The 54,521-nt window shown below is 35.3% G+C and carries 43 protein-coding genes; 19 read left to right on the forward strand and 24 right to left on the reverse strand.

Annotation, left to right across the window (positions count from 1 at the left end; genetic code table 11):
- Nucleotides 1-219: 219 nt before the first annotated feature.
- The 7 genes from HNS38_RS09045 to atpB form a co-directional block, all read right to left on the reverse strand.
- On the reverse strand, nucleotides 220-1,866 hold the full coding sequence (locus HNS38_RS09045) for a hypothetical protein (protein ID WP_172281399.1): 1,647 nt from the start codon (nucleotides 1,864-1,866) through the stop codon (nucleotides 220-222).
- A 141-nt stretch (nucleotides 1,867-2,007) separates the two neighbouring features.
- On the reverse strand, nucleotides 2,008-2,889 hold the full coding sequence (atpG, locus tag HNS38_RS09050) for an ATP synthase F1 subunit gamma (RefSeq protein WP_172281397.1): 882 nt from the start codon (nucleotides 2,887-2,889) through the stop codon (nucleotides 2,008-2,010).
- A 22-nt stretch (nucleotides 2,890-2,911) separates the two neighbouring features.
- Entirely contained in the window at nucleotides 2,912-4,492 is a 1,581-nt protein-coding gene (gene atpA, locus HNS38_RS09055) for a F0F1 ATP synthase subunit alpha (RefSeq protein WP_172281395.1), read from the reverse strand.
- A 32-nt stretch (nucleotides 4,493-4,524) separates the two neighbouring features.
- Entirely contained in the window at nucleotides 4,525-5,082 is a 558-nt protein-coding gene (gene atpH, locus HNS38_RS09060; protein ID WP_172346332.1) for an ATP synthase F1 subunit delta, read from the reverse strand.
- Nucleotides 5,083-5,088: 6 nt separating this feature from the next.
- Nucleotides 5,089-5,589 (reverse strand): F0F1 ATP synthase subunit B, encoded by a 501-nt coding sequence (atpF, locus tag HNS38_RS09065; RefSeq protein WP_172281391.1) that lies wholly within the window; start codon nucleotides 5,587-5,589, stop codon nucleotides 5,089-5,091.
- 79 nt (nucleotides 5,590-5,668) lie between these two features.
- Entirely contained in the window at nucleotides 5,669-5,929 is a 261-nt protein-coding gene (gene atpE, locus HNS38_RS09070) for an ATP synthase F0 subunit C (protein ID WP_172281389.1), read from the reverse strand.
- Between the two features lie 40 nt (nucleotides 5,930-5,969).
- Entirely contained in the window at nucleotides 5,970-7,166 is a 1,197-nt protein-coding gene (gene atpB / locus HNS38_RS09075) for a F0F1 ATP synthase subunit A (RefSeq protein ID WP_253939371.1), read from the reverse strand.
- Nucleotides 7,167-7,584: 418 nt separating this feature from the next.
- Here atpB and HNS38_RS09080 point away from each other — a divergent pair, with 418 nt between their 5' ends.
- Both HNS38_RS09080 and HNS38_RS09085 read left to right on the forward strand, forming a co-directional pair.
- Entirely contained in the window at nucleotides 7,585-9,438 is a 1,854-nt protein-coding gene (locus HNS38_RS09080; RefSeq protein WP_172281385.1) for a DNA polymerase III subunit gamma/tau, read from the forward strand.
- A gap of 66 nt (nucleotides 9,439-9,504) precedes the next feature.
- Nucleotides 9,505-11,556 (forward strand): M13 family metallopeptidase, encoded by a 2,052-nt coding sequence (locus HNS38_RS09085; RefSeq protein ID WP_216663680.1) that lies wholly within the window; start codon nucleotides 9,505-9,507, stop codon nucleotides 11,554-11,556.
- Between the two features lie 149 nt (nucleotides 11,557-11,705).
- Here HNS38_RS09085 and HNS38_RS09090 read toward each other — a convergent pair whose 3' ends face one another.
- Both HNS38_RS09090 and HNS38_RS09095 read right to left on the reverse strand, forming a co-directional pair.
- Entirely contained in the window at nucleotides 11,706-13,346 is a 1,641-nt protein-coding gene (locus HNS38_RS09090) for a tetratricopeptide repeat protein (RefSeq protein WP_172281383.1), read from the reverse strand.
- Between the two features lie 249 nt (nucleotides 13,347-13,595).
- Complete coding sequence (locus HNS38_RS09095) at nucleotides 13,596-14,186, reverse strand: hypothetical protein (protein WP_172346333.1); 591 nt, start codon at nucleotides 14,184-14,186, stop codon at nucleotides 13,596-13,598.
- Between the two features lie 310 nt (nucleotides 14,187-14,496).
- Here HNS38_RS09095 and HNS38_RS09100 point away from each other — a divergent pair, with 310 nt between their 5' ends.
- Nucleotides 14,497-15,369 carry an AraC family transcriptional regulator gene (locus HNS38_RS09100; protein ID WP_172346334.1) on the forward strand — a complete coding sequence of 291 codons (873 nt, stop codon included), beginning with the start codon at nucleotides 14,497-14,499 and terminating at the stop codon, nucleotides 15,367-15,369.
- A gap of 120 nt (nucleotides 15,370-15,489) precedes the next feature.
- Here HNS38_RS09100 and HNS38_RS09105 read toward each other — a convergent pair whose 3' ends face one another.
- The 3 genes from HNS38_RS09105 to HNS38_RS09115 form a co-directional block, all read right to left on the reverse strand.
- Entirely contained in the window at nucleotides 15,490-16,455 is a 966-nt protein-coding gene (locus HNS38_RS09105; RefSeq protein ID WP_172281377.1) for a mevalonate kinase, read from the reverse strand.
- Entirely contained in the window at nucleotides 16,455-17,558 is a 1,104-nt protein-coding gene (gene mvaD, locus HNS38_RS09110) for a diphosphomevalonate decarboxylase (RefSeq protein ID WP_172281375.1), read from the reverse strand. Before mvaD ends, HNS38_RS09105 begins: the two co-directional genes overlap by 1 nt.
- A gap of 274 nt (nucleotides 17,559-17,832) precedes the next feature.
- Nucleotides 17,833-19,683: a DNA topoisomerase IV subunit B gene (locus HNS38_RS09115; RefSeq protein ID WP_172281373.1), complete on the reverse strand. Its 1,851-nt coding sequence runs from the start codon at nucleotides 19,681-19,683 to the stop codon at nucleotides 17,833-17,835.
- 247 nt (nucleotides 19,684-19,930) lie between these two features.
- On the opposite strand from HNS38_RS09115, the gene HNS38_RS09120 reads away from it, so the two are divergent.
- The 4 genes from HNS38_RS09120 to HNS38_RS09135 all read left to right on the forward strand — a co-directional run bounded on the left by HNS38_RS09120 (nucleotide 19,931) and on the right by HNS38_RS09135 (nucleotide 24,045).
- Nucleotides 19,931-20,872 (forward strand): phosphoribosylaminoimidazolesuccinocarboxamide synthase, encoded by a 942-nt coding sequence (locus HNS38_RS09120; RefSeq protein WP_172281371.1) that lies wholly within the window; start codon nucleotides 19,931-19,933, stop codon nucleotides 20,870-20,872.
- 112 nt (nucleotides 20,873-20,984) lie between these two features.
- Entirely contained in the window at nucleotides 20,985-21,968 is a 984-nt protein-coding gene (locus HNS38_RS09125; protein ID WP_172281369.1) for a DUF4249 family protein, read from the forward strand.
- A 4-nt stretch (nucleotides 21,969-21,972) separates the two neighbouring features.
- Entirely contained in the window at nucleotides 21,973-22,980 is a 1,008-nt protein-coding gene (locus HNS38_RS09130) for a DUF4249 family protein (protein WP_172346335.1), read from the forward strand.
- Between the two features lie 78 nt (nucleotides 22,981-23,058).
- Nucleotides 23,059-24,045: a DUF4249 family protein gene (locus HNS38_RS09135; RefSeq protein ID WP_172281365.1), complete on the forward strand. Its 987-nt coding sequence runs from the start codon at nucleotides 23,059-23,061 to the stop codon at nucleotides 24,043-24,045.
- Between the two features lie 64 nt (nucleotides 24,046-24,109).
- On the opposite strand, the gene HNS38_RS09140 is transcribed toward HNS38_RS09135, so the two are convergent.
- Entirely contained in the window at nucleotides 24,110-25,888 is a 1,779-nt protein-coding gene (locus HNS38_RS09140; protein ID WP_172346336.1) for a PAS domain-containing sensor histidine kinase, read from the reverse strand.
- A gap of 755 nt (nucleotides 25,889-26,643) precedes the next feature.
- Between HNS38_RS09140 and HNS38_RS09145 the strand changes: the two genes are divergently transcribed.
- The 8 genes from HNS38_RS09145 to HNS38_RS09180 all read left to right on the forward strand — a co-directional run bounded on the left by HNS38_RS09145 (nucleotide 26,644) and on the right by HNS38_RS09180 (nucleotide 36,777).
- Nucleotides 26,644-27,621, forward strand: coding sequence for a hypothetical protein (locus HNS38_RS09145; protein ID WP_172281361.1), 978 nt, complete (start codon nucleotides 26,644-26,646; stop codon nucleotides 27,619-27,621).
- A gap of 379 nt (nucleotides 27,622-28,000) precedes the next feature.
- Nucleotides 28,001-30,052, forward strand: coding sequence for an LruC domain-containing protein (locus tag HNS38_RS09150; protein ID WP_172346337.1), 2,052 nt, complete (start codon nucleotides 28,001-28,003; stop codon nucleotides 30,050-30,052).
- An 80-nt stretch (nucleotides 30,053-30,132) separates the two neighbouring features.
- Nucleotides 30,133-31,245 carry an S-methyl-5-thioribose-1-phosphate isomerase gene (gene mtnA, locus HNS38_RS09155; protein WP_172281357.1) on the forward strand — a complete coding sequence of 371 codons (1,113 nt, stop codon included), beginning with the start codon at nucleotides 30,133-30,135 and terminating at the stop codon, nucleotides 31,243-31,245.
- Complete coding sequence (locus HNS38_RS09160; protein WP_172281355.1) at nucleotides 31,245-31,829, forward strand: class II aldolase/adducin family protein; 585 nt, start codon at nucleotides 31,245-31,247, stop codon at nucleotides 31,827-31,829. Before mtnA ends, HNS38_RS09160 begins: the two co-directional genes overlap by 1 nt.
- A gap of 115 nt (nucleotides 31,830-31,944) precedes the next feature.
- Nucleotides 31,945-32,676 (forward strand): gliding motility-associated ABC transporter permease subunit GldF, encoded by a 732-nt coding sequence (gldF, locus tag HNS38_RS09165; RefSeq protein WP_172281353.1) that lies wholly within the window; start codon nucleotides 31,945-31,947, stop codon nucleotides 32,674-32,676.
- 6 nt (nucleotides 32,677-32,682) lie between these two features.
- The gene (gene gldG, locus HNS38_RS09170; RefSeq protein ID WP_172281351.1) at nucleotides 32,683-34,428 is read left to right on the forward strand and encodes a gliding motility-associated ABC transporter substrate-binding protein GldG; all 1,746 of its coding nucleotides are present in this window, start codon (nucleotides 32,683-32,685) and stop codon (nucleotides 34,426-34,428) included.
- Nucleotides 34,429-34,462: 34 nt separating this feature from the next.
- Complete coding sequence (locus HNS38_RS09175) at nucleotides 34,463-35,512, forward strand: DUF4340 domain-containing protein (RefSeq protein WP_172281349.1); 1,050 nt, start codon at nucleotides 34,463-34,465, stop codon at nucleotides 35,510-35,512.
- A complete protein-coding gene (locus HNS38_RS09180) occupies nucleotides 35,509-36,777 on the forward strand; it encodes a lipopolysaccharide biosynthesis protein (protein ID WP_172281347.1) in 1,269 nt (422 codons plus the stop codon). Before HNS38_RS09175 ends, HNS38_RS09180 begins: the two co-directional genes overlap by 4 nt.
- Here the strand turns inward: HNS38_RS09180 and truB are convergent.
- The 4 genes from truB to HNS38_RS09200 form a co-directional block, all read right to left on the reverse strand.
- Nucleotides 36,758-37,486 (reverse strand): tRNA pseudouridine(55) synthase TruB, encoded by a 729-nt coding sequence (gene truB, locus HNS38_RS09185; protein WP_172346338.1) that lies wholly within the window; start codon nucleotides 37,484-37,486, stop codon nucleotides 36,758-36,760. The genes HNS38_RS09180 and truB overlap by 20 nt on opposite strands.
- Nucleotides 37,487-37,497: 11 nt before the next feature.
- A complete protein-coding gene (locus HNS38_RS09190) occupies nucleotides 37,498-38,292 on the reverse strand; it encodes an undecaprenyl-diphosphate phosphatase (protein WP_172281343.1) in 795 nt (264 codons plus the stop codon).
- A gap of 131 nt (nucleotides 38,293-38,423) precedes the next feature.
- A complete protein-coding gene (locus HNS38_RS09195) occupies nucleotides 38,424-38,678 on the reverse strand; it encodes a DUF3098 domain-containing protein (protein ID WP_172281341.1) in 255 nt (84 codons plus the stop codon).
- An 18-nt stretch (nucleotides 38,679-38,696) separates the two neighbouring features.
- Nucleotides 38,697-39,572: an ABC transporter permease gene (locus tag HNS38_RS09200; RefSeq protein WP_172281339.1), complete on the reverse strand. Its 876-nt coding sequence runs from the start codon at nucleotides 39,570-39,572 to the stop codon at nucleotides 38,697-38,699.
- A gap of 219 nt (nucleotides 39,573-39,791) precedes the next feature.
- Between HNS38_RS09200 and HNS38_RS09205 the strand changes: the two genes are divergently transcribed.
- A complete protein-coding gene (locus tag HNS38_RS09205; protein ID WP_172281337.1) occupies nucleotides 39,792-40,433 on the forward strand; it encodes an HXXEE domain-containing protein in 642 nt (213 codons plus the stop codon).
- A gap of 10 nt (nucleotides 40,434-40,443) precedes the next feature.
- The gene (locus HNS38_RS09210; RefSeq protein ID WP_172346339.1) at nucleotides 40,444-41,355 is read left to right on the forward strand and encodes an alpha/beta fold hydrolase; all 912 of its coding nucleotides are present in this window, start codon (nucleotides 40,444-40,446) and stop codon (nucleotides 41,353-41,355) included.
- Between the two features lie 44 nt (nucleotides 41,356-41,399).
- Here the strand turns inward: HNS38_RS09210 and recJ are convergent, their stop codons facing one another.
- The 4 genes from recJ to HNS38_RS09230 form a co-directional block, all read right to left on the reverse strand.
- Entirely contained in the window at nucleotides 41,400-43,160 is a 1,761-nt protein-coding gene (recJ, locus tag HNS38_RS09215; RefSeq protein WP_172281405.1) for a single-stranded-DNA-specific exonuclease RecJ, read from the reverse strand.
- Nucleotides 43,161-43,342: 182 nt separating this feature from the next.
- Nucleotides 43,343-45,646, reverse strand: coding sequence for a hypothetical protein (locus HNS38_RS09220; protein ID WP_172346340.1), 2,304 nt, complete (start codon nucleotides 45,644-45,646; stop codon nucleotides 43,343-43,345).
- Nucleotides 45,647-45,998: 352 nt separating this feature from the next.
- The gene (locus HNS38_RS09225) at nucleotides 45,999-47,399 is read right to left on the reverse strand and encodes a T9SS type A sorting domain-containing protein (protein ID WP_172281330.1); all 1,401 of its coding nucleotides are present in this window, start codon (nucleotides 47,397-47,399) and stop codon (nucleotides 45,999-46,001) included.
- Nucleotides 47,400-47,409: 10 nt separating this feature from the next.
- Entirely contained in the window at nucleotides 47,410-48,423 is a 1,014-nt protein-coding gene (locus tag HNS38_RS09230) for a hypothetical protein (protein WP_172281328.1), read from the reverse strand.
- A gap of 224 nt (nucleotides 48,424-48,647) precedes the next feature.
- On the opposite strand from HNS38_RS09230, the gene radA reads away from it, so the two are divergent.
- Nucleotides 48,648-50,027: a DNA repair protein RadA gene (gene radA, locus HNS38_RS09235; RefSeq protein WP_172281326.1), complete on the forward strand. Its 1,380-nt coding sequence runs from the start codon at nucleotides 48,648-48,650 to the stop codon at nucleotides 50,025-50,027.
- A 16-nt stretch (nucleotides 50,028-50,043) separates the two neighbouring features.
- Here radA and HNS38_RS09240 read toward each other — a convergent pair whose 3' ends face one another.
- Nucleotides 50,044-51,198, reverse strand: coding sequence for a hypothetical protein (locus HNS38_RS09240; RefSeq protein WP_172346341.1), 1,155 nt, complete (start codon nucleotides 51,196-51,198; stop codon nucleotides 50,044-50,046).
- 9 nt (nucleotides 51,199-51,207) lie between these two features.
- The gene (locus HNS38_RS09245; RefSeq protein WP_216663681.1) at nucleotides 51,208-52,533 is read right to left on the reverse strand and encodes an MBOAT family protein; all 1,326 of its coding nucleotides are present in this window, start codon (nucleotides 52,531-52,533) and stop codon (nucleotides 51,208-51,210) included.
- 501 nt (nucleotides 52,534-53,034) lie between these two features.
- Here HNS38_RS09245 and HNS38_RS09250 point away from each other — a divergent pair.
- Complete coding sequence (locus HNS38_RS09250) at nucleotides 53,035-53,514, forward strand: hypothetical protein (protein WP_172281319.1); 480 nt, start codon at nucleotides 53,035-53,037, stop codon at nucleotides 53,512-53,514.
- Between the two features lie 112 nt (nucleotides 53,515-53,626).
- On the opposite strand, the gene HNS38_RS09255 is transcribed toward HNS38_RS09250, so the two are convergent.
- Nucleotides 53,627-54,094: a hypothetical protein gene (locus HNS38_RS09255; RefSeq protein WP_172281317.1), complete on the reverse strand. Its 468-nt coding sequence runs from the start codon at nucleotides 54,092-54,094 to the stop codon at nucleotides 53,627-53,629.
- Between the last annotated feature and the right edge of the window lie 427 nt (nucleotides 54,095-54,521).

Here is a 54,521-nt window from a genome sequence, read left to right on the forward strand (position 1 = left end):
CACACTGGCACAATAACGTCGGTATGACTGGCACAATAACGCCGGTATATCCACTAAGTCTTCATTTTTTTTCTTGTCCATATAAAGTGCCCAATATTTGATTATGTATTGTAGATTAATCAGAACACAAAACTACATAAAGAGCTATTTATCAGATTTTTATTTAGAAGACAAAAAGTGGACAATGGTATTAAGGGTAGGGGGATAAAAAGTGGACAATTACATTTTTGACAAGAAAGTGACTAAATTATCATCTCTATTTAGATTTAATTTCTTTCTTAGGCGATATCTAGCTTTTTTGATACTCTCTGCAGATTGGAAAGTAATATCAGCTATTTCTTTGGTGGTCATATTCAATCGTAAGAAAGCGCATAAACGCAATTCATTGGGAGTAAGATCAGGAAAACTATTACTAAGGCTATTATAGAATCCAACATGTACTTCTTGAAACCGGACCTCAAAATCTTCCCAATTATCATCAGATATACTTTTATCTAATTCAATAATAATTTTTCTGATATAATCATTCTCTTGTTGTGAATTATCTATATCTATATTTTTTAGCTTACTTGATATATTTGAAATAAACTCGTTCTTCTTTAATAAGTACATTACATTTGTAGTGAGTTCCTTATTTCTAAATTCTAAGTTTTTAGATAATTTCTCCTTTTCAAGTAATGTATTTTTTTGTTCTAAAGTTTTCCTACGGTTTCTATTTCGTTGAAAAATATAGAGTGACAAAAAAGTAAAGGTAAATACTCCAGCAATTAATAATATTAAGAGATAAGTGACTTCCTTCCTATAATATTTAGCTTCTAATAGTGCTTTCTCTAATACTTGAGCTTTTTGCTCTTCTTCAAATTTATATCTCATCTCCAACAGATCCAATTCTTTGAGCCTATTATATTTACTAATTGAATCTTTAATCTCAATAATATCTTCCAAATAAAAATTGGTAGAAGCTAAATCAGACATTTCCTGAGAGATTTCTTTCAATTGTTCTAAGGCATATAGTTCTTGCAATCTATTAGATTGATCTTTCGCTCTATTCAAGCCTTCTTTAGCTAATTCTAAAGCTTTTGGAAAATTTTTAGACTTTAAATAATAATTGCTAAGGTTATTATATATCCAAGGAAATAATCTAATAAATTGATGCTCATTTGCAATTTCCATACTCATTTGCAAATATTCATAACCCATACTTAATCTTTCTAAACGAAGATAATCGTTACCGATATTAAGATAATTTATGGCCAACCATAGGTAATTATTATTATTGATGTTAATTGATGCCGCTTTTTGATAATAATTGATAGAAAGGCTATCTCCGTATTCGAAAGCATAAGAAATACCTAGATTATTATAAGTTCCTGCTGCCAATGAATCTTGATCATGCCTTAAAAATATACCTAAAGAACGATTATAATAGGATAAAGCATCTTCATTGAACTTTAGATTGCTTTTTAAATTTCCTAATAGATTATAACCTCTAGCCATTAAAATGCTATCCTGTATGGACATGGCATGTTCTAAAGACTGCAGAATTAGATTCTCAGCTAAATCGAATTCATAATCACCATATATTTTAGCCAACCAAAAATTAGAATAGGCCAATCCTTTAATATCCTCTAGTTTTCGAGATAATTCTAACGCTTGTCTTGCATATTTCTCAGATGATTTGATATCTGTCCAACTTGTTTTATCAGCTAATTCCAACAAAAGTTCAAGCTTTAATTTTTCATTATTTGTCTTAAATAATAGAGATGCGAGGCTATCTACCTTAGAATCTTCTGAGGCAAAAGAAGATGATACAAAAACACTTCCAACAATAATTATAATCTGAATGAATCTCAATAAAAATTTCATATCCCTTTTTTGATAGAAGCAAATATAGTTAATAATGCTCAACCTATTCTAAGGGATTTATTCAGGAAAACAAAAAGAGCCACCTTTTCACAAAAGCAGCTCCTCATATATCTAAAACCTCAATAAGAGGAATCTATCTAATTAGGCGTTCTTTAAAGCCTCAGCACCACCTACAATTTCCAGAATTTCACCAGTAATGGCAGCCTGACGCGCTTTATTGTATTTGAGTTTAAGATCACGCAACATCTCCTGAGCATTATCCGTAGCTTGTTGCATAGAAGTCATACGAGCTCCATGTTCTGAGGCAAATGAGTCAAGCAAAGTTTTATAAAACTGCATCCTTAAAATCGTTGGAATTAAGCTTCCTAAAATTTCTTCTTTTGAAGGCTCAAAAAGGTAATTAGATTCTGCTGCACCTTCTGCTTTCTCTGTTTGCAGAACAGGTAATAACTGTTCTGCAGTTACCAATTGTGTAGCTGCATTCTTGAACATATTATAAACCACTACAATCCTATCGTATTCTTTCTTTTTGAATTTGCTTAAGAGCTCCTCAGCCAAAGGGTATATAGTTTCAAATTTTAAATCATCCCAGAAATCATCATAAGAACCCACATGGCGATCTCCCAATTTTGCAAAAGCTTCACTGGCTTTCTTTCCAACGGTTATCACATCCACGTTTCCATTCCGATGTAAATCGCTAAAATTCTCTACCATTAAATGGCGAGTTTTCTTAATGATATTAGCATTAAAAGCTCCACAAAGGCCTCTATTTGAAGTAACGGCAATTAAAAGCACTTTATTCAAAGTTCTCTCCTCACCATATACATTATCTTCACTAGAATTTGCACTCGAGGAAACATTTTGCAATATCTCATTCAACTTATTGGCATAAGGGCGCATATTGACAATAGCATTCTGAGCCCGACGCAACTTACTTGCGGCCACCATTTTCATGGCACTGGTAATTTGCTGGGTCGAATTTACAGAGGCTATCCTCGTTCTTACTTCTTTTAAGCTTGGCATGCTGAAGAATTATGTTTAATATCTATTTAAATCTCTCTGATACAAGTGCTGCAGTGTCTGTTAACACCTTTGTAATATCATCGGTGTATTTTCCAGCAGCAATAGTCTTCAAGGTATCGGCATGATTGGTTTCCAAATGATGTATGTAATCCGCCTGAAAATCTGAAATCTTATTCACAGGAACATCTTTCAATAATCCCTTAGTTCCACAGAAAATGATAGCCACTTGATGCTCCACTTTCATTGGAGAGAATAGATTTTGTTTTAAGATTTCTACGTTTCTCTTACCTTTTTCTAATACGGATAAAGTAGCCTCATCCAAATCGGAACCAAACTTTGCAAAAGCTTCTAATTCACGATATTGAGCTTGATCTAACTTCAAAGTACCCGCCACTTTTTTCATTGGTTTAATTTGAGCATTACCCCCAACTCTAGATACTGAAACTCCCACATTAATCGCTGGGCGAATACCGGAGTTAAACAAATCAGACTCTAAGAAAATCTGACCATCAGTAATAGAAATCACGTTGGTAGGAATATATGCAGAAACATCACCAGCTTGCGTTTCAATAATAGGAAGTGCAGTCAAAGACCCTCCTCCTTTTACTATATCTTTCAAACTTGCAGGCAAATCATTCATCTGACTGGCAATTTTATCATTGTCAATCACCTTAGCAGCACGTTCTAATAATCTTGAGTGAAGATAGAAAACGTCACCAGGATAAGCTTCACGCCCTGGAGGTCTTCTTAATAATAATGATACTTCACGATAAGCAACCGCTTGTTTAGATAAATCATCATAAACCACTAATGCTGGTCTTCCAGTATCACGGAAATACTCACCAATGGCAGCACCAGCAAATGGAGCATAATATTGCATCGCAGCTGGATCAGAGGCCGTAGAAGAAACAATTACGGTATAAGCAAGAGCTCCTTTTTCTTTTAAAACCTGCATGGTATTAGCCACTGTAGAACCTTTTTGTCCAGAAGCTACATAGATACAATATACAGGCTCCCCTCTATCGTAAAACTCTTTTTGATTGATAATGGTATCAATTGCAATAGTTGACTTACCTGTTTGACGGTCACCAATGATTAGCTCACGTTGTCCACGCCCGATAGGGATCATGGCATCAATAGCTTTAATACCTGTTTGTAATGGCTCAGTTACAGGCTGACGATAAATTACACCTGGCGCTTTACGTTCCAAAGGCATTTCATAGGTTTTCCCTTCAATTGGACCTGCACCGTCGATTGGTGCACCCAAGGTATCAATCACACGGCCGAGCATTCCCTCACCTACATTGATGGAAGAAATTAATTTGGTTCTTTTCACCGTATCACCTTCTGTAATGGTATCAGCGTCACCTAATAATACAATTCCAACATTATCTTCTTCAAGATTCAATACAATACCTTTAAGGCCACCTTTTTCAAACTCGACCAACTCGCCAGCTTGAGCATTGGTAAGACCATAAACGCGAGCAATACCATCTCCTACTTGGAGAACAGTACCTACCTCTTCTAATTGTGCTTCATCTTTAAAACCTGCTAACTCTTGTCTTAATATTGCTGATACTTCAGCGGGTTTGATTTGAGCCATATCTCTATATTTTTTTCTTTATTTCTTCTAAATTAAACTTTTCCTACAAAAAGATCTCTCGAAAAATCTTCTTTTAACTTCCTCATTAAAGTACGTGTGCTGGCATCGTATTGATAGTCGCCTACTTTTACGATAAAACCACCTAATAAATCAGCATTTACATTCTCATGCAATACCACTGTTTTACCAGAAATCTTTTTGAGGAGTGCCATGATATCAGCTTTCACTTCTTTATCGATAGAACCAGAAGTAGAAACCCATGCATCAATAAGACCTTTATAATCGTTATATATATTGGTGAATTCTTTAGCGAAATATGCCAAATATTCTTCTCTACTCTTTTTTGCCACCAACATCATAAAACGAAGGCTGATGGGATCAGTATTTTTACCAAAAAGGCTATTCATCACATTTTCCTTTTTCGCCAACTTAATCACCGGGCTTTTGAGCATGTTTTCTAGCTCTTTATTCTCGGCAATAGTTTGAGAAATTAGAAACATATCTTCACCAACTTTTTCCAACTTTTTCTGTTCCAGAGCAAGCTCAAAAAGCGCTTTGGCGTATCTGTTTGCTAAGCGTGTTTGATTCATCTCTATTTAGTTTAGTTGCTTGTCAGCTTCTTTAATCAACTTATCCATCAAATCCTTCTTCTTAGTATCGGCAGATAATTCTGTCTTAATCAATTTCTCTGCAATACTGATAGATAAGTCTGCTACTTCGTTTTTCAACTCGGTAATAGCAGCCACCTTCTCTTGCTGAATGCGTTTTCTTGATTCTTCTACCAATTGTTGACCTTCCAAAGTAGCTTGCTGTTTGGCTTCTTTCAAAATGTCGTCTTTTAAAGCTTTGGCTTCTTTTAAAATCTCGTCACGCTGATTTTTAGCTTCTTTAATTAAAGCCTGATTATCAGACTGAAGTGCTTTCATTTCTTCACGAGCTTTTTTAGCTTCCTCTAAAGAACTGGCAATTTCTTCTTCACGTTCTTTTAATCCTCCTAAAATAGCAGGCCAAATGAACTTAAAAGTGATGAACAGCAATATGCTGAAGGATACCAACATCCAAAATATCAATCCAAAACCGGGACTAACTAATTCCATATATCTTTTTGTTTATAAATGAGCAATTAAAAAATCAAGCATCCTGACCTACCGTCAGGATACTTGAACCAGGGTTCGACTACAAGAATAAAATCAAGAGACAAACCACAATAGCAAAGAAAGCTACACCTTCGATAAGGGCGGCAGCAACAATCATATTTGAACGAATGTCACCAACTGCTTCTGGTTGACGGGCAATGGACTCAACAGCACCACGACCAATCTGACCAATTCCGATACCTGCACCAATAGCAGCGATACCAGCACCAATACCAGCACCTAATTTTGCATAAGGAGCGAAGTCAGCTACAGCTTGCAATAAAATGGTTAATAAAGACATAATTGTTTATTTATTGATTAGTAATATATAATTCTATTTCTTAATGATGCTCTTCTACAGCAGCTCCAAAATAGAGCGCCGATAATAATGTAAATACATAGGCTTGGATAAAAGCAACCAAAAACTCTAGTAATGACATAAAGATAGAAAAAGCAACACTGACAATACTCACACCATATCCAGCTACTGGTGTCATAGCACCGAAAATAAATATCAAGCTCATAAAGCCTAATATGATGATATGACCAGCTGTGATATTAGCAAATAAACGCACCATTAATACGAATGGCTTAGTAAACACCCCCATGATTTCTACGATAGGCATCAATGGAATAGGGAACTTCAACCACCATGGTACACCAGGTGTATTTACAATATGTACCCAATAGTTTTTATTGGCACTTAAAGTAGTAATTACAAAAGTGAATACTGCTAAAACTCCAGTTACCGCAATATTTCCTGTTAAATTCGCTCCTCCAGGAATGATAGGAATCAAACCTAAAAGATTATTAAAGAAGATAAAGAAGAAAATAGTGAGTAAAAATGGAAGGTATTTTTCATATTTCTTTTCGCCAATAGAAGACTTGGCAATATCGTCACGAATAAAAACAATCAAAGGCTCAAAAACACTCTGCATGCCCTTTGGGGCCATTCCTTTTCTAGTTTTATAGCTTTTAGCTACACTGGCAAAAATCCACAGCATTAGAATAATACTGAACCAAAGGGCTACGACATTTTTTGTGATAGAAAAATCCCAAGGCAATCCACCTTCAGTAATTTCTATAATTTCGTGATTGGCAAAATACTGTTGCGCATCGATATAGGCTATTTTACCTTTATGTCCGCCATCTTGCATAATTGCAAAAGCGTAAGCTACATCAGCACCATGCTCAAGATCATGTATCATCTCTCCGTTAGAATCGAAAAAAACAGGGATTTTATGGTGTGTTTCATGATCTACAAAAGCAGATGACATAAATGACAACAACTGTCCATCGTGGAAAATAAGAATTGGAAGAGGAACAGAAACATGGGTATGACCCCAATTTAGAATGTGCCATTCATAGGAATCTATGACGTGCTCAATAATCATTTTACCAGCGTCGAAAACCTCTTCATCGGCAATTTCATGAATATTTTCTTTATGCTCAGTGGCATGATCAGTATGTGCCATGCTTGATTTAAGGGCAAAACCGCTTATGGTCAGGGCAATTAAAAGTAACTTTATATGCTTCAAAATCATTCTTTTAGGTAAATAATCCAAATCTCAGTTTTCTGGCCTAATTAAACATGTGCAAGTTTACAAAAAAATCTCGTAAATATCACATGAAACAGTGATTTTGGTAGAGAAAGTCCGAAATACAAAAAAAGGGTCGATCCTTCTGGCTTTAACTGGAAATATTTAGCTATATTTTTTGTTGTTTTTATATGCATGCATTTGATTTTTTTATCATGCTATTGGGGTGCTATAGTTTTGTGCAAAGTATCTATAATTTCCTAATTTATAGGACAAGCATCACTTTCAAAAACCAGGAAAGGCCATAACTATTCCTCAAAGGCCATTTTTACTAGAAAATTATCATAACAAAAAAGCAATAAAAATTATCCCCCTCATCTCTCCCATTCATCAAAGATTTTCCTATTTTTGCAATCTTATGGAGAATTTTATTGTTTCGGCGAGAAAATACAGACCAGCAACCTTCGATACCGTGGTGGGGCAACAAAGCATCACCAACACCTTGAAGAATGCCATTAGCACCAATCACTTGGCGCAAGCATACCTATTTACTGGGCCTAGAGGTGTTGGTAAAACAACAACTGCACGTATTTTTGCTAAAACCATTAATTGCATGAACCTCGATGTGGCGAATACCGAAGCCTGTAACGAGTGTGAGTCTTGTAAATCTTTTGCCACTAATTCTTCCTTTAATATATATGAACTCGATGCAGCCTCTAATAATAGCGTAGATGATATTCGTCAACTGGTGGAACAAGTTAGAATCCCTCCTCAGGTTGGTAAATACAAAATCTATATCATAGATGAGGTTCATATGCTATCTACCCAAGCTTTCAATGCCTTTTTGAAGACATTAGAGGAGCCTCCAACTTATGTGAAGTTTATTTTAGCAACTACCGAGCGTCATAAAATTATCCCGACTATTTTATCTCGTTGCCAGGTATTCAACTTCAACAGAATCACCATTAGCGATATGGCTAAACACTTGGCTTATGTGGCCAAAAATGAAGGCGTTACTGCAGAAGAAGATGCACTTCACCTGGTAGCTGAAAAAGCAGATGGTGCTTTAAGGGATGCACTTTCAATATTTGATCAATTAGTGAGCTTTACTTCAGGTCACCTGACCTATGAAAAAGTGGTAGAAAACCTGCACGTATTAGACCAAGATTATTTCTTCAAAATCACCGATGAAATCCTCAAAGGAAATATCAGTAGCGCTTTGGTATTATTGAACCAGATTATTGACAAAGGTTTCGATGGACAACACTTTATCATTGGATTGGGCGAACACTTAAGATCATTAATGATTAGCCGTGACGAAGCTACCATAGATTTGATGGACACTTCTAATAATATAAAGGAAAAATACCGTCAACAAGCTCCTCAGTTTGAAACTGGGTTCCTCATTCGATGTCTTGAGATAAACAATCAGAGCGACATCAATTACAGAACAAGCAATAACAAAAGGCTTCTTCTAGAACTGGGATTGATGCAAATGTGCGGACTGGCCTCTGGCATGTTTGACAAAACTGGGGCTGAAAAAAAAAGGATTGACCTAAAAAAAAATGAAGTTCCAGAAAGCTTATTAACTGATAAACAAGACTTTGCGGACACACTACTTTCTCCCAACATAAACACAAATGTTCCTTCACCTGAAAACACTAGTGTTTCAAGTCCTCAGAAAACAGAGGAAAAAGCTATTGAACCAAGCCCAATACCAAGAGCAGACAGTCAAGAAAATACAGGACCAACAACAAAACCTTCCACAAAAGAAGACAAACCGAAACCATTAAAAAGAAAAATCAATAGAGGATTCAGTCGTGATTTGGGTTACTCATTAAATGATGAAAAAAAGGAAGCGGATGCCGAAGAAGATCCAATAGCCTATATGATAGGGAAAGAGCATATAGCCGAACCTATCGAGAAGGACAAGCTAGATGAGATTATCAATTCATTTATCAATGAATTGGAAGGTCAACCCAGCCTAAAATCGGTTTTACGTTCAGAAAAACCAGCACTAATAAACGACAAAGAAATAGAATTCAAATTCTATAACAAAGCCCAAGAGCAAGATTTGATGAGCCATGCAGAAGTTCTGTTGATGAAACTGCGCACCCAATTAAATAATTACCAGATTAAAATAAAAACTAGTATTTTAGCCACCGAAAATTTCAAGGCTGACGGGCCCATGGAAAAGTTTGAGCAAATGGCTAAAAAGAATCCTAATCTCCGCAAGCTAAAAGATGTACTAAAATTGGAAATCGAATTTTAAGAATCACAAAACAAACAATAGATAATAGTAAAACCACATTTATTGTTAAACCTTAATTAAAAAAAGATGAATTTTACACTCAAAACTTCTATATGGAGTTTGGCATTAGGAATGATATTGTTTTCCTGCAGCTCAGAAACGAGCAAAAAGACAACAAGTACTGCAGTTAAAGCTGTGGACCTAAAGAACATGGATCTCACCGTAAAACCTGGTGACGACTTTTTCCAATACACAAGTGGCGGATGGTTAAAAGACAATCCTGTTCCTGATGATAAAACACAGTATGGTTCTTTTACTGTTTTGTCTGACGAAAATCAAAAACAATTAAAAGCACTCATTTTGGAAGCTGCTGAAGCAGACGCTCCAAAGGGTAGTATTGCTCAAAAAATTGGTGATTTTTATAATAGCGGAATGGATACCACTGCAATCGATGCACTAGGAATGAAACCTATTCAACCTGCCATTGACAAAATTAATGCGGTAAAATCTAAAGAAGAAATCCTTCCTTTGGTTGCCGAAATGCAATTGAGCGGAATCAACCCTTTATTTTATTTCTTTGGTTCACAAGATGACCAAAACAGTTCTATGATGATTGCTAACTTCTACCAAGGTGGCTTAGGCTTACCAGATAGAGATTATTATACCAGCGAAGATGCACAAAGTACCGAAATGCGTGCCGCTTACGTGGACCATATGGTTACCATGCTAAAACTAGCTGGATATTCTGATAAAGAGGCACAAAAAATGGCTGTTTCAATCATGTCCTTCGAAACTCGTTTGGCTACTGCCTCTTTAACACGTTTAGAAAACAGAGACCCATTCAGAACTTATAATAAAATGCCTGTTACCGATCTTCAAAAGATGGCTCCAGGAACCAATTGGGATCAATATTTTTCTACTTTAGGCTTTGATAAACTTGAGGAAATCAATGTTCGTCAGACCGGTTTTATTACTGAAGTTGCCCAAATGGTAGATCAAGAAAAAATAGATACTTGGAAAAACTATTTAATCTGGAATCAAATTAACAGATCGGCTAATTATTTAAGCTCTGATTTTGAAAAAGCTGACTTTGACTTCTACGGTACTGTATTAAGCGGTCAGCAAGCTCAAAGACCAAGATGGAAAAGAGTTTTGGGTTCTACAAGTGGTTCTATGGGCGAAGCTATTGGCAAACTATATGTTGAAAAGCATTTCCCACCACAGGCTAAAGAGAGAATGATTGACTTAGTTGCAAACCTAAGAGTTTCTTTAGGTAATAGAATTGACCAATTAGAGTGGATGAGCGACAGTACAAAAGTATTGGCTCATGCTAAATTAAATGCTATTAGTGTTAAAGTTGGATATCCTGATAAATGGATGGATTATAGTAAACTTGATATTGAAGCAGGTCATTATTATGCAAATATTACCAATGCTAGAGTTTTCTCAGTAAAAGAAGAATTAGCAAAAATTGGCAAACCTTACGACAAAAGCGAATGGGGAATGACTCCTCAAACTGTGAATGCTTATTACAGTCCTAATGCCAATGAGATAGTTTTCCCAGCCGCTATTCTTCAGCCTCCATTCTTTTTTATGGAAGAAGATGACGCTGTAAATTATGGTGCTATTGGAGTGGTTATTGGCCATGAAATGACACATGGTTTTGATGACCAAGGACGTAACTTTGACAAAGATGGAAACTTGAATAATTGGTGGGCTGAGTCTGATGCAAAAGCATTTGAAGCCAAGTCACAATTACTAATCGACCAATACAATGCTTTTGTTGAGTTGGATACTTTACATGTTGATGGCCAATTAACATTAGGTGAAAATATTGCTGACTTCGGTGGTTTGAACATTGCTTGGGAAGCATTCCAAGAAACAGAGCAAGCTAAAAGCACTGAGAAAATTGATGGATTTACTCCACAACAAAGATTCTTCCTTTCTTATGCTGGTGTTTGGCGTTCCAACATCCTCGACAAAGAATTAGCTCGTAGATTAAAAGAAGATGTACACTCTCCTGGTGATGCCAGAGTAAATGTACCTTTATACAATATGGATGTTTTCTATGAAGCCTTTGGTGTAAAAGAAGGTGACAAATTGTATATAGCTCCAGAAGATAGAGCTGTGATTTGGTAGAACAAATATTAAGATATTTTTGAGTAGGCCTTCCATTTTGGAGGGCCTTTTTGTATAAAAGCACAAGTTTATCACTGTGCTTATCAAAGCTTAACAAATGAACATCATTCAGATTTACACAAACCAAGAACTCGTGAATCATTATTAAATTACTTCTTTATCTTTCTAATTACCCTACGATGAATCACCCCTTCAAAATATTGATGAGCAGGAAATATTAATGCAGCAATGATAACATTAAATCCTAATTTAATGGCAGGAGCTCCACCAGAATACATATCAACCCAAGGGTCAAGAGCGACCAAAAGGAATTCAAAAAAAAGTAAGAAGGTGAGAAATATCAATCCTTGCGCTTGTTTCTCAGAAACGTGTATGATGCCCATAACAAGAATAGCAGCAGCTAGTATCAAAAGGGCTATAAATATCAATGTATATTGAATACTATTTCTTCTGCTCTTTTCCTCTTGTGCAATCTTTTCTTCTTCTTTCAGAAGCTGTTCCTTTATTAAATTCTCCTGAGCTATTTCATACCTAGTCTGCATCCTTACACTAGCTTTGATATTATCACTACTCTTAATGCTATCCATCATCTCATGGTAAATCTCGAAATAAACCAATGCGCTATCCATCTGATTTTGTGTTTTAAAAATAGAATATAATAAATGAGACGCATCCCGTAAATTCTTTTTATAACCCAGTTCTGAGGCAATACCATAAGCTGTTCTACCACAAGACAAGGCATTTTGATAATCCTCCTCTTTATAGTAATTCAGACCTAAATTATGAATAGTATAACCTTCTCCATCTTTTACGCCTAGTCCACTATACAATTCTGAAGATTTTTTAAGATTAGTTTCCGCTTCGCTATAATTGCCCATAAGTGTTAATACCAGCCCAACATTACCATAAGACTCAGCCATCTGCCGAGGATTCCCCATCCTATTTCTTATTTTCAGAGCTAGCAAATGAGTTTCCAATGCCTTTTCATAATCATTCATGTCCATATAAATGGAGGCAATATTATTATAAGAATAGCCCATTCCCACACTATCTTTTATTTCTTCCTTTAACTTTAGACTTTTAGTGTAATTTTCGAAAGCCAATTCATCATCTCCCAAATCTTGATAAGCAGCTCCAATATTATTCAATACTTCTGCCCTACCATTTTTATTATTATTCTTTTCCCTGATAGCCAATGCTTTAAAATAATAGTCTAAGGCCTTTTTATAATCTCCTTGATTATCATAAATATATGCCAGGTTATTTAAGATGGCCGCCTTCCCATAATCTAAATTAATTTCTTCAAAACAAGCCAAACTTTGCTCATAATAGTCTATAGCTTTTGGAATATCCACCTTAAAATTATTATAAATAAAACCAATATTATTTAGCGTTATCCCCATTCCTTCCTTGTCACCTAATTCTTCAAGTATTTCATTGGCATTAACATATAAATGTAGTGCAGTATCGATTTTACCCATATCATTATAATAGCTTCCAATATTACTAATCGCCAAAGCCATCATAGCATGGTAAGCTTTTTCTTCGGTTTTGTTTTTTGCATGATTCATATTCTCTTTAGTAATGTCATAAGCTGAAAGACTATAGGCATGCATACTATCTGTACTCATCACATACATTTGATCAGCTATCTGTAAGAGAAGTTTCACATAGGTGGTATCCTTGTTTTCTGGATTTAACTCCAGTTTTAAGGAATCAATTTGTGATGCATTAACAATAAATGAAAGAAAAAGAAAATGAATTAGGAAAAAACCAACACGAAGCCTCATAGTTTATGATTAAAGAATATATATCTGTTTATATCAAACAAATATATATTTCAATGTTTTTCAACACCTTAAAAATAACAAATTGATGCTAAAAATTAACATTCACTATTTTCCAATTCCTATCAAAATTACTCCCGAGAAAAGAGTTATCTATATGGATATCTAGTATATAGTGCAAATATACTGGCACAAAAAAAACCAGAGCCGAAGCCCCAGTTTTCCATCAAAACAAATCGTATGTTATTTTTCTTAAGGAATATAAATATTGTCAACAAAGGTTCTTCCCTCTTTAGTTAATACTATAGTATAATTACCTTTCAAACTACTTGAGAAATCATAAGTTCTGTTAATAGCCTTTGCATCCTGTAATAACTCCCTAAAGGCCAAATCATCATTCTCATAATAGACTTTAACATCTACCTTTTGATTTTCTAAGGCATCATTACTAATATGCACCAACTGATCATTCACCACAATTTTAGGCTTAACAATACTATACTCTTCAGCAGCTACAAACTCGGCTACACTTTTATTCACTGAGAATGGAATCACTTTAATTTTCTCTTCGCTATCCAACTCAAAATAATAGTCCGCATCTGGAAGCGTGCTGAAATCCAATAATTTTGAAACTATACCGCTATTATTTATGGTCTCTTGATAGAGCGTAATACCATCTTCATCTTTGATAGAAAAATGAGTTCCCTCACTAATTTGTTGGATTTTAACCAAACTCTTAGCATTTACATCATTGCTTGAAAATGTAATTACTTCGCCCGCATAAGTATACAAGGCTGTAAATAGTGCTAGAATTACTAGACTTTGTTTCATTACGTTTTTCATTTGTTACTTTTTTAGTTTTTAATGTCAAATGGAACCGCAGGATGAAAAATAATCATTGGAATATATATTTAATAATTATTTTTATCATGCTTGTTTCATGATCGTTTTCTTTTTAATTAATAATTTATAACGAGGCAAATGTAGGACCGTTTTCTTATTTAGAATGCATCAATATTGACCAATATATTTGCTATTTTAACCCTACTTTAATGTTAAATAATTATTAATGTTAATATAGTACACTTTATGGTTAAATTTGCATATTTAATCTACGATAATTGCTTTATCTTTGAATAAGAATTAATAGAATATGAATACACAGAAACCAGCATTAGAGCATATCAACACTGGCTTTGGAAGCTCTCTAAAAGTACTACAACACTCTGGTCATGACATGGTGAATCAAGCCTCTTGGCATATTCACCCAGAAGTTGAACTTGTTTATATAAACAAAGGACAAGGAAAAGTACATATAGGTAATCACCTCTCTTATTTTAACCGCAGCCAGCTCTTATTATTAGGTGCTAATTTACCTCACCATGGTTTTAGCGATAGACTAACAACTAAAGGATCGGAAACCATAGTACAATTTAAGCCCGATTTTTTTGGAGAACACTTTTTAAGCCTTCCCGAAATGAAATCGATTAATATTTTATTGGAAAGAGCCAAAAAGGGGGTGAAGTTTCATAGAGAGACTAAAAAAATAGTAGGCCCAATGTTTGAGGAGCTTTATAAATCTGAAGGTTTAAAGAGAATTATCTTACTTTTAGAAATACTAAGCGAACTCACCTCCTCTAAAGATTATACCATTTTAAATGCCGATGGCTATACACTTGAGATTAGCCCACAGGACAGCAATAAAATCGACCTTATCTATAAGCATATTAATAAAAATTTTGAAAGGCCAATTAGCCTAGGTGAAATTGCTAATAAGGCCAGCATGACTGTCCCTGCTTTTTGTCGCTATTTTAAAAAGACAACCGGAAAAACCTTCACCAAGCTGGTGAATGAATACCGAATTGTTCATGCGACTAAGTTATTATTAGAAAGCAACAGTAGCATTACCGATATCAGCTATGAATGTGGCTTTAATAACTTTTCCCATTTCAATAAACTATTTAAGGAGTTTACTGGAACTAGTGCATCGCAATATCGCAAGGAGACAAAGTTGGTGGTGCAGTAGATTAGGTAATGAAATAATGATTGAATGGGTGAATGGGTGAATGATTGAATAAGGACCGAGGTCAATTGCACAATTTCATCTCCTTGTGCCATCGTGGCCATACAACAATACACATTTACCCTAAGAATTCCGATAAACAGGAATCATCTCCACACCCCTATCGGCAAGGCTTTGACGGGCTTTGTCATAATCTTGGGCAAAACCTAACATAAACCCTCCGCCACCGGAGCCACAGAGCTTCATACTGTAATCACCTGAATTTAAGCCATGTGACCAAACTTGACTAATCGATTCGGGTATCATTCTTTGAAAATGGTCGAACTCTATATGGCTCAATTTACTCAAGGACTCAAAGAACTCATTTCCTCTACCAGCTAATAAACTTTCGATGCATTCATTATTTGTAGGGATAAACTCCTCATTTACCATCCTCTTAAAATCTTCCTCTTTATAATTCTCCAAAAAATGTTTCACCAAAGGGGCTGTTTTACCTGGCTTACCACTATTGATTAAAAAGATAGCTCCATCCTTATTAAACTTATTTCGGGGGATGGCAACGGTTTCTATTTCGTTATTGGATTGAATAAGCAGTGGATATTGGATATAGCAGTTGAGAGGGTCGAGTCCGGAAGACTTGCCATGGAAGAAAGCTTCCATTCGACTGAAAATATCCTTTAATCTGAAAATACTCTTCGGACTTAATCTTCTATCGCTTTTTATTTTCTCTTCGGCATAGTTATCGTAAATAGCGGCCACCAAAGCGCCACTACTTCCTACTCCATATCCCTGCGGAATACTGCTTTCAAAATACATGCCTTTATCAATATCACGGTGTAGTTTTGTCAAATCCAAAAAACATCCAGCTCCATTATTCTCTTGTAGTTCTACCAGATGATTGGCATATTCTTTTAAGGAGCGATTACTTTCTTTGGCCCATTCAAAATCGGTATATTTATATTTGCTAATAAAGCTCAACTCCCCTTTAAAATGAGAATAAGGGATGGTTAAGGCCATGGAATTAAAAATAACCCCATACTCCCCAAACAATAATATCTTTCCGTAAAAAACGTTGCTCTTCTGTATCATTAGATCAATTTTTCTGGCCCTTTGCCCATACTATCATAAATAATCTGATGTTGATGACAAAGTGGTTTGAGTTCTTTCTCAATAAATTGAACCACCTCCAATTCATCCTTTTTTCCATAGATCAAATGAACATTGGGTCCGGCATCCAAAGTAAAGCATAAAAAATGACGGGTTTGTGATCTATAATTCTTAATCAATTGCAAAATTTTCAAGGTCTCGGGTTTCATTAAAATGAACCAAGGATCGGAAGCCATCATTAAAGCATGCAAACTCAAGGCCTCTGCTTCCACAACTTTAATAAAAGCCTCTTTATCTCCTTCCACCATGGCTTGAGCCAAGACTTTCATATGACGATCTGCCTGAGCTAATCTATCATCGCCATAAGGATGTCCTTCCATTAAGGAATGCCCAAGGCTAGAGCTCACTTCTTTTTGACCATTGTCTACTATTAAAATAGCATCGCTCAAATTTTCGAATGTAGCATCTACTTTTCCAGAAAAAGGAACCGCAAATTTATTATCCGTGTTTTCTTGAATCGACTTAGCATCTCCCCAAATGGCATAGCCACCATAAACGGAACGTGAAGCACTACCGCTTCCCAAACGTGCCAAATAACTGGCCTTATGAAAAAAGTCATCTTCTTTCTTAGGGCAAGAAAAGAAAGTCCTTTCCATATCGACCAAACAAAGAGCCAAAGCAGCCATAGCAGAAGCTGAGGAGGCAATTCCTGCAGAATGCGGAAAGCTATTATGAGTATAAATTCGTAAATCGAGTTGATTGAGATAGGGATAGATGGAGTCTAATGAATCGATGAACTTCCAGATACGTTTGGCAAAGGCTTCATTTGCTTTTCCTTCGAAATAAAATTCACGCTGAGGTTTCCCTTTTGCTACTTGATATTGTATGGATGTCTCGGTAAAAGATTCGGATAAACACATGCTCAAACTGGCGTTTTTGGGTAATTGTGTTCCATATTTCCCCCAATACTTTACCAAAGCAATATTGCTAGGGCTTTTCCATTTCACTTCTCCTTCTTGGATATTCTCTGGCAAAACCAAGCCTGGATTTTCGTAATAGTCGTTCAAAGCTTTTCTTTTTTGCAAAAATATTGATTTTATGGCAATGATTTTTCTTAAATAAGAATTAAATATTTAAGCCCAAGATAAATTCTTATCATTTTCCAAATGAATTAATGCTAACATAAATCTTTATTCTCAAAGAAACATCTGACTATTGAACAATGACCAAAATTTCACCACTATGGACACAAAGGGCATCACAAAGGATTAATTAATAAAACCTAAGCTAATTCAGCTTTGAGCCTTCCTTATTTACCTTTGTAGTTGAACTTTTTTAATTTCTTTTTTACAAGTTTATTTAGGCCACAGCATCATCCACAATCTCATTTTCTTCCACCTTCAAGTTGTCGATAATAAATTCTTGTCGATCAGGAGTATTCTTACCCATATAAAACTGAAGGAGGTTGGTTACCGCAGAATCCTTTTTCAGAATAACTGGATCTAATCTAATATCATTGCCAATAAAGTATTTAAATTCATCAGGAGAAATCTCACCTAATCCTTTAAATCGAGTGATTTCTGGTTTTCCTCGCAACTTCTCTATGGCTTTTTTCCTTTCCTCATCGGAATAGCAATAATAGGTTTTCTTTTTATTACGAACACGGAATAGAGGAGTCTGCAGGATATAAAGATGACCACGTTTAATCAGGTCAGGATAGAACTGCAAGAAAAAGGTGAGTAAAAGGAGTCGGATGTGCATTCCATCTACATCGGCATCAGTAGCGATTACGATATTATTATATCGTAGATTATCCATGTCTTCATCAATATTTAAAGCTGCCTGCAGCAAATTAAATTCTTCATTCTGATAAACAATCTTCTTACTCAAACCGTAGCTGTTCAATGGCTTTCCTTTCAAACTAAAAACCGCTTGAGTATTCACATCACGGGATTTTGTAATTGAACCACTCGCCGAATCTCCCTCTGTAATAAACAAAGTAGATTCTAGGCGACGTTCGTGTTTACTACTCAACTGAACCCTACAATCTCTCAATTTCTTATTATGCAAACTGGTTTTCTTGGCACTGTCTTTTACCAGCTTTTTAATACCAGCCATCTCCTTACGCTCTTTCTGATTTTGCATAATCTTATTCAGAAGGGCTTCTGCTGTTTCTGGGTTTTTGTGAAGATAGTTATCCAAGTTAACCTTCACCAAATCGTTAATAAAATTACGTACCGTTTGCCCATCGGGCTCCATATACTGGCTCCCCAGTTTGGTTTTGGTCTGCGATTCAAAAACAGGCTCTTGAACTTTCAAACTTAATGCAGCAACAATTGAAGTTCTGATATCGCTTGGCTCAAAAGTTTTATTATAAAATTCTCTGATGGTTTTTACTATGCTTTCTCTAAATGCATTTTGGTGGGTTCCACCTTGAGTGGTATGCTGACCATTTACAAAAGAATAATACTCTTCACCATATTGACGAGCATGGGTAAAAGCAAATTCAAAATCCTCAAATTTCATGTGAATAATGGGATAACATAAAGTGGCATCCAATTCATTTTGTAAAAGGTCTAGGAGCCCATTTTTTGCGACAAACTTGCTCCCATTAAAACTAATGGTTAAACCATTATTGAGGTAGGCATAATTCCAGAGCATCTTTTCAATATAGTCACTGATATATCTGAAATTTCCAAATAGATTAGTATCTGGGATAAATGTAATTTTAGTACCTGGTTTTTCTTCACTATCCTCTATTTCTCTATCTTCAATTAATTCTCCACGATGAAATACCGATATTTTCGTTTTTCCTTCGCGAATAGACTGGACTTCGAAATAAGAAGACATGGCATTTACAGCCTTGGTTCCAACACCATTGAGTCCAACAGCCTTTTTAAAGACTTTACTATCATACTTGGCTCCAGTATTAATCTTAGAAACACAAGCATTCACCATTCCTAGAGGAATTCCACGGCCATGATCACGAACCATTACTTTTCGGTCCTGTATCTCCACCTCGATATGCCTACCATTTCCCATGACAAATTCATCGATGGAGTTATCAAGTATTTCCTTAAGTAAAACATAAATACCATCATCGTGGGCAGAACCATCTCCAAGCTTACCAATATACATTCCGGGTCTGAGTCGGATATGCTCTTTCCAATCGAGTGATTTTATACTAGATTCATTATAGTTTTCAGACATCGCAAAAAATTTAGGCAAAAATAGCGGAAAGTATTGATATTGCTATCCTTTAAAAGGAAAACTTACAAACATAATCTGTTGAAAACGAATATTTATAGCAAATTTAACAGGAAATCAAGAATCGCTACACCACTTCAAACACCATAAAATATTTAGTTAAAATTTAACGCTCTGATTTTTAAAAAAAACACCATTATTTGAGTGGAATCCATTATTTTTGCCAAAACAAAATCAAGCAAAAAAAACTATGAACACCATCATTCAATCAGATTTCAATTTCCCAGGTCAAACAAAGGTTTACAAAGGCAAAGTCAGAGATGTATATTCTATTGGCGAAGATATTTTAGTGATGCTAGCTAGCGACCGTATTTCGGCCTTCGATGTGGTATTACCAAAGGGCATTCCTTACAAAGGTCAAGTATTAAACCAAATTGCTTCTAAGTTTTTAGATGCAACTGCTGACATCGTACAGAATTGGAAAACAGCATCTCCCGATCCACAAGTAACCATAGGCGTAAAATGCGAGCCATTTCCAATCGAAATGATCATTAGAGGATACTTAACTGGAAGCAGTTGGAGAACCTATAAAAAAGGTGCTAGAGAAATTTGTGGTGTCCCCATTCCTGATGGTATGAAAGAGCATCAAGCTTTTCCAAGTCCTATCATCACCCCTACCACTAAAGCAGATATGGGATTGCATGACGAAGATATCTCTAAAGAAGAAATCTTAAAACAAGGATTGGTTAGCCCTGAAGATTACGCTTTATTGGAGAAATATACTGCTGAATTATTCCAAAGAGGTAGTGAAATTGCTGATGAAAAAGGCTTGATTTTAGTGGATACTAAATATGAGTTCGGAAAGAAAAATGGAGAAATCTATCTAATTGATGAGATTCACACTCCAGATTCTAGCCGTTATTTCTATAAAGATGGATATCAAGAAAGATTCGACAAGGGTGAAAACCAAAAACAATTGTCAAAAGAGTTTGTGAGAGAATGGTTAATGGAAAATGGTTTCCAAGGTCAAGAAGGACAAGCTATTCCTGAAATGACTGATGAGTTTGTTCAATCAGTTTCTGAGCGTTATATTGAGCTTTACGAAATGATTACAGGTGAGAATTTCGTAAAAGGAGATGTTAACGAGCTTTTGAATAGAGTTGAAAAGAACATCAACGATTATTTAGCCTAGAGCTTAATCATTTTACAATAACAGAGGTGAGGTTTTAAACAAAATCTCACCTCTGTACGTTTGATACCAATATTATTTCTATATTTGAGCTGCCATAAACCCATACCGGCTCATGAAAAATTATTTCTATATTATTTTTCTTGCAATATTATTCTGCACTTCCTGCAGTAAAGGAATTAGATTCTTAGAGGATTACAAAGAGAAAGTTATTGTATACGGTCTCATTGATCCATGCGACAGTATCAGCTACATCCGTATCGAGAGAGCCTTTTTCTCAGAAGGAAACATTCTTGAAGACGCACAAGTTCAAGACTCCAATCAATTCACTTATAAATTAGATGTAAAACTCAAACAGGGTAATAAAACCATTACTTTTGATACCATAACTATCTTCAATAAAGAAGGTGGAATATTTTATGCTCCAAAAATGCTATTATATCATGCGGTAACTAAAGATTTACTCAACACCACTGACTCCCTATATTTAGAGATCTTCAATCCAAAAACAAAAGAATTTACCACTTCTTCAACTATTTTACATGATGGAGATTTAATAGATTTTGTTTATCCGGTCATATCTATTGCATTTGAGCATCAGTATTATATCCAATTTGAAAGCCTACCCAATACAAGGTATTACACATTAGATCTTAGATTTCATTATATGGAACAAACCCCTGGAGACAATAGCTCAAGAAGGTATGATTCTATTGACTGGACCTTCGACCCCTATTTTACTCAAAATTCAGATGGAGGAGAGCAAGTAAAGTTCTATCAATGGGGAGAGACTTTTTACGATTTAGTAGTGGAACAAGTGGGACCTACAGAAGTACTTGATAGATATTTTGGAAATGTAGAACTAAGAATAACATCAGGAGATATTGTTCTTAGAAATTATTTTGAAGCCAACAAGCCTGACCATTCAGTGATTGGCAACCAACTACAACAATACCAATACTCAAATATAAAAAATGGTCATGGTATATTTGCTGCAAGGTCAGGAAATGGAGGAGAATACATATTACACCTTAGAACCATTAATCGTTTGAGAAACATACCAAATTTGAATTTTATTGGAGGCATTCCAAAAGATTAAAGATATGAAAAACACTAGCTATTTTACCATTGTAATATCAATATTCTTCTTAACAACAAGTTGCAATAAGGATTTCAAACTCTTTGAGGATTATAAAGACATCACCATCGCTTATGGCTTGATAAACATTGAAGATAGCATTACCTATCTTAGAATTGAAAAGGCTTTCCTAACCTATGGGGACATGTATGAATCTGCTCAAATTGCAGACTCCAATTTATTCCCTTACAAACTAGATGTAAGAATAGAAAAAGAAAACACTGAAATTATATTCGACACCATAACCATATTCAATAAAAAGGGAGGGATATTCTATGCACCCAAAATGCAGGTGTATTACGCTGTAACTAAAGGTAAATTTGAAAATCTAGACCCTATCAAACTGGTCATTAAAAACCCAAAAACCAATGAATATGCCACTTCAGAAATAATGATATACGATGCATCTAGACTTAAAATAATATCTCCAACTAATTATATATCCTTTGACACAAGCATCCCTGAAAAGCTTTTTATCAACTTCAACACCATTCAAAACACAAGGTTATACCAAGTGGCGATGAGACTATACTATATGGAAGTGGACCCACAAATCCCTGAAAGTTGTATTTATAAGCATATCGATTATTATCTTGAAGAGCAAATTGCCTTAACAACAGATGGAACCGAAAGGTTGAGTATTACTTATAACATAGATGCTTTGCTTGCTGCTGTATCTAACGGCATCCCATCAAGCACAACACTTGAAAGGTATTGGTCGGATGAAATGGAACTTAGCGTCAACACTGCAAATGAAGACTTCATGGCTTATCAGCAATCAACCAGTTCTGATTATTCTATCATTATGTATCGTAAAACATACAGTAATATTGAGAATGGCTATGGATTATTCGCTTGTCGCGCCATCAAAACTAAAGTATTTCAATACGATAATAGAGCTAAAACTAGGATCAAAAATATTGAAGGTCTTAATTTTAAAGGGAGCATAGAGGATTATGAGGATAATAATTAATGATCTAATAAATTAACAACCCGATCGTGGCAACCAAATCATCCTTTTTCACGTTAAAATAATTATATTGCATAATCAATGATGGGAAATATATCACATAGAATTCTTATTTCAATATTAGTCATTTCACTATTCAGCAATTGTAGTAAGGATATTGATATGATGGATGATTATCAAGATACTACAATTGTATACGGATTACTGAGCCCTAATGACAGCATAACTTATATAAGAATTCAAAAAGGATACCTATCCGAAGGAGACATTCTTGAAGCTGCTCAAGTTCAAGACTCCATTGAATACCCTTATAAACTGGACGTAAAACTCAAGTCTGGCTCCAATACAATTATATTTGATACCCTTACCCTTTTCAATAAAGAAGATGGAATTTTTAGTGCTCCAAAAACCAGAGTGTATTATGCCCTTACTAAAGGCTTATTAAACACTAGAGAATATACCCTTCTCGAAATCAACAATCCCAAACTTAATAAACAAGTGAGCTCATCCTCCATCCTCCACAATAGCAATAACATAGAATATTCGGAACCCATATACAACATCGATTTTGAGGATGATGAACTTATAGAATTTGAGACTCAGAAAAACGCTCGGATATATGACTTCACCTTAAGATTCCACTATATGGAGCAAGATGTAAACGATACGAGTACTAGAGAATATCTATACATAGATTGGGGATTTCCAAGAACGATTACCAGGGATATTCTTGGCGGTGAAACCATTCAGCATTTTATTGCTGGACAAAGTTTCTACCCTTTTTTAACTAGCCACATTGAAGAAACCTCCACCAAGCAAAGATATTATGGGAAAATAGAATTAATGATCAGTTCCATTGACAATACATACCATACCTATTTAGAAGCCAATAGCCAAGAAGGTTCAATGGTTATGGAAGAACCACTATTCACAAATATCAATAACGGATTGGGAGTTTTTGCAGCCCGATCAAATGGCTCTAGGTTTTTCAACATGAGCGTTTATTCAAAATTTCATATCAAGAGAGTACCAGGGCTAAATTTTGTAGACGGAATACCAGAAGATTAAGTTTTGTATTTATTGGCCACAAAAAACCATAAAAAAATATTTAAATTAAAAATCGATAGCCATTTCATTTATTTATAGGTAAAACAACTTTAAAATGACTCCCTCCTATTATGCCTTCTGCCATATTTTCTTTGTGGCTTTCTACCAAAATTCTTCCTCCTAGTTTATCTATAAACTCTTTACAAAGAACCAACCCAAGTCCTGAACCTTTTTCATCAGATGTTCCTGAAGTGCTAATATCAACAGATAGATCGAATAGCTTTTTAAGCTTTTCGTTGTCAATTCCTACTCCATTATCTGAAACTAAGATTTCAACACAACCTTGATTTGATTCAACAGAAACATCAATATTTCCTCCTGGGTTTGTAAACTTCATAGCGTTAGAAATTAGGTTTCGCAATATGGTCTTAAGCATATTTTCATCTGAATAAATCTCAACATCCATTGCTTGAATATGATTTAAAGATATACTCTTAATTTTCGCCAATGAGTAGGATGATTTTAAAATAGTTTGGATAATCGGTGATAGATGAAGTATTTTGGGATTAAATTTAATTTGTCCGGTTTGTGATTTTGTCCAGTTCAATAAGTTATCAAGTAAGATAAGGGTTTCTCGAGCTGATGAGTTAATATAACTTAAATATTTCTCAGTTTTATCGACATCAAATTCCTTTAGATATTCTATTAATAGTCCCGATGATCCCAAAATAATATTAAAAGGGCTTTTTAAATCATGAGCAATAATTGAAAAAAGTTTGTTTTTGGTTGCATTAAGCTCTCTCAGTTTGGCTTCACTTTCCTTTATCTCTTTTTCTGATTGTTTTCGATCTGTAATATCTCTAACGCTTACTATAACTTCATTTTGATTTAAACTAGAAAACTTAGCATCGAAATGTTTCAATTCGCCCATAAGCAGCTGATACTCCATTTGTGATTCCCCATCATATATCGCTTCACTTATTTTTTTTAGCATCTTAGCTGCCAACTCAGGTTCGAATATATCTGACAACAATTTATTAATAAATTTTTCAGATTTTAAAAATAATTTATCATTCTTATTTTCTTGATAATAATCAATAAATTTACCTTTATTATCAAAATGAAAAAGAAAATCGGGAATAGTTTTCAAAATGGCCTTAAGCTTTTCTTCACTCTCTTGCAAGGCCAACTCCGATTTCCTATGACCTTCAACTTCATCCTGTAATTGTTGGGTTCTTTTTACTACAATCTCCTCCAAGCTCTCATGAACTTTCATTAGTTCTTCTTTAGCTTTTATTAACTCCTTATTTTGATTGGTAATCTTTTTATAATGCTCTGCAATTGTTGTGACTTCCTTAGGTACTTTATGTTCAAAGGTTTGTAGTAAAAACAAATCATTTTCAATAATATCTCTAAAATGTTTACCTAATTTTATGAAATTACCATTAAACTTATTTTCCTTATTATCAAAAACAGAAATCGTCCCGAAATTAATGCCATTCGGATAATTTATTGAAAACCCTAGGTAGGAAATCATTCCTAGTTTCAAATTAGGATTCTCGCTCCATTCTTTATCTTTTAATGCATTAGAGATTATTAGTTCCTTTTTGCTTTTAAGGTCTCTTTCACAATAAAAACCAGCAGCCATTTTTTCTTTATCTCCTATTTGGTATGGGTTATTTTCTGTTCTACTGGCTATAAAAACTTCCATGTACTTCCGCCCTGTTTTCATAATGAGAACAGATGGAACATCAATAGAATAGGCTAACAAATCGACTAGCTCTTGCCATTTATTAATTATCCAATCAGGCACATCAGAAGTATTATTATTTGTTTTGTTCAAAATATTCTGTTTATCTTTCAATAAATATTTCTTAACCGAAATAAGTCTTTAGGGTAAATATAAGAATAATTATGAGAAATTTGGCTATTTCTCATTTTGATGCCAGGGCAAACGCGTACTTATATTTTTCTAATTATCTTTAACAAAGCTAACGCGGATTTGGTGTGATTTAAATACATTCCATAATGTTAATATTTTCGCACGGAAAACATTTCCGCGCTAGCAATATACCTATAGATTAAACTATTTTCTTCTAAATTTAGCTTTTTAACAAAGTATGCGTTTGCCCTGATTTTGATGCGCTGCAGTATTATCATGTATTTAAAACTAAATATCCCTATGCTAGATTATACCTTGGTTCATTTAAGTAAAAAGATAATTCCAATAGCTGATCAAAATGTACCAACAAATCGTTTTTGTCATTAGCCGCTTTGATTACTTATCGGGCTTATTGCAATATATCTATGGCTTTTAGCACCTTTTTTTATAAATAGAACAATATTATATATGTTTTATAATTGAGCTTCTAAGTACTATCTTACACTTTTTAAAAAGTGTAGTTTATCTACCTTTTTATCAGGCTTTTACAACGATTTCTACAAATAGAACAATATCCCATTTTAAAAAAGGTGTTTTCTAATGCTAAATCATTTCATCTTCTTTATTCTTCTTGGTTAATCACCTAAAATCATCAGAATCCCTTAAATATTTACTGTAAAATAAGGCCACAAAGGAAATATGTGTACTTTTGTGCAACATTACCATAATTGATAGATATGAACAGATTATACGCGATAATATTATTTCTCACCATCCCATTTATGTGGATGAGTTGCGATAAAGATGTAAAAATCCTAGATGATTTTAAAGATATTACCATAGTTTATGGGTTAATGAACCCTAACGATAGTATTAGTTATATTAGAATCGAAAGAGCCTATTTAACTAATGGAGACATTTATCAATCAGCACAAATTGCCGACTCCAACCTTTATCCATATAAATTAGATGTAAAAATAAAATCAGGAAATCAAACCATTACCTTTGATACGGTAACCATTTTTAACAAAAATGAAGGCATCTTTTACGCTCCCAAAATGCAAGTATATTATGCGGTGACTAAAGGCAAATTCAATTCTGATAACAATTATGATTTGGAAATTAGCAACCCAAAAACAGGGAGCCTTATCACTTCCACTTCAAAGTTTCACAATGGTAGTGGCTTGAGATTTGATTACCCCAATTTCTCTATCACTTTTGAAAGCGACAAAGTAGTAGAATTTAAGAGTATCGCAAATGCGAGAACCTACCAGCTCAATCTTCGCTTTCATTATATGGAACAAATACTAAATGACACCACCACTCGTCAATACAAATATGTAGATTGGGTTTTCCCTACTTATTCCTCACTTACCTTAACAGGTGGTGAAAATATGGAAGTCCCATATATTGGAGAAGAATTCTATGCTAACCTCATGAATAACATACCTCCTGCTGGAAATCTTAAACGTTATTATGGCCAAATCGAATTGATTTTAAGTACAGCCGACGATACTTTCAATACCTATTTAGAAGTGAACAAACCCAGTTCTTCTTTAGTTATTGATCGCCCAGCTTTTACTAATATCGAAAATGGATACGGAATTTATGCAGGAAGATCTAGTGGGGGAGGGTTCTACAGAATGAACCTTCAAACCATTAGCAAAGTAAAAACGCTTCCTGATTTGAATTTTGTAGAAGGTATTCCTGAATAATTAATGGAAACCATGTAAAATATCAAGCCAAGACTTTTTATGTTTTGGCTTTTTTTATTCTCCGGAACGCAAGTGTCACTCACATCTTGTAACCTCAGTTTTGACCCATCAAACGGATTTGTAATTGTTAGCAATCCTGATTTCATCGAAAGCATCAATACCCTTATCAACAAATTTCCGAGCCCAAACCTTTTGGACATTTTCTGGACAATGTTCTGATTTTTGGATTTACTTATTCACACTTACGAGTTAAATAGCTACATTTGCTAACAATATCGCTACGTTCCTATATTATGGTAAACAAAAAGTATCGATATTGCATATACATTAGTGAATAGAGTCAATAAACACTCCTTGAGTCGGAGCTAATATTATGAAAATGAAAAATTTTAGATTATTTGCCTTCTTATTTGCAGGAAGCCTATTAGTAAGTTCATGTGCTAAGCACCTTCCAAAACTGGAACAAGATCCAAATGCAACATCTCAAAACGCATCAGGCATGGGTGATGTGAAAGCAGCAGCAAATTTCAATTGGGAAACTTCTACAACAGCCAGCATCGAAATTCAAACTTTAGACCATAGTGACAATGCTTTCCCAAACGTAAAGGTGAGCATCTTAACCGACTTTCAAGACAAAGGTGGTTCTGTTATCATTAATGGTATCAGCAATGCGAATGGTATATTTGAATTAGATTATAAATTCCCTGGTCATTTATCAGAAGTGGTTATTGCCACCAATCATATTGGATTTGTTAATGAAGCCATGGTTCCTATAGTTGATGGTCGCATTAATTATACATTGGGAGGCAGTGAAGAAACAGCCTTAAATCAAGTTTTTACTCCTGCACCACTAGCAAAAGCTTTAAAATCAAGTCATGCTACTAACATGACCATTAATTATATGGGGAGCTATAATAGATGGGGCGTACCTAATTATCTAGAATCTCCTGGAGACGATATTTCTCCTGAATTAATGACACAAATTAACGCCGCTCTTCCCGAAAATCGTCCTGTACCAACATATCATCCTGAATACCTTTACGATGTCAATCGTCAAAATTTAACTCTTGTTGCCGATGCTGATGTATGGGTTACTTTTGTGCACGAAGGAGCTGGATACACCAATGCCCTTGGTTATTATACATATCATAGAGATTTCCCTCCTCAAACTATTGAAGATATTGAAGAATGCAAGATCATTTTTCCTAATGTTTCCTACAGAGGTAGTGGTGGTAAATTAAACTCAGGAAGCAAAGTGCATTTAGGAAGCTTTCCTGCTGAAACTGTTATAGGTTGGGTTTTGCTTCGTAATGGTTGGAATCAGACTTCTCAAACTGTGAGCACAGGCGCTGGAGCAATTTTCAGTGACAAAATTTTAAATCCCGAACCTAATGAAGAGTATAGACAACACGTGGTATTATTGCATAACGAGGGCGAGAATACCTTTGTCATTAGCTTCGAAGATTTAATTCGCCCAGGTGGTGATAATGATTTCAACGATGCTATCTTCTATGCCTATGTTGACCCTATCGACGCTGTTGAGACTATCAACTTCCCTCCTCTTGATTCTGACCCAACTGACACAGATGGTGATGGTATAGAAGATGGAATTGACGAATATCCTGAAGACCCTGAACTGGCTTTCAATAATTATTATAGCAGTTTAGACCATTACGGAACTCTTGCCTTTGAAGACTTATGGCCATCAGTAGGTGATTATGATTTCAACGACCTCGTTATCGATTATAATTTTAATAGAATCACTAATGCTCAAAACGATGTAGTGAAATTAGATGCTAAATTTGTGGTGAGAGCCATTGGAGCTAGCTTCCATAATGGGTTTGGATTCGAGATGCAAGGAATAGACCCTGCAGATATCGAATACATCAACGGTCAAAATTTATTACACGATATTATCGCTACCAATGCCAATGGAACTGAAGCAGGACAAAGCAATGCTACTGTGATTGTATTTGACGATGCTTGGGACCATGGACATGGAAACACCAAAGAGAGCCAAGAGTTTATTGTTCCTGATACCATGACAATAAGCATAAAACTAAGTAGCCCCATGGATGTAGCTGACTTTGGACTAGCACCATTCAACCCATTCATTTTTGTGAATGGTGAAAGAGGCCGCGAAGTTCATCTAGCCAATTATACACCTACCGATTTGGTGGATGCTAGTTATTTTGGACAGTATTCTGACCGTTCTAATCCTGAAGAAGGAAGATATTACAAAACAGAATTTAATTTACCATTCGGTTTAAACATTGCTAGTAAACTTGACTATGCTCTAGAAAAATCACCAATTAACGATGCACATTTAAAATTCATCAATTGGGTGGAAACAAGCGGCAGTAATTATCCAGATTGGTATATGAATAAGAGTGGTTACAGAAACGATTTGAATATTTATCACATCGACTAAGAATATAAAAGAATTAATCAACATCAATCATCAAAAGAGCTGTTCTAACCGACAGCTCTTTTTTTTATCTTTGAATAAAAATGAAAGTTGGTAACCAATCATATAGAACCATTTGGGTAAACCCGGAGAAGCCAGAAGTAGTACAAATTATTGATCAAAGATTCCTCCCCCATCAATTTGTGATAAAGGAACTCAACAGATACAGCATGGTAGCCGAAGCCATTAAAGACATGTGGGTAAGAGGAGCGGGTCTCATTGGAGCTTCTGGTGCCTATGGGATTTATTTGGCTTGCTTGACTTTAAAACAAAATGATAACTTTGATTCCAAACTCACTAAAGCAGCTCAATTGCTAAAATCTACCCGTCCAACGGCTGTAAACCTAAGCTGGGCTATTGACAGAATGTTAGTAGAATTGCAAGATCTTATAGAATTAGAGGAGCTTAAAAATAGAGCACTAGCTATAGCGAATCAAATTGCTGACGAAGATGCAGAAATGTGCAGAAAAATTGGTCAACATGGACTACAAGTATTACAAGAGCTTCATCATAAGAATCCTCAAAGAGCACTTAATATTCTCACCCATTGTAATGCAGGATGGTTGGCTTTTGTGGATTATGGTTCGGCCTTATCTCCCATTTATGCAGCACATGAAAAAGGAATCCCAGTTCATGTTTGGGTAGACGAAACTAGACCCAGAAATCAAGGGGCATCATTAACAGCTTGGGAATTAAAAGAGCATGGCATACCACACAGCATCATTGCAGATAATACTGGTGGCCACCTTATGCAACATGGTTTGGTTGATATGGTGATAGTGGGAAGCGACAGAACCACTAGAACTGGTGATGTAGCCAATAAAATAGGAACTTATTTAAAAGCATTAGCCGCATTTGACAATCATATCCCTTTCTATGCAGCTCTACCCTCCTCCACCATCGATTGGAATTTAAGGGATGGTATTAAAGAAATCCCCATTGAAGAAAGAGATGCACATGAAATAAAATACATGAGTGGACTGAGTAAAGAACACAAAATAGAAGAAATTCTGATCTGTCCGAAAGATAGCCCTGCCGTAAATTACGGTTTCGATGTTACTCCTGCTCGACTTATTACAGGAATCATCACAGAAAGAGGAATCAGCAAAGCCAATGAAGAAGAAATGCTAAACCTATATCCAGAAAGGAAATCATAATGAGCGACGATGGTATTATTAAATTCCAATATGATTGGAAAAAAGAAGAATTACAAAATACAAAAAATCTGGAGGAGCTTATATATTATAGAGACTTGGCCCATGAAAAGAAATATATTGGAGTTTATGAAAATGGAATTGGTTATGGAAATATTAGCATACGAGCAGAAGGTGGATTTTTAGTCAGCGGTAGCGCCACAGGCTCCATTACACCATCCAATTCAAACCACTATTCTTTGGTTCATCAATGGGCTATCAAAAACAATAAGATCTGGTGCACTGGACCAATAGCAGCCTCCTCCGAATCACTAACTCATGCTGTCATCTATCAAGAGCTTCCACAAATTAATGCCATCCTCCATATCCATCATCTTCAACTTTGGAACCGATATTATCATTCTTTACCCTCCACCTGTTCTCACATACCTTATGGAACAACAGATATGGCTAGCGCAGTGAAATTCCTTATCCGAAATCAGCAAGAAGACGAAGGCCTATTTTTAATGAAAGGACATAAAGAGGGATTGCTAGCTTATGCTAAAGATATGAAATCTGTTTTTCAAATTTTTGAGGATCTATTTTAATCATTTGCTAGTTTATTCATAAAAAATCAAAATTGAATCCTGCATTTAAATCTTGGGCTATTATTTCCCAAAAACTAATTACATTTGCAGCTATTAATCAGGATTTTCTTAAGCAATGTTTACACTATACATAAAAGAAATCAGTTCGTTTTTAAATTCATTGATAGGCTATATCGTGATCATCGTTTTTCTATTGATCAACAGTCTCTTCTTATGGGTTTTTCCAACTGAATTTAACATCCCAGAATTTGGATACGCCTCCATGGAATCTTTATTCCTCATGGCCCCATTTGTATTTTTATTCCTCATTCCTGCCATTACCATGCGCATGTTTTCCGAGGAAAAGAAATCAGGAACCATAGAAATCTTACTCACCCAACCCCTAAGTGATTTACAAATCATTATGGCTAAATTCTTTGCAGGTGTAAGTTTGGTTATCATTAGTGTTTTACCAACTCTAGTATTTTTAATCACCATTTATATCTTTGGTTTTCCGGCAGGAAATGTAGATCTAGGTGGCACCTGGGGATCCTATATTGGATTAATATTTTTAGGGGCAGCCTTTGTAGCTATTGGCCTTTTTGCTTCTTCCATAACTGACAATCAAATTGTAGCCTTTATATTAGCCATTGTTATCACTGCTTTTAGCTATTTAGGCTTCGAGATCATCTATTCTCTTGACCTTTTTGGTCCAGTAGATTTATTTATTAAGTCCTTGGGAATTAGTGCCCACTACGCCTCCATGAGTAGAGGGGTGATTGACACTAGAGATTTAATCTACTTTTTCAGCTTTGCTGCTGTTTTCATCATGTTAACTAAAATATCTCTTGAATCACGTAAATGGTAAGCTGACATGAAAAACACAAGAAACAATCACCGAAGAAATAATATACTACAGCTGGTTTATGGTCTTATCATCATCATGACCATCAATATCATTTCGAATTATGTGTATACCCGATTCGATCTCACCAGTGAAAAAAGATATACCCTCTCTCCTGCCACCATCGATATGCTGGAAAACCTAGATGAATATGTATTCTTCAAAGTTTATTTAGATGGGGATTTCCCTGCTGGTTTCAAACGCTTAAGAAACGAAACCAAGGAAATGCTTAATGAGTTTAGGGCTTATAGCAAATATATTGAGTTTGAATTCTCTAACCCTTCCGAAAGCAGCGATGAAGAAGAAAGAAACAAGGTTTATAAATTACTCATGGAAAAGGGCTTACAACCCACCAACCTTCAAGTAAACGACAAAACAGGAAATTCCGCACAACTTATCTTCCCAGGAGCCATTGTGAGTTATATGAATGCCGAAGGGCATGTTGAATTATTGAAAACCCAACTGGGGATGCCTCCGGAAGAAGTTTTAAATAGTTCTGTTGAGAATTTGGAATTCACCTTGGCTAGCGTCATCCGCCAATTGGCAGTAAATACCAGAGCCAAAATAGCTTTTATAGAAGGTCATGGTGAGTTGAGTAAAAAAGAAACAGCAGATATAGGTAATGCTTTATCAGAACATTATAGTGTGACCAATATTCGCTTGAATGAACAAATAACTAGTCTTTCCGATTTCAAAACCTACGACAGTACCGGAAGAATCATCATCACCAATAAATTTGACGCCATTATTGTTGCTAAACCGGATTCTGCATTTTCTGAAAAAGACAAATTCATCATCGATCAATATATCATGAGAGGTGGTAAAGTATTATGGCTCGTAGATCCTGTTTATGCCTCCATGGATAGCCTTCAAAACGCCAGAACAACTTTAGGTTTTGGATTAGATTTGAATCTCAATGATATGTTCTTCAAATATGGAGTGAGGATGAATCAGGAGTTATTAATGGATTTAAATGCTCGGCCTATCCCTATTGTTACAGGTATGATTGGAGACCAACCCCGACAGGAATTCCTACCTTGGTTTTATTTTCCTATTTTAACCAGTGCCAGTAAGCATCCGATAGTGAATAATATGAACTCCATTATGACTGATTTCTCTGGTACTTTAGATACGGTAAAGTCTGAAAATGTAAAGAAAACTGCTTTATTGGCCTCCTCCGATTATACCCGAATATCTAAGTCACCTGCACTTATCGATCTACAGATTATGGATAATCCACCAGACCCTAGGATGTATAATCTGCCACCTAAAATGGTTGCCGTATTGGTTGAGGGGGAGTTCACCTCATTATTTGCCAACAGAATCCCACCTAAATTAGCCAATAACGACAGCATAGGATTTCAAAAAGCAAGTAAAAAAACAGCTCAAATATTTGTTTCAGATGGTGATATTATCAAGAATCAGTTACATTATAGCAAAGGCTATCCACTTCCTTTAGGATTTGACCAGTATACTCGAGAGACATTTGGGAACAAAGATTTCATCTTAAATGCCATGAATTATTTAATAGATAAGAATGGCTTAATCAGCATCAGAAGTAGAGAGATAAAACTTCGTCTATTGGACAAAAACAAGATGGACGAGAATATGTTGCTGATCAAATCGTTAAATGTAATGACGCCCATTGTCCTGATCTTTATCATGGCCTTGTTTCTTCAATGGAGAAGAAAAAGAAAATATACCGTGAAGAATTAATTATTGATTGACATTTTTTTGAAAAAGATATAGAATGAAGAAGAACAAACTCGTTTTAATTACAATGATTATTTTGGTTATTATAGCCATTAGCTTTGTAATGACCGATAAAAACTCTACCCTTTTTGGCAGTGAATCAAATTTCGCGACTAAAGACACTGCCAACATTGTAAAAATATATATGGCCGATAAAAATGGGAAGTCTCTTACTTTTGAAAGGACAGATCTAGGGTGGACATTAAATGGCAATGGCAAAGCCCATCAATTAAATATGGAAATGCTATTGACCACTTTAAAGAGATTAGAAGTTAAATTCCCTGTTTCTCAAAAAGCTCATAATAATGTAGTAAAGGTGATGGCTGGTAATTCCATTAAGGTTGAAGTTTATCAAAACGACCATTATATCAATATGGGCTCATTAAAGTTGTTCCCTTACGTGAATAAATCTAAGGTTTTTTATGTGGGGAATGCCACCCAAGACAATCAAGGAACGGTCATGCTTTTAGAAGGAGCCGAACGACCTTATGTAGTAACCTTGCCAGGATTTAGAGGTTTTGTGGCCGCTCGTTTCACAACTAATCCTAAAGACTGGCTAAGTCATGAAATTTTCAAAATCCCATATCATAGAATTGCTGAAGTTTCTGTGGAATCCCCAGAGCATCCAAGTAAGTCCTACCAAATCAGAAAAATGGATAAGGGATATGAGATCATGTCTTTGGTGAACCGTCAAATACTACCTGTATATGATACCGTGGCCTTATATACTTTTTTAGATGCCTTTAAAGACATCAACTACGAGAGTTTGTTAGACGATATGCAAGAGACTAAGGTAGATTCTATTATTCATTCACAACCTGTTTACATCATTAAGGTAAAAGAAACCAATGGCAAAGAACATGAGATAAAAACTTTCAAAATGAAAGGCTTGCACGATGAAGAATTACATGGTTTTGAAGCTGAATATGATTATGATAGAATGTATGGCTGGCATAATAACCAAATGTTGATGGTTCAATATTTTGTTTTTGACAAAATCACCAGACCCATCGAGTTTTTCTATCTCCACCAAGGCAGAAATGAATGATAGAGAAGTTTAAAAAATCGGGATTTATGGGCCCTGTCCTCACTATTCTGAGTGGCAGCACTTTGGCACAACTTATTCCGCTGGCTTCTGAAATTATTCTCGTCCGACTCTTTACCCCTGCCGAATTTGGTATTTTGGCCCTATTTTTAGCTGTTGCAACTCTTTTTTCTGCTTTGGCCACTGCTCGTTACGAAATGGCTATTGTGCTTCCTAAAGAAGATGATAAAGCGATAAATATATTGGCCTTATCTTTAACCATTGCCCTCCTCATGACTATTCTCTCCGGAATAATTGTATGGATATTTGGAGAACAAATTTCGCAAATAGCAAAGTCTCCAGCTTTATTTCCTTTTCTAAAATGGGTTCCTCTTTTTGTTTTGGTCAGTGGCATTTTTCAAAGCTTTAATCTTTGGGCAACTCGAAAGAAATATTATAAAAACATTGCCTATTCCAAGGTGAGTCAAAGTAGCACCAATGCTTCTGTTAGTATAGGAACTGGATATTTAGGATTTAATTCCATTGGATTAATCTGGGGGCAAATTAGTGGATGGTTTATTGGAAGTCTTCCTTTAATTTTCAAGTTCTGGAGAAATGATATGAGTTTGCTAAAGTCAGTAAATAGAGTAGAGATAGTAAGACAAGCAAAAGAGCATTCTGACTTCCCCAAAATCAACTCTCTACATGTATTAAGCGACATAGGACAACAGAGTATTGTGAATATAATTATTTCGCGATTCTTCTCCGATGCTACTTTAGGGTTTTATAGCAGAATGATAAGAATAGTAAAAGTTCCTGCCGGATTTATTGGTTCAGCTATGGGACAAGTATTCTATCAAAAAGCAAGTGAACAATGGCAAAAGGATAAAGATATTAGAGCGTTATTTACCAGCCAAGTAAAGATGATGGCCTTATTAGGTTTACCCATCTTTATACTATTAGCGATATTTGGAACCCAGATATTTGGTTTTGTATTGGGTAAAGATTGGGCTATTGCAGGACATTATGCTCAAATTCTAAGCCCTTGGTTATTTCTAAACTTTCTTATTTCTCCTTTCACACATATTCCTTTAATCACTCAAAATCAGAAAAGATTTTTTGCGCTTAGTTTAAGTATGAATATCATGGTGATTATTGCCTTTGTTATAGGACATTTTACAGATGGGACTATAGAAACATCTTTAATGATAGTTTGTGCTTTTCAGGTAGTATTCCATTTATACCTTGGCTACTGGTTTTATAAAATTTCTATTCAACATCCTGAATAAGATCAGGCCAGAAACCATGCATTTTCTTTTTAAATTCCTGAGGAGTCAAAGCATCTTTTACATCATAGTCTCCAATCTTGGTCCTCCTCAAAGCAATTAGATAGGCTCCAGAATCTAGCTCTAATCCAAAATCCCGTGCCAAAGACCGAATATAAGTTCCTTTAGAACAAACTATTCTAAAGTCAACTTCTGGCATTCTGATATCAGTGATTTCGAATTCCATAATCTCGATGTTTTTGGGTTTTATCACCACTTCTTCATCGTTTCGAGCATAATCATAAGCTCGCTTCCCTTTGATTTTAATAGCTGAAAACACAGGAGGAGTCTGCTCTATCTTACCCATAAAGTACTTTGTAGCCTCACGAATCATCTCTTCAGTAATATGCTCCGTGGGATATTGATGATCCTCTTCTTGTTCTTTATCGAAACATGGGGTCGTCGACCCTATTTTAAAGGTTCCGGTATACTCCTTAATTTGGGCTTGATAACTGTCTATTTGCTTGGTAGCTTTTCCAGTACAAATAATAAGTAGTCCTGTAGCAAGAGGATCCAAAGTTCCTGCATGCCCAACTTTGTTTCTTTTAAAACCAGTAACCCTAGACATTTGATATCGGATGGAATTCACCACATTAAAACTAGTCCACTCATAGGGCTTGTCTAGCAAAAATACTTCTCCCGCTCTAAAGTCGGGTTTTTCATTAATCTCCATTAAAATCTTAATTAGACCGCAAAGGTATAAACAATAGCAATGACTCCCACGATGAAACAATATAAAGCGAACCAGCTTAGTTTGGCTTTCTTAACCAATGCTATCATCCAAGTACATGCAGCAATTCCTGTGATAAAAGCAGCAATAAACCCCACTATTAAAGGAAGCATCTGAGAGCTTTCATAATTAATTTCACCCGACATTAAATCTTTGGCCATAGCTCCAAGAATTAATGGAACTACCATTAAGAAAGAAAAACGGGCGGCTTTGGAACGATCAATACCTAATAACACACTAGTAGATATAGTAGCGCCTGAACGACTAATCCCTGGCATTATAGCAATAGCTTGTGAAATACCAATGATGATGGCATGCCAATTTCCTACTCCTTTATCCGTTGTTTTTGCCCTATCCGCCATTAATAATAAAACTGCAGTTAGAATTAACATAGAGCCCACCAACATCAATCTTCCACCAAAAAGAGCTTCTATTTCTTCGTTGAAGAATACACCTACAATACCTGCAGGAATCATGGAAATGATAATTTTTAAGGAAAACTTGGTCTGTTCATTCCACTTAAATTGAAACAAACCCACAATGATTTCAAGTATATCTTTTCTGAAAACAACGATAGTACTCAAAGCAGTAGCAGCGTGCAAAACCACTGTCATCAGCATACTATCTTCGGGCAAACTGGTATCGCCAAGAATAAATTTCGCCAACTCTAAATGACCACTACTACTTACAGGGAGAAACTCTGTTAAACCCTGAATAATTCCTAAAACTAATGCTTCTATCCAACTCATTTCTGATTTTTATTTGGTGATTCTATCAAATATAATAAAAATAATTAGCAGACCCAAGTAAAATATAAAAGCTCAAAGCTTAATTAAAAACTTTGAACTTCATTATTATTCTTTAAATCTGGAACTTAGTACTACTTGTTTCTTTTCATGATGGCATAGACTTCCACACCAAAACCAGCCAAAATTAAAATAGGGGCTAAGGTTAATCTTTGAAAGTTAAAAATACCTTCATTAAACTCATCAGGAGATTCAGAACCACCTCCAATCATTAGGATAAAGCCTAGTGCAATCAAACCTAATCCAATGAATAAGAATTTATAATTCTCTTTTCCAAATACAAAAACCTCTCTGTCTGGGTTCTCTTGTTTATTATCTATTTTACTCATAGTAAATATGTTTCTTTTCTATTGATATAATTCGTCGGGCTTGGCCTTCAAGTATTTATTAACTGCAGAAAGATTGGATAACCAAGTAATTATAACTCCCGTTGCAATCACAAAACCAAACAATACCGCAAAGAGTTTAAAATCGTTTATGGTTACTAAATCGGGGACCTGCTGTAATAAGAAATACAAAATCCCAACCAAAGCCATAGAGGCGAATAATGCCGCTAAAAGACCGTGCAATATTCCGGTTAGGATAAATGGGGTTCGTATAAATGACTTAGTGGCTCCTACTAATTGCATACTTCTAATTAGAAAACGTTTAGAATAAACCGATAATCGGATGGTATTGTTAATCAGTGCAATGGCAATGACCAATAATAAAAAGCTAAACACTAGAATAAAGATACTTATTCTTCTCACATTGGCATTAATCATCTCCACTAAGGATTCTTGATAATAGACCTCTTTAATATCTGTATTCTGAAGCAATTGAGCTTCTATTACTTTAAGGCTATCCACATTAGCATATTGTGCATTCAAGCGTAAATCGATACTGGGTAAGAGTGGATTATAACCTAAAAAGCCAATAAAATCTTCTCCCAGTTCTTTTTGTAATTCTTCAGCAGCCTCTTCAGGGGTAATATACTCGGTATATTTCACAAAATCTGAAGCATCTAAATTCTTCTTCAGCTCCATAATTCGAGCTTCTTTTACTTCTGAATTCATGATGATACTAAAGCCAATATTTTCTCTTACATGATCGCCCAACTTCTTAGAATTAAGCAATATCAGACCCAACAAGCCTAACATAAAAAGCACTAAAGTAATACTTACAATAGTGGTAAGGTAGGAGGATTGAAGTTTTCTTTTACTGACTTTCTTTTGCGGTTTCATTCAAATTGTTTAATGCGCTAAAATAAGAAAAAGAAATATATGGTGGCTTTAATAAATGTTAAGTATCAAAATTGAATTTATCTAACTTACTAAAAAGCTCTATATTCAAAAATATGGCAGAAAACAAAAGCAGAATCTAAAAAAAGCCGCAAAAACACGAATCTATAATGTTCATTTTCAAAATATTATCACTACCTTTAAACATAAACGGCTTTCATCATGAAATTTCTAAGAAACCATTGGTATGATTTAGGAGGATTTTTCGCCCTCTTTCTTATCGTAATTTTACTATTAAATGGCCAGAATATGAGTTTCTATCAACTATTAATGTGCTTGAGCTTATTGAGTTTATTCCTTCATCAACTGGAGGAATATCGAATTGTGGGTACTTTTCCGGGCATGGTAAATATGATGATGTTTAAAAGCCAAAAGCCCGACAGATATCCCTTAAATGCCCAATCCGCAGTATTTGTAAATGTTTTTATGGGATGGACGACTTATTTTCTGGCCATTGTATTCGCTGAAAAAGCAATATGGTTGGGTATGGCTACCATCCTGATTTCTACAGGAAACATCATTGCTCACAGCTTTATTTTTAACATTAAGGGCAAAACATTTTATAATGCTGGAATGGCCACTAGTGTATTACTATTCCTACCCTTGAGTATTATGTTTTTCTATATCATACATACAGAACACCTTGTTCAAGCATCCGATTATTTCATAGGTATCCTTCTAGGAATTCTATTAAATTATGCAGGAGTCATCAAGATCATCATGTGGCTTAAAGAAGAGAACTCTCCCTATCACTTTCCGAAACGCTGCCTGCTGAAAGAAGAAAAAACCAATCATTACACTTAATATAATCGACATGAAAAACACATTAAGAACATCATTTAGTGCCATTCACCTGTTCATCCTTGTCCTCTTCCTTTCCTTATTCGCTCCTAATAAAACACTTGCAAATCCAGATTCCAGCATTCTATATGCAGAAATCACAGACGCCAAAATCGCTTATCGTGTCTATGGAGAAGGAAGCCCAATAATCTTGTGTACAGGATACGCCACCAATATGGATTTATGGAGTAATGTATTCATTGAAGCCCTTCAAAAACATTATCAAGTCATTGTTTTTGATTACAGAGGAATGGGGAAAAGCTCCAATTCTGGCACATCATTTACTATGGCTTCATTGGCAAAAGATCTTAGTGAATTTATGGAGGCCATTGGCATAAAAGAAGCTCATATATTGGGATGGTCCATGGGAGGATATGTGGCACAGATGTTTGCTATTCAATACCCAGAAAAACTAAAGAAATTGATTTTATATGCAACAGACCCTGGAGATGGTATCACCATCAATCCCTCAAAAGAAATCATTGGGATACTTAGTTCTCCAAAATCCTCATCCTTAGATTTACTAAAAACGTTATTCCCAAACGATTGGTTAGCCAAACATCCAAAACCATGGTTAGTTTTGCCACATGCAACAGAAGCTTACCATCCCAAAACAATAGGAATGGAATATGAAGCGGTTCAAAAATGGTTAGAACCATTGGGCGGATCTGTGGGTCATCTCCATCAACTCAAAATGCCTGTGCTTCTCATTTGTGGAAATAAAGATAAAGTGGTCCCCTGCCAAAATTCTACCATCCTCCATGATTCTATAAGAAGCTCCACCTTGATTAATGTATATGATAGTGGCCATGGTATGATGTACCAAATCCCTAGCACCTTTTCTTCTTATGTGCTTGCTTTTTTAGGTGATAATCGAGAGAATTAGTATGAATATCAACCAGAAGAAGTTAAACATTATCCAACTAATCCTTACTCCATATCGGGTTTGATATCTCTAATATTTAATTGAAGGTTTTTTTGACCATTCCATTCATTTTCTTCCAAATGGTAACAAATGGAAAAAGTAAGACCTTGTCCTTTAATCATATTTAGTTTATCTGCTTGCTGAAAAGCTATAGCAGGCAAGGGATAACCAGAAATATTGGCATGTACCACCTCTAGCTTTAAATGATTCTTACCAACTGTTCTGGCACTACCCGTATCCATCACATCGGTGGTTACAAATACTGGAGCCATATTACCAGGCCCAAAGGGTGCAAACTGACGGAGGATTCTAAAAAACTTATTATTGATCTCATTTAAGTGAATATCAGCATCGATAGTTATTTCAGGAGTAAGGGATTCTTCGGTGATATTATCTTTTACATATTGCTCAAACTTGGCTCTAAAAGCATCTAGGTTTTCAGGCTTAAGACTAAAACCAGCCGCATATTTATGGCCTCCAAAATGCTCTAGCAACTCACTACAATGGTCAATGGCATCGTAGATGTCAAAATTTTGAACGGAACGACAGGAGGCTGTGAGCAAACCATTACTTTTGGTGAAGACAATAGTAGGTCGATAATGAGATTCTATCAGTCTACTGGCCACAATACCAATAACTCCTTTGCTCCAATTGGGATTAAAAACAATGGTGCTTAGTTTAGTATCATCCTCTGGATCATCCTCTATCACCGTCATGGCTTCTTCAGTGATTTCAGAATCCAAGGTCCTTCTTTCGGTGTTGAGTTCATTTATTTTCTTAGCAAAAGAATAGGCCTCATCAAGGGTTTGACTGATCAATAGTTCCACTGAGTTCCTACCACTTTCAATCCTCCCAGCAGCATTAATTCTAGGACCAATCTGAAACACCAAATCACTTACTGTCAATTCTTTATTATATATATAATCTCCATCCTCCACATTCCTAGGACGTACTTTTTTAAAGCTAGTATACTCTAAAATCGCTTCTATTCCTGGGCGTGGATTACTATTGATTCTTTGTAAGCCATAATAGGCTAAGATTCTATTTTCACCAGTAATGGGTACGATATCAGAAGCAATCGCTACTACCACCATATCTAAATACTCATTCAAATCATCAAAAGGAAAAGTATTATTTTGAGAATAGGCTTGTATCATTTTAAATCCCACACCACATCCCGAAAGCTCTTTGTATGGATATTCACAATCCACACGCTTAGGGTCCAATACTGCTACCGCATTGGGAATTTCATCTCCTGGTCGGTGATGATCGCCAATAATAAAATCAACTCCTTTGGAACGGGCATATTCTATTTTATCTACAGCTTTGATTCCACAATCAAGTGCAATCACCAATTTATAACCAGATTTGGCTGCAAAATCAATTCCTTGAACTGATATCCCATAACCTTCTTTATATCTATCTGGAATATAAAAATCTACTTCGGAGTATAGTTTTTTAAGAAAAGAGTAAACCAATGCTACGGCGGTGGTACCATCCACATCATAATCACCATAGACTAATATCTTCTCACGACGATTGATTGCTTCTTCAATTCTTTCCACAGCCTTATCCATATCCTTCATTAAAAAAGGATCATGAAGTTGACTTAATTCTGGTCTAAAAAAGGTTTTGGCTTCATCGTAATTAGTGATTCCTCTTTGTGCTAATAAGTTAGCCAAAGTTGGTTCTAGTTTTAGAACATCCTGCAAGTGAGAAATAACTTTCTCATCGCTTTCTGGTAATATGACCCATTGTTTTTCCATCTGAGCGAACAAAGTTAATCATTTTATATGGCATGTTCAGTGGGAATAACAAAATATATTATAGCCGCAAATAAAAAATATTCAGCCCGATATTATAAATTGCATTTATAATATCGGGCTGAATATTTTTCAATCTTTAGTAGCCCTAAATCTATTTATTGAGGCTATTTCAATAAGGATTTCTACTTCACAAACAATATTTTAGTCACCATGGTTTCGTTCCCCAAATCATCGGAGATATATACCAAATACACACCAGTATTTACCTTTCCTCTATTCAAGGAATGACCATCCCAAATGGCTTGTCCACCATAGGAAACACTCTGATGTACCAATCCACCATACACATCAGTGATCCTAATATTTGCATCTCTTACCAATCCTTTAATAGCAATGACACCATTATAATCTGGACGAACAGGATTGGGATAAGCATAAACATCATCCGTAAGTTTTGGTTCAGGAGGAACAGGGCTATCTTTAAATACTATGACCCCTTTATCGGTTCCAATATACACTTCGCCATTATCTAAAATATCAATAGCTACCACATTATTGGAATAAAGGGGACTGTTTTCACTTGTAAAATGATATATCTCCTCTTGACCATCTGCGGATAATAAAAACAAACCACCTCTTTCTGTACCCACCCATTTCTGATTGGCTCCATTCACAGCAATAGCCTTTACTTTTTCTGCTTCAAGGAGGTATTGAGCATAGCCATCTTTTTCCACAATAATCCTTTGTGCATCAAAATCACCTCCATTAAATATACCATAAGCATTATAAATCACACCAATTCCGGCATCTGTTCCTAGCCAAATTTCGCCATCTAAATCATCAGCAATGGCCGTAACAGTACTTCCTGGTATATTTCCATTATTGGGATAAGAATTTAGTCCTTTCAACTGATTTCCTGGCTCTTGAGTTTCATCGAAGACGAAAATATAATTACTTCCTCCTTGGCGCATTTGCATCCATTTATATCCTCTTGAATCCACCATCATTTTACCCACATCTTGAGCACTGGAAGCTCCTAATTCCCAGGCAGTCCATTCTCCTGTTGGAGACAAACGATGCATTAATGCATTACTATATGCACAATTTACCCAAAGACTTCCTGCATCATCATAAGCTACGCCACCAATTCTTAATGTCTTGGTTGTACCATTATATGGTGTCAAGGTGCTATTGCTTATTCCATAGGCCGCTTCTACGCCTTCACTATTAAAAACAGTGACTCCACGCCCCCAACTTCCTAAAGCATATTGATTAATATTATTTGGATTAACGGAAACACAAACCATATCATAGATGGTATCAAGGGCAGAATCTTTACCTTTATAATAATTTACCCATTCTCCATCAATTTTACTAAACACTCCATCACTATTATAAACGTTAGCATAAGAATCATCTCGACCTCCAGGTGCAACTACTAATCGATTCCCTTGGGCACTCATATCAAAAACATTAGCTGTTCGCGGGCCATTCAATATATAGTTACTAAAACGATAAAAGTCAATCGTATTAACAAGACCACTAAGTTCATCTGCTATCCAAAACGAGCCATCCGAATCCTCTGCAACTTCTGCAGGCTTCATGCTATACGAAAGACCATTCTGGCTAACAGTGCTACTAGAATCGAGTTCTGGCTGATATAGGACCAGAGCATTAGTTCTATATAGATACAAATATCTATTACCGCTAGTTAAATTAACATTTCTTCTTACATTTTGAATTTCAAGTGGGCTCCATGTATTATCTTGCAAAATAAAAATACTATCTAAATTATTATCAGGATGATGATTCACCAATATTTTTCCTTGATGGTTTTCTACTTGATCAAATACGCCATCAGAATGAGGGACTTCTGTTACCACTGTCCAACTCTGAAAATCGGCTAAGTTTTGACTTGATAAATCAGCTTTTCTTAGCCCTTCCTCGGTTGCTGCATAAATATCGTTTCCCAAACGACTTATATCAAAGACTTCCAATGCATTGCCATCATCACCAATATACCATGTATCCTTAATTTCTTCCTTTTTAACATCTAACAGTACAATTCCAAATCCACAACTTAAATAGGCTATCTCGTCAATAAAATAAATATTGTTAATGGTTTTCTTACCCAAAATCTGTTTACGTTTGATATCAGAAATATTGATGATTTCCCCATCTTTCACTAAATCGATATTGGTATTGGAATATGCTATAACTAAAACATCTTCAGCTTTATTATACTCAATAGTACTCACTCCAAAATCACTCAAACCATTAATTTTACTATAGCGTTTCATCACTTCATCAGACTTCCTAAGCGTGAATAGGCTATAAGGAGTAACCGCGTATATGATATCATCAGCTATGGCCACTGCAATGGCTTCGCGATAGGGTAATTCATCGCGCCAATCTCCAATACTAATACTTTGTGAAAAAACAGAAAGGCTTAAAATAAGAGCAAAAAATGTAAATATTTTATTCATTGTATTTATTTTCAATCATTTATATTATATCAATATCAATACCAAATATAAAAACTATAGTATAGATACTAATCTACAATAATAAGAATTTTGACTTTATAGTTTCTATTCTTCTGGTGTATAACTCAAAATAGATTTATTTATTATGCAAATGTTTAAAATGAAATGAAATCCCTAATATTATTAGAGGCCATCAGAAGATGCCATTTTGGAATCATAGCTTCTGATAGCCTCTGCTAGAATAATAAGAAATTACTCCAACCATTTCATATCATCATAATAGCTTTCACCCCTGCCCTAAAGAGCAAAGAAATATATAACCCTTAATATGTGATACTTAACTATATTTATATTATTGAATAATGATTTTTCGTACCATTATCCCTTTGTTGGTTTTTATCCTCAGAAGATAAAAGCCCTTTGAAAGCTCACTAATATCAATGGCATTTTTTGTGTGCAGCCCATTATTCAAGTCTTGGGTTTGTCCCGCATAATTATAAATAATTAGCTCAACAATTTTTAATTCAGGGTTAACACTTTGAATCCAAAGATTTGTTCCCAATGTTGGATTGGGGAATATTTGGATACTTGATTCCATGTTTAATTCAGATACTCCTATATGTGCTACAAATATTCCAGTATTAAAATCTACATAGAAATTCAAGTCTTCCACAGTGGTATTATCCTCTGCTATTTGGATATAGTAGGTAGTATCCATTTCTAAACCAGGTATTTCTACTTTTATTCTGAAATTCCCTATAGGAAGATTCGACATGCTCCACTCTCCAATGTCATTACTCCTATTGTAAGCCACAGGAAGAAAGTTTCCTTTATCATCAGCAGCATCAAATTCAAGTATCACATCCACATTTTTAACAGGCTCTCCTCTTGATTCAGCATGATAAATATGTCCTTTCACTTGACTAGTCCCCGCATCCATTTCCGAAAAAGAGGAAACCATGATATTCATATTTAACAGACTAGATTGTTGGGTGGAAATGATGGCAGCCTCTTGCCAATAAGGGGTATCACCGTAATAGGTGGGAAGAAAGCTATTATTATCTTCTGGTATTATTTTTATAAAATAATTCGAGTTGGGACAAACCTGAGAAAACTCATAATTCCCATCCTCAAGATACAGCGTATCTACCCCCACGGCAGATCCTTCGCCAAAATACTGATACAGAACCAACATACCAGATGGAATAGGGGTTTCATCCGCATCGAAGATAAAACCAGAAATGCTTAAATCACAATTGAGCAAGTCGAATTGCTGAGAAAAGGTCTGACTCCACTGATTCAAGTCATTCATGGTTCTGATATTGAATTCATGAGTTCCAGGTTCCAATTGACTCACTCCTGCCAAAAAACTCAATTGTAATTCATTATGATGTTGAAATTCAAGAAAAGGAAACCCATTTCCATATCCCGGATCCTGATCGTAAAAATACTCTACCTCACTAATTAGGGAGGCTTCCCCTTTATTTGCTTCTATATAAAAGCCTTTTGATAAAACACTACTCCAGCTTCCATTTTCGCTTTTTATTCGAACAAATAGGCTATGAAAACCTGGCAAAAGATTAGATATATCGAGACTTTCAATAATCTCAACATCTTCGGAGGGATTGATGCTGATGGGAGTCGCCAAACCGAAACCTGGATCTTCATCAAAGAAATATTCTACTTGATTTAATTGCTGACCATACAAACAAGTGACCATAAAGGCCAACAATATTATTAATTGCTTTTTCATGACCTTTAGATTAATGTTGAGATTTTGCTTTAATATGAACTTGTAGACCATTGGTATTTCCAACACCAGAAATATTAGATTCGTAAATACGTGGAATGGGAGGCAAACCACTTAAGATATAGGGAAAATTCCCATCGAAAATACCACAATCAATTCCACCCATACCATGGCCTTGGGCTACTGAACCTGCTTGCAATACAAACATAGCATCAGGACTGGTATTTTCGCCATCTGGATAATCCACAAAAACCTCCGACAACACAATTCCGCCTATATTGTTCTCACCCATTTCAGGCATCTCTCCTGTTCCAATAATATTATTTTCTACTAAATTATTATTCCCCACACTAGAATTGACTCCTCCATCAATAATATTATTTTGCACAGTCATATTAACGCCAAATAGAGAAGAATAATGACCTGCGAAAATATTATTCCTGACCACATAACTCCCTAAGTCTTTATTCAAACTCATGCCATCAAAGAATACATTATTTTGAAATACAATATTTGATGATGGATAGGCCATGTCCCAAACCCATAAATTAGCATAAACGTAGCATTGTTTCATCATAAAGTTAGAGATGTCCTGATCCCAGCCTCGTAATCTCATTTCGCTAGAAATCTGACATCTTTCAAAGGTAATCTCACTTGTATATACATATAATAAACCACCAACGAAGCTGATTCCAGAAAAAAGGCTCCCTTCGCTACCTGCATCTACAATTAGCATAACACTCACAACAGCAGGCAAGTGATTGGCTTGAGTATCTTCATTTTCCAACAAAAAATAACCTGTACCATAAAAGGTTAGTGATTTAGTTAAATTAATTTGCCCTTCTTCATAATTTAAGCCCGTTCCTTCAATATAAATCACATCTCCATCAGTCGCCGCTTCAATGGCTGCCGACAAAGTGGTAAAATCAGCTTGAGCATTTGGGAAATTATTCACCCGCCAAGTAGCGGAAAACAAGGAGGCACTAAAAAATAATAAACTCGAAACAATAAGTATTGATTTTTTCATAAGATTTTGATTTTAAGTGATTATAAACGATTTGTTAAAATTATAACAGTAAATAGGCAAGGTCAAGAAAAAATATTTTTTTAACATTTGACTGATTCACAGTATTATACACCAGAACAAACATTCACTAGCTAAGAAGAAAAAATCACATCATGAATCTAGAAAATGATAAATAAGAAAAGCTTTTTATCTAATTTTACCTCCTCAAAAAAAACAATAAGATCATGGCCAAAGTAAAAAAAGCATTCTTCTGTCAAAATTGTGGAGCACAATCGCCTAAATGGGTTGGGAAATGCCCGAGTTGTAATCAGTGGAATACTTTTGTGGAAGAGATTATTGAAAAAGAAAGTACCAAAGACAGTTGGCGCGATACCGCCAATGCCATAGGAACTAGTCCAGCTAAAAGCAAAGCTCGTAAACTCAAAGATATTTCGGTAGAAGAGCAAAGCCGACTTAATACTCAAAGTGAGGAACTCAACAGAGTACTAGGAGGAGGCTTAGTTCCGGGTTCAGTGATACTTTTGGGTGGAGAGCCCGGGATTGGAAAGTCTACCCTCCTCCTACAATTAGCCATGAAGATGACGAATCTAGATGTGCTATATGTCAGTGGAGAAGAAAGCGAACAACAAGTAAAAATGAGAGCGGAAAGATTAAATATCACCTCCGACGATTGCTACTTCCTTACCGAAACCAATATCCAAAGAATCTTTCAGCAAGTGAAAGAAGTAAAACCAAAAGTACTTATTGTGGATTCCATTCAAACCCTACAAAGCGAACATATAGAATCCTCTGCCGGCTCTGTTTCACAAGTTAGAGAATGTGCTGGTGAATTTCAGAAGTTTGCCAAACAAACCCATACTTCTGTTTTCTTGATTGGTCACATCACCAAAGATGGAGGATTGGCAGGCCCTAAGGTCTTGGAGCACATGGTTGATACGGTTTTACATTTTGAAGGAGACAGAAACTATGGCTACAGGATTTTAAGAACTGTAAAGAATCGCTTTGGTAGCACTTCGGAGCTGGGGATTTTCGAGATGAGTGGCAATGGCTTAAGAGAGGTTAGCAATCCTTCTGAAATATTACTTTCACAAAGAGAAGATAACCTGAGTGGCATAGCCATAGCAGCAAGCATAGAAGGTATGCGACCTATGCTAATTGAGATTCAAGCTTTGGTAAGCAGCGCGGTATACGGAACACCTCAAAGAAGCACTACTGGATTTGATGCCCGTAGACTCAATATGTTATTGGCTGTTTTAGAAAAAAGAAGCGGATTTAGGTTGAGTATTAAAGATGTTTTTCTCAATATTGCTGGAGGAATTAAGGTAGTCGACCCTGGAATAGATTTAGCCGTAGTTTGTGCCATATTAAGCAGTAGTGAAGATGTGGCCATAGATCAAAAAATTGCTTTTGCTGCAGAAGTAGGCTTATCAGGAGAAATACGCTCGGTAAATCACATTGAGCAAAGAATATCAGAAGCAGAGAAATTGGGCTTTGAATCTATAGTGGTTTCTAAATATAATGGAAAGAACCTCCAAAAGGACAAAGGTATTAGAGTAGTGGCAGTCAGTAAGATTGAGGAAGTTTTTCGCTTTGTATTTGGGTAATTTATTGGCTGACTCCCTATTGAACGTCCTCTTTATCCTGCTCTATATCTGGCTCCACAAAAGAAGGCTCCTGCAATAATCTATCAATATAGGTTTCATAAATGGAATAAATGACCACATCAGGTTTTTCAATATCAATAATTTCCTTATTAAATTTGTACTGCCAATCGTCCCAAATATATACTGTTTCACTAAAAACCTCAGGTAAGAAGGATAAACTAGTATTGCCAAATGAATCTCTAAAAATTATAGCTTTGGGAAAATCAGAATTCGAAGATTTAAATCGTCTACAAAACTCAAAATCCCCATATCTGAAATCGGGATCATGATGTCGGTATCCAGAATCCTTTTTAAAGGTCATATTCTTTGGTGAAATACGATATCCAAAATCAAAGTCACTTTGATCGACAGCAGCATTTTTCATATTACCACCCTCTTTATCATAGCTTTCAAAAGTAAACAATGAGGTATCCATTGATTGGGAAATACCCATATCAGCATAAATACTCTGAACCAGTTCTTGGTAAACATAAAAAGCCCCCAATTGATTCCAATGGGTATCATATTTTAAAAACACAGGATCTATTTTGCCTTTCTCTTTCAAGATGGGCAATCCATCTATAACAGCAATGTTGGTATTTGCTTTAAAATATTCAATAAACCTATCTCCCATATTTTGGGAGCCTTTTCTAATGAGCATAGGTAACTTCTCCGACAATACTTTATATTTAGATGGAATAATGAGGATATACATTTCCATTCCATTGTTGTTGAAATATTCTTTACGCTTTTGAAATTCAAGAGCCATACGCTCTAATTGCTCATTACTAATGGTTTTCTTGCCAGTATAAACAGGCAGGTTTTTTGAAGTTTCAAAAACATAATTATCATTTCCTCTGATATACTTACCCCTACTCGTTTTTTTCTGATATACACTATTATTCAACCATTCATATATATCAATAAGATAGTTTCTACCAGCAAAGTGATCATTAAAATAATCATTATAAGCATTAGGATAGGGATCTAATTGATTAATATCAAGTTTAGGTTTTTCGGCTAACTTTCTATTCTCAGAAGTATCTTCTTTATGAACAATATGAAAAAGATGATTCAGGGAAAAAGCGAATAACAGGACTAAAAAACTAATATTTACAGCTAACTTCATCATAATTGGCTATTAAAATCTAAAATAAATAAAAGGGTTATAAGTGCTATTGGCCAAATAAGTGGTCACCAAAATCATGATGATGATAATGAATAAAGAATAGCTTATGGGCTTTAGTTTTGCGAGGAGGTTTGTACTTAAAGTCTTCAATAATTGCTTTTTTATCAACATGAATCCACCAAAAGCACCAAAAATAGCAATCATCAAACTTAAAACAAACTCTGAATTTATCATTAATGCTAAATCAACATCGATATCTGTTGTGTTTGAAAAACCAAACAAAGTCATATAAAACTCCTTAGCAAAACCAAAATCCTCCGCTCTAAACAACACCCAAGCCATCATGGCAATAAACAAAGTGTAGGTTCCAGAAAACAAAGCAGGTAATTTTTTTAGCGTATTTTTAAATCCGAGTCTTTCTATAACAATAAACAAACCATGAATCAGTCCCCATACCACAAAGTTCCAGCTGGAGCCATGCCACAAACCAGTAACAAAAAACACAATAAATAGATTCACATAAGTACGCTTCACACCAATTCTATTGCCTCCCAAAGGGATGTAGAGATAATCTCGAAACCAGCTTGAAAGAGAAATATGCCATCTTCTCCAAAACTCTTGAATTGATTTAGAGATATAAGGGAAGTTAAAATTCTCGAGAAGGTCGAATCCAAACATTTTAGCCAATCCAATAGCCATATCAGAATAGCCTGCAAAATCGTAATAGATTTGGAAAGTATAGGCAATAATGCCTATCCATGCCGCCAATGTAGATATTTCTCCAGCTGGGGTATTAAAAACTTGATCAGCTACAATAGCAAGATTATTAGCAATCAGTGTTTTCTTTGCTAAGCCTAAAACAAACCTCAATACACCTTCTGAAAATTTCTCATAAGTATGTGCTCTGTTATTAATCTGCAAGGAGATATCATGATATCTTACAATGGGTCCAGCTATTAACTGAGGAAATAATGATATATAAAGGCCTAGATTAGCAATGTTTTTTTGGACTTCAGCCTCTTTTCTATATATATCTATTAAATAGGACATGGCCTGAAAAGTATAAAATGAAATTCCTATGGGCAGTAATATTTCAGGTATAGGCAGCAATGAGTTTTGGGTTAAGCCCAGAAATACATTTATGGTTTCGGTAAACAATCCAGCATATTTAAATACACCCAACAGCGATATGTTAATAATAACACCAAATAAAAGCCAAACTTTAGCTTTTTCAGAAACGGCAATCCGCCTTCCAATTAAATAATTAAAAATAATAGAGACAATGAGCAAAGCAGAGTAGCTCACCCCACCCCAAGCAAAAAAGATTAGACTCGCCAAAAAAAGTAAATAATTCCTATAAGACTTTCTGATCATGTAATATAGCAACAAAACGGTTGGCAGAAATACGTATAAGAATACGAGAGAACTAAAAATCATTAGAGTCTTTTTTTAAATTCGAGGTAAAATTGCATCTTTTTTTTTAGCTCAACAAGTGTTTCTTAGATAAAACCAAAAATAGTATTTGGAGAATCAAAAGGACTATAACAAACCACTTTTTGAATGGTATAAGCATCCTTTTTTAGCCTCTTGGCTCATATTCGTTTTTGAGTGTAAATCGCGATCACCTCTCAGGATTTAGGCACCCAAACACCAATCATCCAACTGATACACAATACTGTATCCCGATTGCTTTCATAGAAATTATCGGTGAATAGATAAACAATTATAAAACCACCTTAGCTTGTTAATTTATTGAAAACGACAATAGCATTAAACTATATTCACTAAATTGCCTGCTCATATCATTTAAACACAATAACTACCCATCAAAGCTTATTTATGAAAATAACGATATATATCGCCATTTTAGCTAGTCTAATCTCAAGCAATCTTTTTGCTCAAAACACAGAACACAATCATACCCACAGTCATCACAAAAACGAGCTTGGTATTGCCAACTCACTTGTGTATTTCACTAATGCCGAAGAATTGGCATATGGACTTCACCTTCATTATATTCGTTCCCTACCACATTCAAAATTTGGGCTAGGACTTGGATACGAACGGGTATTTGATGAGCATGGTCACAATACATTCGGAATTGTAGGTGGATATAGCCCAATGGAAAGGTTACATTTAGCAGTATCGCCAGGAATAACTTTTGAAGATGGAAGCTCAGAGGTAAATTTTGCTTTTCATTTTGAAACCTCATATGGTTTTGAGATTTATGATTTCCATCTTGGACCTCTTCTCGAATTCGCCTTTGATCCTGAGGACATCCATATCAGCTTGGGTATTCATGTTGGATATGGGATTTAAAATATGATTGTTATTGTTTTCTGTAAAAGCACCCCCAACAAGACTCAAATAGCCCTTAAACACTGGTACTACAGAGGTTTTCGGTGCAAATAACGGTGCAAATATTTCGTTCTTATAATTTTGTTTTTAAAAAAATGTTTTTAAATATGATTGACACATCCTTTGATTTAAAATGCGCGACCGCCTTTTTGACTGTTTCAAGATCTTCCTTAGAGTCGATCACAAGGGCTAGTTCATATGTGTCATTAAAAGTTTCAATTTTAAGATAATTGTTTGCTGAATGCAATGGTTGCACTTTCTCATCCCTGAGTCGAATAGTAATATGTTGTAAGTTTGAGTAGGTAAATTCCTTGTTGAATAATTCTATTGCCTTATCAGATAGTGTTAAGGAGCTTATTGGGCCGTGTTTCTTCATATGGGTTTCATAAGAATCGACAACCTTATAAGCTCCACATACGACCACTAAAGGGATCATCAAATAGCTATATCCTTTAAGGAATGGGTTTGCTGAGATTTCTTCATTGGTATGGGTTAGGACAATGATAGCAAAGGGGATAAAAAAAGTCCCATTCCGATCCACAAATAACGAGCGTATTGATCACTCCAGTTTTTTTGTCATAGATTTTAAGTTCGATGATTTTTTCTTTTGGCATATTAAATGGTTTGATTTAAAACATTTAGTATAAGAATATGTAGCCGACTGCATGGCCCTTTCCTGTCAAGTTTCAAAGTTGTTGAAACGGGCTACAACTCTTGGATTCACTATTGTCTCAGCTTTTATTTTTACACTTAGCAGCGTTGTTTCTATTGGGCATAATTTAAAAATCACACCCATCACAGATAGCGTTGCTAAGATAGTTATTTTTACTTGAGATAAGGAAAAATGCTATATTAATAAGCATTAAAAAATCGAGCGTCTTTGCCTAGACTATGATTATTTATCTAGATAAAGACGGCTCATGTTAATTTTTATGGGGAGAATCAGAATAAAGAGTTCGGATTAAAGA

It is taken from the genome of Lentimicrobium sp. L6, from assembly GCF_013166655.1.
In the GTDB taxonomy this organism is placed as follows: domain Bacteria; phylum Bacteroidota; class Bacteroidia; order Bacteroidales; family UBA12170; genus UBA12170.

Coding starts and splice junctions, on each gene's coding strand:
- HNS38_RS09145 (WP_172281361.1), top strand. CDS start 26,644: ATGAACAGATTATACGCGATAATATTATTTCTCACCATCCCATTTATG.
- HNS38_RS09105 (WP_172281377.1), bottom strand. CDS start 16,455: ATGATACAGAAGAGCAACGTTTTTTACGGAAAGATATTATTGTTTGGG.
- gldF (WP_172281353.1), top strand. CDS start 31,945: ATGTTTACACTATACATAAAAGAAATCAGTTCGTTTTTAAATTCATTG.
- HNS38_RS09240 (WP_172346341.1), bottom strand. CDS start 51,198: ATGATGAAGTTAGCTGTAAATATTAGTTTTTTAGTCCTGTTATTCGCT.
- HNS38_RS09095 (WP_172346333.1), bottom strand. CDS start 14,186: ATGAAAAACGTAATGAAACAAAGTCTAGTAATTCTAGCACTATTTACA.
- atpH (WP_172346332.1), bottom strand. CDS start 5,082: ATGAATCAAACACGCTTAGCAAACAGATACGCCAAAGCGCTTTTTGAG.
- radA (WP_172281326.1), top strand. CDS start 48,648: ATGGCCAAAGTAAAAAAAGCATTCTTCTGTCAAAATTGTGGAGCACAA.
- HNS38_RS09130 (WP_172346335.1), top strand. CDS start 21,973: ATGAAAAACACTAGCTATTTTACCATTGTAATATCAATATTCTTCTTA.
- HNS38_RS09090 (WP_172281383.1), bottom strand. CDS start 13,346: ATGAGGCTTCGTGTTGGTTTTTTCCTAATTCATTTTCTTTTTCTTTCA.
- HNS38_RS09080 (WP_172281385.1), top strand. CDS start 7,585: ATGGAGAATTTTATTGTTTCGGCGAGAAAATACAGACCAGCAACCTTC.
- HNS38_RS09200 (WP_172281339.1), bottom strand. CDS start 39,572: ATGAAACCGCAAAAGAAAGTCAGTAAAAGAAAACTTCAATCCTCCTAC.
- HNS38_RS09225 (WP_172281330.1), bottom strand. CDS start 47,399: ATGAAAAAGCAATTAATAATATTGTTGGCCTTTATGGTCACTTGTTTG.
- HNS38_RS09205 (WP_172281337.1), top strand. CDS start 39,792: ATGAAATTTCTAAGAAACCATTGGTATGATTTAGGAGGATTTTTCGCC.
- HNS38_RS09175 (WP_172281349.1), top strand. CDS start 34,463: ATGAAGAAGAACAAACTCGTTTTAATTACAATGATTATTTTGGTTATT.
- HNS38_RS09180 (WP_172281347.1), top strand. CDS start 35,509: ATGATAGAGAAGTTTAAAAAATCGGGATTTATGGGCCCTGTCCTCACT.
- HNS38_RS09125 (WP_172281369.1), top strand. CDS start 20,985: ATGAAAAATTATTTCTATATTATTTTTCTTGCAATATTATTCTGCACT.
- truB (WP_172346338.1), bottom strand. CDS start 37,486: ATGGAGATTAATGAAAAACCCGACTTTAGAGCGGGAGAAGTATTTTTG.
- HNS38_RS09230 (WP_172281328.1), bottom strand. CDS start 48,423: ATGAAAAAATCAATACTTATTGTTTCGAGTTTATTATTTTTTAGTGCC.
- HNS38_RS09120 (WP_172281371.1), top strand. CDS start 19,931: ATGAACACCATCATTCAATCAGATTTCAATTTCCCAGGTCAAACAAAG.
- recJ (WP_172281405.1), bottom strand. CDS start 43,160: ATGGAAAAACAATGGGTCATATTACCAGAAAGCGATGAGAAAGTTATT.
- atpE (WP_172281389.1), bottom strand. CDS start 5,929: ATGTCTTTATTAACCATTTTATTGCAAGCTGTAGCTGACTTCGCTCCT.
- atpG (WP_172281397.1), bottom strand. CDS start 2,889: ATGCCAAGCTTAAAAGAAGTAAGAACGAGGATAGCCTCTGTAAATTCG.
- HNS38_RS09115 (WP_172281373.1), bottom strand. CDS start 19,683: ATGTCTGAAAACTATAATGAATCTAGTATAAAATCACTCGATTGGAAA.
- HNS38_RS09250 (WP_172281319.1), top strand. CDS start 53,035: ATGAAAATAACGATATATATCGCCATTTTAGCTAGTCTAATCTCAAGC.
- HNS38_RS09135 (WP_172281365.1), top strand. CDS start 23,059: ATGATGGGAAATATATCACATAGAATTCTTATTTCAATATTAGTCATT.
- HNS38_RS09210 (WP_172346339.1), top strand. CDS start 40,444: ATGAAAAACACATTAAGAACATCATTTAGTGCCATTCACCTGTTCATC.
- HNS38_RS09195 (WP_172281341.1), bottom strand. CDS start 38,678: ATGAGTAAAATAGATAATAAACAAGAGAACCCAGACAGAGAGGTTTTT.
- HNS38_RS09190 (WP_172281343.1), bottom strand. CDS start 38,292: ATGAGTTGGATAGAAGCATTAGTTTTAGGAATTATTCAGGGTTTAACA.
- HNS38_RS09100 (WP_172346334.1), top strand. CDS start 14,497: ATGAATACACAGAAACCAGCATTAGAGCATATCAACACTGGCTTTGGA.
- atpA (WP_172281395.1), bottom strand. CDS start 4,492: ATGGCTCAAATCAAACCCGCTGAAGTATCAGCAATATTAAGACAAGAG.
- HNS38_RS09160 (WP_172281355.1), top strand. CDS start 31,245: ATGAGCGACGATGGTATTATTAAATTCCAATATGATTGGAAAAAAGAA.
- atpF (WP_172281391.1), bottom strand. CDS start 5,589: ATGGAATTAGTTAGTCCCGGTTTTGGATTGATATTTTGGATGTTGGTA.
- HNS38_RS09150 (WP_172346337.1), top strand. CDS start 28,001: ATGAAAAATTTTAGATTATTTGCCTTCTTATTTGCAGGAAGCCTATTA.
- gldG (WP_172281351.1), top strand. CDS start 32,683: ATGAAAAACACAAGAAACAATCACCGAAGAAATAATATACTACAGCTG.
- HNS38_RS09220 (WP_172346340.1), bottom strand. CDS start 45,646: ATGAATAAAATATTTACATTTTTTGCTCTTATTTTAAGCCTTTCTGTT.
- HNS38_RS09045 (WP_172281399.1), bottom strand. CDS start 1,866: ATGAAATTTTTATTGAGATTCATTCAGATTATAATTATTGTTGGAAGT.
- mtnA (WP_172281357.1), top strand. CDS start 30,133: ATGAAAGTTGGTAACCAATCATATAGAACCATTTGGGTAAACCCGGAG.
- HNS38_RS09085 (WP_216663680.1), top strand. CDS start 9,505: ATGAATTTTACACTCAAAACTTCTATATGGAGTTTGGCATTAGGAATG.